At 66.8% G+C, this 55,980-nt stretch carries 58 protein-coding genes and 1 riboswitch (2 of these 59 cut by a window edge); of the genes, 28 read left to right on the forward strand and 30 right to left on the reverse strand.

The features are described from left to right. From LFT45_RS14900 to hemE, 3 genes are all read right to left on the reverse strand, one after another. On the reverse strand, positions 1-656 hold the 5' portion of the coding sequence (locus LFT45_RS14900) for a hypothetical protein (RefSeq protein ID WP_236804229.1). Its footprint begins 478 nt before the window's first position; only the first 656 of its 1,134 coding nucleotides appear in the window; its start codon is at positions 654-656; its stop codon lies off the left edge, out of view. Positions 657-768: 112 nt separating this feature from the next. Then, the gene (gene hemG / locus LFT45_RS14905; protein WP_236804231.1) at positions 769-2,253 is read right to left on the reverse strand and encodes a protoporphyrinogen oxidase; all 1,485 of its coding nucleotides are present in this window, start codon (positions 2,251-2,253) and stop codon (positions 769-771) included. A gap of 6 nt (positions 2,254-2,259) precedes the next feature. Then, complete coding sequence (hemE, locus tag LFT45_RS14910; protein ID WP_236804234.1) at positions 2,260-3,354, reverse strand: uroporphyrinogen decarboxylase; 1,095 nt, start codon at positions 3,352-3,354, stop codon at positions 2,260-2,262. Positions 3,355-3,511: 157 nt separating this feature from the next. Here hemE and LFT45_RS14915 point away from each other — a divergent pair, with 157 nt between their 5' ends. Next, positions 3,512-4,900, forward strand: coding sequence for a glutamyl-tRNA reductase (locus LFT45_RS14915; RefSeq protein ID WP_236804236.1), 1,389 nt, complete (start codon positions 3,512-3,514; stop codon positions 4,898-4,900). Between the two features lie 96 nt (positions 4,901-4,996). Next, a complete protein-coding gene (locus LFT45_RS14920) occupies positions 4,997-5,683 on the forward strand; it encodes a hypothetical protein (RefSeq protein WP_236804237.1) in 687 nt (228 codons plus the stop codon). A gap of 67 nt (positions 5,684-5,750) precedes the next feature. Here LFT45_RS14920 and moeB read toward each other — a convergent pair whose 3' ends face one another. Continuing rightward, entirely contained in the window at positions 5,751-6,950 is a 1,200-nt protein-coding gene (gene moeB / locus LFT45_RS14925; protein ID WP_236804239.1) for a molybdopterin-synthase adenylyltransferase MoeB, read from the reverse strand. An 84-nt stretch (positions 6,951-7,034) separates the two neighbouring features. Between moeB and LFT45_RS14930 the strand changes: the two genes are divergently transcribed. The 6 genes from LFT45_RS14930 (at position 7,035) to LFT45_RS14955 (ending at position 10,265) form a co-directional block, all read left to right on the forward strand. Beyond that, entirely contained in the window at positions 7,035-7,703 is a 669-nt protein-coding gene (locus LFT45_RS14930) for a TetR/AcrR family transcriptional regulator (protein ID WP_236804241.1), read from the forward strand. A gap of 56 nt (positions 7,704-7,759) precedes the next feature. After that, positions 7,760-7,984, forward strand: a complete 225-nt coding sequence (locus tag LFT45_RS14935) for a DUF3107 domain-containing protein (RefSeq protein WP_003805104.1) — start codon at positions 7,760-7,762, stop codon at positions 7,982-7,984. Between the two features lie 8 nt (positions 7,985-7,992). After that, positions 7,993-8,295, forward strand: a complete 303-nt coding sequence (locus LFT45_RS14940) for a hypothetical protein (protein ID WP_236804243.1) — start codon at positions 7,993-7,995, stop codon at positions 8,293-8,295. Positions 8,296-8,455: 160 nt separating this feature from the next. Beyond that, a complete protein-coding gene (locus LFT45_RS14945; protein WP_236804244.1) occupies positions 8,456-8,782 on the forward strand; it encodes an ArsR/SmtB family transcription factor in 327 nt (108 codons plus the stop codon). Beyond that, a complete protein-coding gene (locus tag LFT45_RS14950; RefSeq protein ID WP_236804246.1) occupies positions 8,779-9,564 on the forward strand; it encodes a cation diffusion facilitator family transporter in 786 nt (261 codons plus the stop codon). The genes LFT45_RS14945 and LFT45_RS14950 overlap by 4 nt, the downstream gene beginning before the upstream one ends. Next, positions 9,564-10,265: a DsbA family protein gene (locus tag LFT45_RS14955; RefSeq protein ID WP_236804248.1), complete on the forward strand. Its 702-nt coding sequence runs from the start codon at positions 9,564-9,566 to the stop codon at positions 10,263-10,265. Before LFT45_RS14950 ends, LFT45_RS14955 begins: the two co-directional genes overlap by 1 nt. Here the strand turns inward: LFT45_RS14955 and LFT45_RS14960 are convergent. From LFT45_RS14960 to thiO, 4 genes are all read right to left on the reverse strand, one after another. Then, positions 10,258-10,944: a 4a-hydroxytetrahydrobiopterin dehydratase gene (locus tag LFT45_RS14960; protein WP_236804249.1), complete on the reverse strand. Its 687-nt coding sequence runs from the start codon at positions 10,942-10,944 to the stop codon at positions 10,258-10,260. The genes LFT45_RS14955 and LFT45_RS14960 overlap by 8 nt on opposite strands. 63 nt (positions 10,945-11,007) lie before the next feature. Further along, positions 11,008-11,790 (reverse strand): thiazole synthase, encoded by a 783-nt coding sequence (locus LFT45_RS14965; RefSeq protein ID WP_442863561.1) that lies wholly within the window; start codon positions 11,788-11,790, stop codon positions 11,008-11,010. A 17-nt stretch (positions 11,791-11,807) separates the two neighbouring features. Further along, on the reverse strand, positions 11,808-12,044 hold the full coding sequence (thiS, locus tag LFT45_RS14970) for a sulfur carrier protein ThiS (RefSeq protein ID WP_236804253.1): 237 nt from the start codon (positions 12,042-12,044) through the stop codon (positions 11,808-11,810). A 34-nt stretch (positions 12,045-12,078) separates the two neighbouring features. Further along, the gene (thiO, locus tag LFT45_RS14975; protein ID WP_236804255.1) at positions 12,079-13,344 is read right to left on the reverse strand and encodes a glycine oxidase ThiO; all 1,266 of its coding nucleotides are present in this window, start codon (positions 13,342-13,344) and stop codon (positions 12,079-12,081) included. Further along, positions 13,336-13,456, reverse strand: a riboswitch (TPP riboswitch). It overlaps the preceding gene by 9 nt. Before the next feature lie 27 nt (positions 13,457-13,483). On the opposite strand from thiO, the gene thiE reads away from it, so the two are divergent. Further along, positions 13,484-14,185: a thiamine phosphate synthase gene (gene thiE / locus LFT45_RS14980; RefSeq protein WP_236804257.1), complete on the forward strand. Its 702-nt coding sequence runs from the start codon at positions 13,484-13,486 to the stop codon at positions 14,183-14,185. A gap of 39 nt (positions 14,186-14,224) precedes the next feature. On the opposite strand, the gene LFT45_RS14985 is transcribed toward thiE, so the two are convergent. After that, a complete protein-coding gene (locus tag LFT45_RS14985) occupies positions 14,225-14,911 on the reverse strand; it encodes a ferritin-like fold-containing protein (protein WP_236804258.1) in 687 nt (228 codons plus the stop codon). Positions 14,912-14,952: 41 nt separating this feature from the next. On the opposite strand from LFT45_RS14985, the gene LFT45_RS14990 reads away from it, so the two are divergent. The 3 genes from LFT45_RS14990 to LFT45_RS15000 all read left to right on the forward strand — a co-directional run bounded on the left by LFT45_RS14990 (position 14,953) and on the right by LFT45_RS15000 (position 19,369). Further along, positions 14,953-16,476: an RNB domain-containing ribonuclease gene (locus LFT45_RS14990; protein ID WP_236804261.1), complete on the forward strand. Its 1,524-nt coding sequence runs from the start codon at positions 14,953-14,955 to the stop codon at positions 16,474-16,476. A 302-nt stretch (positions 16,477-16,778) separates the two neighbouring features. Further along, positions 16,779-18,491, forward strand: a complete 1,713-nt coding sequence (locus LFT45_RS14995; RefSeq protein ID WP_236804263.1) for a DEAD/DEAH box helicase — start codon at positions 16,779-16,781, stop codon at positions 18,489-18,491. Between the two features lie 5 nt (positions 18,492-18,496). Beyond that, entirely contained in the window at positions 18,497-19,369 is an 873-nt protein-coding gene (locus LFT45_RS15000) for a DNA-methyltransferase (RefSeq protein ID WP_236804264.1), read from the forward strand. A gap of 59 nt (positions 19,370-19,428) precedes the next feature. Here the strand turns inward: LFT45_RS15000 and LFT45_RS15005 are convergent, their stop codons facing one another. Continuing rightward, positions 19,429-20,274: a PHP domain-containing protein gene (locus LFT45_RS15005; RefSeq protein ID WP_236804266.1), complete on the reverse strand. Its 846-nt coding sequence runs from the start codon at positions 20,272-20,274 to the stop codon at positions 19,429-19,431. A gap of 105 nt (positions 20,275-20,379) precedes the next feature. On the opposite strand from LFT45_RS15005, the gene LFT45_RS15010 reads away from it, so the two are divergent. Further along, entirely contained in the window at positions 20,380-21,969 is a 1,590-nt protein-coding gene (locus tag LFT45_RS15010) for an aminopeptidase P family protein (protein ID WP_236804268.1), read from the forward strand. 107 nt (positions 21,970-22,076) lie between these two features. On the opposite strand, the gene LFT45_RS15015 is transcribed toward LFT45_RS15010, so the two are convergent. Further along, positions 22,077-23,081 (reverse strand): general stress protein, encoded by a 1,005-nt coding sequence (locus tag LFT45_RS15015; protein ID WP_236804270.1) that lies wholly within the window; start codon positions 23,079-23,081, stop codon positions 22,077-22,079. Positions 23,082-23,158: 77 nt separating this feature from the next. Here LFT45_RS15015 and LFT45_RS15020 point away from each other — a divergent pair, with 77 nt between their 5' ends. The 3 genes from LFT45_RS15020 to LFT45_RS15030 are packed head-to-tail and all read left to right on the forward strand — an operon-like array spanning position 23,159 to position 26,280. Continuing rightward, positions 23,159-24,442: a magnesium transporter MgtE N-terminal domain-containing protein gene (locus LFT45_RS15020; RefSeq protein ID WP_003805129.1), complete on the forward strand. Its 1,284-nt coding sequence runs from the start codon at positions 23,159-23,161 to the stop codon at positions 24,440-24,442. After that, the gene (locus LFT45_RS15025; RefSeq protein WP_440155383.1) at positions 24,426-25,142 is read left to right on the forward strand and encodes a DUF1003 domain-containing protein; all 717 of its coding nucleotides are present in this window, start codon (positions 24,426-24,428) and stop codon (positions 25,140-25,142) included. Before LFT45_RS15020 ends, LFT45_RS15025 begins: the two co-directional genes overlap by 17 nt. 10 nt (positions 25,143-25,152) lie before the next feature. Further along, positions 25,153-26,280, forward strand: coding sequence for an Mrp/NBP35 family ATP-binding protein (locus tag LFT45_RS15030; RefSeq protein ID WP_236804272.1), 1,128 nt, complete (start codon positions 25,153-25,155; stop codon positions 26,278-26,280). Between the two features lie 82 nt (positions 26,281-26,362). On the opposite strand, the gene LFT45_RS15035 is transcribed toward LFT45_RS15030, so the two are convergent. The 3 genes from LFT45_RS15035 to sigE form a co-directional block, all read right to left on the reverse strand. After that, entirely contained in the window at positions 26,363-26,761 is a 399-nt protein-coding gene (locus LFT45_RS15035; RefSeq protein ID WP_236804274.1) for a Sec-independent protein translocase TatB, read from the reverse strand. Positions 26,762-26,851: 90 nt separating this feature from the next. Further along, a complete protein-coding gene (locus LFT45_RS15040; RefSeq protein ID WP_236804276.1) occupies positions 26,852-27,784 on the reverse strand; it encodes an anti-sigma factor in 933 nt (310 codons plus the stop codon). 8 nt (positions 27,785-27,792) lie between these two features. Continuing rightward, positions 27,793-28,410, reverse strand: coding sequence for an RNA polymerase sigma factor SigE (sigE, locus tag LFT45_RS15045; protein WP_236804278.1), 618 nt, complete (start codon positions 28,408-28,410; stop codon positions 27,793-27,795). A gap of 318 nt (positions 28,411-28,728) precedes the next feature. Here sigE and LFT45_RS15050 point away from each other — a divergent pair, with 318 nt between their 5' ends. Further along, positions 28,729-29,361 carry an O-methyltransferase gene (locus tag LFT45_RS15050; RefSeq protein WP_102973821.1) on the forward strand — a complete coding sequence of 211 codons (633 nt, stop codon included), beginning with the start codon at positions 28,729-28,731 and terminating at the stop codon, positions 29,359-29,361. Between the two features lie 96 nt (positions 29,362-29,457). Here the strand turns inward: LFT45_RS15050 and LFT45_RS15055 are convergent, their stop codons facing one another. From LFT45_RS15055 to LFT45_RS15070, 4 genes are all read right to left on the reverse strand, one after another. Continuing rightward, positions 29,458-29,625, reverse strand: a complete 168-nt coding sequence (locus tag LFT45_RS15055; protein WP_102973820.1) for a DUF3117 domain-containing protein — start codon at positions 29,623-29,625, stop codon at positions 29,458-29,460. Positions 29,626-29,897: 272 nt separating this feature from the next. After that, positions 29,898-31,109 (reverse strand): hypothetical protein, encoded by a 1,212-nt coding sequence (locus tag LFT45_RS15060; RefSeq protein ID WP_236809368.1) that lies wholly within the window; start codon positions 31,107-31,109, stop codon positions 29,898-29,900. Positions 31,110-31,261: 152 nt separating this feature from the next. After that, on the reverse strand, positions 31,262-31,714 hold the full coding sequence (locus LFT45_RS15065) for a DivIVA domain-containing protein (protein WP_236804280.1): 453 nt from the start codon (positions 31,712-31,714) through the stop codon (positions 31,262-31,264). 91 nt (positions 31,715-31,805) lie between these two features. Further along, positions 31,806-32,591 (reverse strand): TIGR00730 family Rossman fold protein, encoded by a 786-nt coding sequence (locus LFT45_RS15070; protein WP_236804282.1) that lies wholly within the window; start codon positions 32,589-32,591, stop codon positions 31,806-31,808. A 106-nt stretch (positions 32,592-32,697) separates the two neighbouring features. Here LFT45_RS15070 and LFT45_RS15075 point away from each other — a divergent pair, with 106 nt between their 5' ends. From LFT45_RS15075 to LFT45_RS15090, 4 genes are all read left to right on the forward strand, one after another. After that, positions 32,698-33,453 (forward strand): amino acid ABC transporter ATP-binding protein, encoded by a 756-nt coding sequence (locus LFT45_RS15075; protein WP_190604848.1) that lies wholly within the window; start codon positions 32,698-32,700, stop codon positions 33,451-33,453. Between the two features lie 88 nt (positions 33,454-33,541). After that, a complete protein-coding gene (locus LFT45_RS15080; RefSeq protein ID WP_236804284.1) occupies positions 33,542-34,429 on the forward strand; it encodes a glutamate ABC transporter substrate-binding protein in 888 nt (295 codons plus the stop codon). 100 nt (positions 34,430-34,529) lie between these two features. Next, positions 34,530-35,180 carry an amino acid ABC transporter permease gene (locus LFT45_RS15085; protein ID WP_236804286.1) on the forward strand — a complete coding sequence of 217 codons (651 nt, stop codon included), beginning with the start codon at positions 34,530-34,532 and terminating at the stop codon, positions 35,178-35,180. After that, a complete protein-coding gene (locus tag LFT45_RS15090) occupies positions 35,177-36,016 on the forward strand; it encodes an amino acid ABC transporter permease (protein WP_236804287.1) in 840 nt (279 codons plus the stop codon). The genes LFT45_RS15085 and LFT45_RS15090 overlap by 4 nt, the downstream gene beginning before the upstream one ends. Before the next feature lie 71 nt (positions 36,017-36,087). Here the strand turns inward: LFT45_RS15090 and dapE are convergent, their stop codons facing one another. Further along, the gene (gene dapE / locus LFT45_RS15095; protein ID WP_236804289.1) at positions 36,088-37,209 is read right to left on the reverse strand and encodes a succinyl-diaminopimelate desuccinylase; all 1,122 of its coding nucleotides are present in this window, start codon (positions 37,207-37,209) and stop codon (positions 36,088-36,090) included. 141 nt (positions 37,210-37,350) lie between these two features. Here dapE and dapD point away from each other — a divergent pair, with 141 nt between their 5' ends. Continuing rightward, the gene (gene dapD / locus LFT45_RS15100) at positions 37,351-38,379 is read left to right on the forward strand and encodes a 2,3,4,5-tetrahydropyridine-2,6-dicarboxylate N-succinyltransferase (protein WP_236804291.1); all 1,029 of its coding nucleotides are present in this window, start codon (positions 37,351-37,353) and stop codon (positions 38,377-38,379) included. A 78-nt stretch (positions 38,380-38,457) separates the two neighbouring features. Continuing rightward, positions 38,458-39,309, forward strand: a complete 852-nt coding sequence (locus tag LFT45_RS15105) for a hypothetical protein (RefSeq protein ID WP_236804292.1) — start codon at positions 38,458-38,460, stop codon at positions 39,307-39,309. Positions 39,310-39,353: 44 nt separating this feature from the next. Here LFT45_RS15105 and LFT45_RS15110 read toward each other — a convergent pair whose 3' ends face one another. Together LFT45_RS15110 and LFT45_RS15115 are read right to left on the reverse strand one after the other, a co-directional pair. Next, positions 39,354-39,965, reverse strand: a complete 612-nt coding sequence (locus LFT45_RS15110; protein WP_102973809.1) for a hypothetical protein — start codon at positions 39,963-39,965, stop codon at positions 39,354-39,356. Between the two features lie 89 nt (positions 39,966-40,054). Beyond that, complete coding sequence (locus tag LFT45_RS15115; RefSeq protein WP_236804294.1) at positions 40,055-40,693, reverse strand: TetR/AcrR family transcriptional regulator; 639 nt, start codon at positions 40,691-40,693, stop codon at positions 40,055-40,057. A 70-nt stretch (positions 40,694-40,763) separates the two neighbouring features. On the opposite strand from LFT45_RS15115, the gene galE reads away from it, so the two are divergent. Next, a complete protein-coding gene (galE, locus tag LFT45_RS15120; RefSeq protein ID WP_236804296.1) occupies positions 40,764-41,780 on the forward strand; it encodes a UDP-glucose 4-epimerase GalE in 1,017 nt (338 codons plus the stop codon). A 76-nt stretch (positions 41,781-41,856) separates the two neighbouring features. Here galE and LFT45_RS15125 read toward each other — a convergent pair whose 3' ends face one another. The 3 genes from LFT45_RS15125 to fdxA all read right to left on the reverse strand — a co-directional run bounded on the left by LFT45_RS15125 (position 41,857) and on the right by fdxA (position 44,879). Then, positions 41,857-43,158: a citrate synthase gene (locus LFT45_RS15125; RefSeq protein ID WP_111905727.1), complete on the reverse strand. Its 1,302-nt coding sequence runs from the start codon at positions 43,156-43,158 to the stop codon at positions 41,857-41,859. Between the two features lie 241 nt (positions 43,159-43,399). After that, complete coding sequence (dapC, locus tag LFT45_RS15130) at positions 43,400-44,539, reverse strand: succinyldiaminopimelate transaminase (RefSeq protein WP_272912718.1); 1,140 nt, start codon at positions 44,537-44,539, stop codon at positions 43,400-43,402. A gap of 13 nt (positions 44,540-44,552) precedes the next feature. After that, positions 44,553-44,879, reverse strand: coding sequence for a ferredoxin (fdxA, locus tag LFT45_RS15135; RefSeq protein WP_102973806.1), 327 nt, complete (start codon positions 44,877-44,879; stop codon positions 44,553-44,555). Positions 44,880-45,033: 154 nt separating this feature from the next. Between fdxA and LFT45_RS15140 the strand changes: the two genes are divergently transcribed. Both LFT45_RS15140 and LFT45_RS15145 read left to right on the forward strand, forming a co-directional pair. Continuing rightward, entirely contained in the window at positions 45,034-45,291 is a 258-nt protein-coding gene (locus LFT45_RS15140) for a putative acetyltransferase (RefSeq protein WP_236804298.1), read from the forward strand. Positions 45,292-45,373: 82 nt separating this feature from the next. Further along, positions 45,374-45,883, forward strand: coding sequence for a helix-turn-helix domain-containing protein (locus tag LFT45_RS15145; RefSeq protein ID WP_236804300.1), 510 nt, complete (start codon positions 45,374-45,376; stop codon positions 45,881-45,883). Here the strand turns inward: LFT45_RS15145 and LFT45_RS15150 are convergent. Next, on the reverse strand, positions 45,880-46,275 hold the full coding sequence (locus tag LFT45_RS15150) for a hypothetical protein (RefSeq protein ID WP_236804302.1): 396 nt from the start codon (positions 46,273-46,275) through the stop codon (positions 45,880-45,882). The two genes, LFT45_RS15145 and LFT45_RS15150, sit on opposite strands and share 4 nt — an antisense overlap. A gap of 27 nt (positions 46,276-46,302) precedes the next feature. Continuing rightward, positions 46,303-48,231: a translational GTPase TypA gene (gene typA / locus LFT45_RS15155; protein ID WP_111905723.1), complete on the reverse strand. Its 1,929-nt coding sequence runs from the start codon at positions 48,229-48,231 to the stop codon at positions 46,303-46,305. Between the two features lie 271 nt (positions 48,232-48,502). Here typA and LFT45_RS15160 point away from each other — a divergent pair, with 271 nt between their 5' ends. Continuing rightward, positions 48,503-49,354, forward strand: a complete 852-nt coding sequence (locus tag LFT45_RS15160; RefSeq protein ID WP_236804304.1) for an SGNH/GDSL hydrolase family protein — start codon at positions 48,503-48,505, stop codon at positions 49,352-49,354. 88 nt (positions 49,355-49,442) lie between these two features. Here LFT45_RS15160 and LFT45_RS15165 read toward each other — a convergent pair whose 3' ends face one another. Beyond that, positions 49,443-51,317 (reverse strand): ABC transporter ATP-binding protein, encoded by a 1,875-nt coding sequence (locus LFT45_RS15165; RefSeq protein WP_236804305.1) that lies wholly within the window; start codon positions 51,315-51,317, stop codon positions 49,443-49,445. Between the two features lie 79 nt (positions 51,318-51,396). Between LFT45_RS15165 and LFT45_RS15170 the strand changes: the two genes are divergently transcribed. Then, complete coding sequence (locus tag LFT45_RS15170) at positions 51,397-52,026, forward strand: PH domain-containing protein (protein ID WP_236804307.1); 630 nt, start codon at positions 51,397-51,399, stop codon at positions 52,024-52,026. Positions 52,027-52,069: 43 nt separating this feature from the next. On the opposite strand, the gene LFT45_RS15175 is transcribed toward LFT45_RS15170, so the two are convergent. From LFT45_RS15175 to LFT45_RS15185, 3 genes are all read right to left on the reverse strand, one after another. Then, the gene (locus tag LFT45_RS15175) at positions 52,070-53,203 is read right to left on the reverse strand and encodes an ABC transporter permease (protein ID WP_442863562.1); all 1,134 of its coding nucleotides are present in this window, start codon (positions 53,201-53,203) and stop codon (positions 52,070-52,072) included. Beyond that, positions 53,200-54,741 (reverse strand): ABC transporter permease, encoded by a 1,542-nt coding sequence (locus LFT45_RS15180; RefSeq protein ID WP_236804309.1) that lies wholly within the window; start codon positions 54,739-54,741, stop codon positions 53,200-53,202. Before LFT45_RS15180 ends, LFT45_RS15175 begins: the two co-directional genes overlap by 4 nt. A gap of 178 nt (positions 54,742-54,919) precedes the next feature. Further along, positions 54,920-55,980: the 3' portion of an ABC transporter family substrate-binding protein gene (locus tag LFT45_RS15185; RefSeq protein WP_236804311.1), read on the reverse strand. It continues 718 nt past the right edge of the window; the window shows 1,061 of its 1,779 coding nt (coding positions 719-1,779); its start codon lies off the right edge, out of view; it ends in the stop codon at positions 54,920-54,922.

Below are 55,980 nucleotides of genomic sequence, written 5' to 3' on the forward strand. Positions count from 1 at the left end.
TTCGTGCCCGAGGGCTGTGTTTCAGATGGCTCAGGCGCTTCCGGAGTCCCTGATGGGCGGGAGGGCCGGGAGGGCGTCGCCGTCCCGGAAGAAGTCGGGGCTCCAGAAGAGGTCGGCGCGGGCGACGGCGCCGGCTCTGTGTCACCTGGATCCGACGGCGTCGGAGCGGCCTGCGTGGGCGTGGCCGAGGCAGTAATCGACGGGTCAGGCGTCGGTCTGGCTGCGAAGGTCACAGATGGAACAGGCATCGGAACCAGCGGCGCTTCCGAGGGCGATGGCTCGTCCGCGGTGGGCCGGGTGGGGCCGCCTGCACGGCCCTCCGACTTACCGCCGTGCGACTTACCGCCGTGCGGAGTGCCCTCTCTCTTGCCGTGATTCGACAGGGCCGCCGCCGCCCAGGCCTCGAGGCCCGCGGCGTCGGCAGTGGCGCCGAGCGCCGTTCCGGCAGCAGCCCCGCCCTGGTCGGGCTCCGCCAGCAGGTCGGATACCGGCAGGTCGGACGCAGCAGCGTTGCATGCAGCAGCGTTGGATGCAGGAACCCCTGCGGACAAGACCAGTACCGCTCCGAACGCTGCCGCTGCTGTGCCGCGCCGAAGTCCCCCATGGAAACCAGTCAGCGAACGAAAACCATCGGACTTCTGATTGACCATAGTCATCGACCCTAGACACAATTTTGCGCCGGGGAAAACTTGCGGAAGGTCCTCCCGGAAGGTATCGCGGGCGGCAGGGAAGCTGCCTTCCCGCAGCCGACCGCGAGAGCCGGGACGGCTACGCCAGGAAGGCCGTGACTCGTGTTTTCGTGTCGGCCACCACAGCCGCCAGCCCGTTACCGGCAAGCCAGCCGCCGACCATCAGCAGCCCGTCCGTGCCGGCGCAGATTTGCCGGACCTCGGCGACCCGCTGCCGGTGCCCCACGGCGGCAAAGGGCAGCGCCCCGGCCCAGCTGACGACGTCCCAGTCCACCAGCGCCTCCCGTGTGACGGGCACCGTCAGCAGCGCTGACGCATCCTGCAAAGCCGTGTCAAGCAATGCCTCATCCGAATCCGATTCCGGCCCCGGCGCAGCGGGGGCCGCAGCGGCTGACGCACCTTCGCTGCGCCCGTAGGAGAGCCGCAGCACATGCCTGCCGGGTCCGGCCGCGTCCGCCACCCAGTCCCATTTGCCGGTGGCATGGGTGAGGGCCTTCGCCCGGATTCCCTCCGTTTGCGGCGCCACCAGGATCCCCGTTCCGCGCGGACGACCGTCCAGCGAGGGGAGGTCAACAACGAGTGTCACAAGCTTGACCACAGGCCCGGGCGCGGGCTGATGCCCGGCCAGCGCCGGGACTGCTTTCCCGAGGAGCCGCACGGCCGATGGTCCGTCCAAGGCAACCACCAGGACGTCAGCCTTGTAGCTGCTCTCCCCCGCCGTCACCGTCCAGCCCTGCTGCGTCCGTGCAGCGTCAGTGGCCGCTGTCCCCGGCACCAGCTGCACGCCGCGCGCCCTGAGGTCCGCCACGAGCTCAGTGACGAGGGTGTGCATGCCGCCCTTCAGGCCGGCGACGGCGGAGCCTGCCTTGGCAGGTTTGGCGTCCGTTGGTGCGCCCTGCGTTGGCGTGGCTTGCGTTCCTGTCCCCTTGCGCTGGGCAGCCACGGCGGCGGCCAGCGAGCCGTGCCGGGCGATGCCCGCGCGCAGCCCCGGCGCCACCATGTCGACGTCGAGCAGACCGGGGTCAGCCGAATGCACGCCGCCCACCACGGGTTCAACCAGCCGTTCCAGGACGCGGCGTCCCATCCGGGCCCGCACCAGCGCGGAGACGCTGGAAACCTCGGCGGTGGTTCCCACGGAGGCGGGCAGCAGTTTGTCCAGCGAGGCGCGCAGGGAACCGCCGAGGCCCAGCGAGCGCCGGACCTCCGGGTCCCACGGATTGGCCGGGATACCCAGCACGCCGGTCTTGGGAAGCTCGCGGGGTCCGCCCGGCAGCTGCACCCAGGCGCCGCCGGGCCGCGGGGCAACGATATGTCCGCCCAGTCCGAGTTCCGCGGCGAGGTCGGCCACCGCAGTGGAGCGCGTGGCAAAGGACTCGGCCCCGCTGTCCAGGGTCAGCCCCGCAACGTCATGCCTGCCGACGCAGCCTCCCCAGGCTTCGGCAGCTTCCAGCACTGTGGTGTGCAGGCCCGCCCGGGCCAGTTCCCGGGCGGCCAGGAGCCCGGAGATGCCGCCTCCGACCACCAGTGCAGTGCGGCCGGCGGCCGGAGGCCTGCCCGCAGCCACAGCCCTTTACTCCGGGGAGATGGAGTGGATGAGTTCGACGACGCGCGTCAGGACGCCGGGGTCCGTTTCCGGCGGCACGCCGTGGCCGAGGTTCAGCACGTGGCCTGGGGCGGCCGCCCCCGAGGCGATGACCGCCCGGACGTGCGCCTCGAGGACCTCCCACGGGGCGGACAGCAGCGCCGGATCGATGTTGCCCTGCAGCGGGACGGTGCCGCCCAGCCTGCGGTTGGCCTCCTCCAGCGGCAGCCGGTAGTCCACGCCGACGACGTCAACGCCGACGTCGCGCATGGCCACCAGAAGCTCGGAAGTGCCGGTGCCGAAGTGGATCAGCGGCGCGCCCAGGTCACGGACGTGGTCCAGGGCGCGTGACGAGGCTGCGGCAACGAATCGGGTGTAGTCGGCGAGGCCAAGGGAGCCTGCCCACGAGTCAAACAGCTGGCCCGCGGAGGCGCCCGCCTCCAGCTGGGCGCGCAGGAACAGGCCGGAAGCGTCCGCGGCCCAGTTGGCCAGCGCCGTCCATGTCTCAGGGTCGGCGTGCATCATGGTGCGCGGTCCAAGGTGGTCCCGGGAGGGCCGGCCCTCCACCATGTACGCGGCCAGAGTGAAAGGCGCGCCCGCGAAGCCGATGAGCGGGGTCTTGCCAAGCTGATCCACGGTCAGCCGGACGGCTTCCCGGATGGGTTCCAGCGACTCCTCAGTGAGGCGCGGCAGGGCGGCGACGTCGGCGGCAGTCCGCACGGGCTTATCCAGGACCGGCCCCACGCCGGGCACGATGTCGACGCCGACGCCGGCCAGCTTCAGGGGAATGACAATGTCGGAGAAGAAGATGCCCGCATCAACGTCGTGCCGGCGCACCGGCTGCAGGGTGATTTCCGAGGCAAGTTCGGGGCGCAGGCAGGAATCCAGCATGGCGACGCCCTCGCGGAGCTTCAGGTATTCCGGCAGCGAACGGCCCGCCTGGCGCATGAACCACACCGGGCGGCGGCTTGGCTTGCCGCCGCGGTACGCCGTAATAAGCGGAGAGTCGGCAGTGCGTCCGTCGCGCAGCGGATGGCCTGCGTCGAGTCCGGTACCGGCGGGGGTTACAGCGCTAGAAGTCATGCCTTTGATTGTGCCCAAAATCGCCCCTAAAAGATAACGACAGCCTGTCACCCGCGGCAGTCCCATCAACGGGTGGCAGGAATCACACGCCCGGAAACCGGGGATCCGGACCAAGGGTTGTTCTACGCGCCTGCGAAAAAGCTATGATTGTCGTGCTGTGGTTCTTTTCTCATTGGTGGCTACACACGCCGACATCGACCTCGAAACCGTTGCTCAGCTAAGCAACGGTTCTTCTGGCATCGCCACGTCCGCCCTCGCCGGTTCGCCGGCGGTCAAGGGTGCGGTTGTCCTTGCCACCTGCAACCGCTACGAAATTTACGGCGAAGCGTCGCACGCCGACGACGTCGAGGCCGCACGCGCCGCCCTTGTCGGCCAGATCAGCGATTCGAGCGGCCTCAGCGAGCAGCTGGTGTCCCGGTCGTTCAGCACCCGCACCGGCCCCGAGGTCACCGAGCACCTCTTTGCTGTGAGCTCCGGACTCGACTCCGCCGTCGTCGGTGAGCGTGAAATTGCCGGGCAGGTGCGCCGGGCCCTGATCACGGCCCAGCATGAGGGGACCGCCAGCGCCGGGCTGGTCCGCCTGTTCCAGGCCGCCTCCAAAACCGCCAAGGATGTCGGCGCGCAGACAGCCCTCGGCTCCCGCGGCTTGTCCATCGTTTCGGTCGCTCTCGACCTCGCCACCGACCTTTCCGAAGAGACCGACTGGTCGAAGAAGAAGGTCGTGGTGTTCGGCACCGGCGCCTACGCCGGAGCCACCATGGCCCTGCTCCGCGAACGCGGCTGCCGCGATATCGCGGTGTTCTCATCGTCAGGACGCGCGGCCACCTTCGTGGCAACACGCGGCGGGACCGCCCTCAACGGCGACACCCTGCACGCCGCCGTCGCAGCCGCCGACGTCATGATCGGCTGCAGCGGCTCGGACACAAGGGTGGAAGCCGCCGAGCTCGCCCAGGTCCGCGCCGGATCCACCCAGCCGCTGATCGCCATCGATCTCGCGCTCACCCACGATTTTGATCCCGCGGTCGGAGAACTCGACGGCGTGGAGCTGCTGACCCTCGAGTCCGTGCGGCTCGCGGCGCCCCAGGAACAGGCAGAGTCACTCGCGCAGGCCAGCAGCATGGTTTCCGGCGCCGCTCAGGCGTTTGAACAGGAACGTGAGGCGCGCTCCGTGGACTCGGCCATTGTGGCCCTCCGCCGTCACACCATGAACGTGCTCGATGCGGAAATGGAAAAGGTGCGCGCCCGCCACGGCTGCACCGCCGCGGCCGAAGAAGTGGAGTTTGCGCTGCGCCGCATGGTGAAGCAGCTGCTGCATGTCCCCACCGTGCGCGCCCGCGAACTGGCGTCCAACGGACAGCAGGACGACTACGTCGCGGCGTTGGAAACCCTGTATGGCATCACCGTCGAGCAGCCAGCTGCCGCGTCCAAGGCCGAGTGCCCTGTGGACCACAGCGCACTCGCTGCGGGCACCCTGACCACTGCTACCGGGCACCTGCAGGACTCCGCAGGCCCGCACAAAAACGAGTCCCGCAGGAACTCCGCCTAACCTGCATATGTTCTGACAAACAGAACTTCACAAGCTTTCCATAGGTTCCCCGTGCAGCATTGACGTTGCCCGTGAAAACCATATTGGGGAGCCATCATGAATTTTGCTTCACCGGCCTCGGCCGTGCCGCCCCTGAGCCGCCGGCAATTCGGACTTATCGTGGGCGGTGGAGCGCTCCTGCTGGTAGGCGGTGGAACCTACGGCGTCGTGTCCCGCAGCAGACCCGGCGGCGGAGCCGGGCTCTCCACAACCTTCGGCACAGTGTCGCTCGTCGACGCCGGACGCCTGGCCCGGCTTGATGCGCAGGGGCGGCCTGCTGCCACGCCGCTCGCCTCGGCCGTATCCCAAGTCACGGACGGAACGCGAAGGGCCGTTGCAGCAGGCCAGCCCGGAATCCAGCGCGTTTCCAGCCGCCAGGATGCCGCGGTGGACGACCACCACGGCGACCCCCTCCTGGACTCAGACTGGCCGCAGCCTGGAAACTTCACGTGGGGCGACGTCGTCGTGCTGGAAGTGGCACTCACCAATGTCCGGTCCGAACCGGTCCTGTTCAGCCCGGGACAGCTGCGCCTCAAGCTGCTGCCCTCCGGCATCACGGTCGCCCCGCAGGACGCCGACCGCGGTCCGGGCACGATTGCCGCCGGTGCCACCGAGAAGGTCTGGATCAGTTACCTGGCCCCGCACGATTCGGTGGCCATGGAAATCGAGTACACGGGGCTGGAGGACGATGCCCCGCAGGCGCTTGCGCTTCCGTTGCTGACGGTCGCCAAGGTACTCTCATGAGCCCCCTGGTGCCTTCACATCGACGACGGATGCCGATCCCGGTTACGGCACGGTGAGGCAGGCTGGATCAGTAGACCGGCTTCTGCGGCTCCACGTCACGCACCCAGGCGAGGATGCCGCCGTCGAGATGGCTGACCCGCTGGTAGCCGGCCTTCCGGGCGGCTGCCAGCACGGCGGCAGACCGTGTCCCGGCCTTGCAGTGGAACACGATGTCCCTGTCCTGCGGCAGCTCGCCCCACGCCTCACCGGAGAGGATCCGCCCCTGCGGGATCAGGACGGACCCGTCGATCCGGACAATGTCGTACTCCCCCGACTCGCGCACGTCCACCAGGTCGAAGTCCTTCAGCCCGGCCTGCCGCGAGGCCAGCATCGTGGCCAGCTGCGTTGCCGTCACGGTGTGCCCGGTGTCGGCTGTCTCCGCCGGGGCGACGCCGCAGAAGGCCTCGTAGTCGGTGAGTTCCGTGATCCGCGGGACGTCCGGGTCCTTGGACACCCTGATCTCGCGCCAGCTGCCGCCCAGGGCGTCGTACAGCGCCACCCGGCCCAGCAGGGAGCGTCCGACGCCGGTAATCAGCTTGACGGCCTCCGTGACCATCAGCGAGCCGACAGCCGCGCACAGCATGCCGAATACGCCGCCCTCCCCGCACGACGGCACGGAGCCGGCCGGTGGCGCCTCCGGGTAGAGGTCCCGGTACGTGGGGCCGTGCTGTTCCCAAAAGACGCTGACCTGCCCGTCGAAGCGGAAGATGGACCCCCACACGTATGGCTTGCCGAGGATGGCGGCGGCGTCGTTCACCAGGTAGCGCGTGGCGAAGTTGTCCGCCCCGTCCAGGATGAGGTCGTATTCGGCGAAAAGCTCCAGGGCGTTGGAGGCATCGAGCCTGACGTTGTGCAGGCGGACGTCCACCAGCGGGTTCAGTTCCGCGATGGCGTCGCGGGCGGACTCGATCTTGGGCCGGCCCACGTCCCGCACACCGTGGATGATCTGCCGCTGCAGGTTGCTCAGGTCCACGGCGTCGTCGTCGATGATCCCGATGGTCCCCACGCCGGCTGCGGCAAGGTAGAGCAGCGCCGGCGAACCCAGTCCGCCCGCCCCGATGACCAGCACTCGCGCGTTCTTCAGCCGGCGTTGTCCGAGTGCGCCGATTTCGGGAATGATGAGGTGCCGGGAATACCGCTCCACCTCTTCGGTGGAGAGGCCGGGAGCGGGATCGACGAGGGGGCCCGGGAGCGTGCGGACTGTATTTGCCGTGGACGGAGAAGCCATACTTCAATGTATGCCTGAAGATACCGCGCGGTCATATTACCCCCGGGTAAAGTGAAGTTAACTGCAAAGGAAAGAAGGCCAACAGTGGTTCATCATGCACCGGTTGATCGAACTCAGGCCGCGCAATCCAATGCCGGCCCCGTCCGCGCCTCCGGCCAGCGTTCCGCCAGGCTGCCGCGCGACGAGCGCCGGGCCCAGCTGCTGGCCGCAGCCCAGGAGGTTTTTGTCGCCAACGGGTACCACGGTGCCGCGATGGACGAGATCGCGGAAACGGCCCGCGTCAGCAAGCCTGTGCTCTACCAGCACTTCCCGTCGAAGCGTGAGCTGTACCTTGCCCTGCTGGACAGCCATCTCGAGGCACTGACCGAGCTCATGCTCGGGGCAATGAACTCCACCACGGACAACAAGGAACGCGTGCAGGCCGTCATGCGCGCCTATTTCCGTTTCATTGACAGCGATGACCAGGCACACCGGCTGGTGTTCGAGTCCGACCTCATCAACGACGCCGATGTCAGCTCGCGCCTGGAGACGTTCAACAAGACCTTCGCCGAGGCCATAGCGCGGATCATCGCCGAGGACACCAAGCTCCCGCTGCTGGAGGCCCAGCTGCTGGGACGCGGGCTGGCGGGCATGGCCCAGGTCAGCGCGCGCTACTGGCTCGAAACAGACGGAGATCTCGATCTCGATGTGGCCAGCGACTTGATTTACCGTTTAGCTTGGCGCGGAATCTCTCGCTTCCCCAAAGAGACCTAGACTACAAATGAAACTACCTTTGAAATTTCAACCTTGACTGGCTGGGAGGCCTTGCTGTGGAAGTAAAGATCGGCATTCAGAACGTCGGCCGTGAAATTGTGCTGGAATCGGCTCAGGATGCTGACGCTGTGGCCAAAGTAGTGGCCGAGGCCATCGCCAAGGGCAGCGAGCTGCGCCTGAACGACGAGAAGGGCCGCCAGATCATCATCCCGGCAAACGTCCTCGGCTACGTCGAAATCGGCGCAGAGGAAGTGCGCCGGGTCGGCTTCGGCGCCCTGTAGGCCGAGCAGTGCTGTCCCTCGTGATCGTGGTCCTGGTGACCGCTGCCGCCGGGTTCGTCGTCTGGGCCAACGACCGGCGCCACACCAAGTACGGCATCCTCGTGCCGGCGGGCACCGCTGCCGCGGTGGGCATGCTCGCCTGGATCATCTGCATCTGGGCGGGGCTGGGCTACCAGCCCGGCCTGACCTGGCTGTCCTGGGTCCTGCCCATGGCGGCCGGGACGGCTGCTGCCCTGGCAGTGGCGGTCTACCTCGGCCGGGCACGCGCCAGGCAGGACACCCAGCGGCTGACGGCAGCGCTGAAAATTTAGCTACCGCAGGATCTGGGCGGCGCCAGGTCCCCTGGGCATCAGTGACCACCACCCAAGCGGGTGCGTGGTCACTGTCCCTTAACCTGCTTCCCAGTAGGGATCGTCATCACGCAGCGGCGCAACGCTGGCTCAATACATCCGCTGATGTACCGTTGGACGTATGCAGACTCTGACACACGCTCCGGTGCTGGCCCGGTTCGGGTACGCGGTCTCTGACCCGACGCGTGCACGGATCCTGCTGGCACTGGCCGATGCGCCAGCCTACCCCTCTGACCTTGCTGATTCCCTGGCGGTGTCGCGCCAGAGCATGTCCAACCATTTGACCTGTTTGCGCGGCTGCGGCCTGGTGGTGGCTGTCCCGCACGGCAGGCGGACGCGGTATGAGCTCGCCGACTCCCGGCTGGGTCACGCCATCCGGGATCTGATCGGAGTGGTGCTTGCCGTGGATCCGGCGTGCTGCGCACCTGACGGGACGTGCCTGGCATGAGCGCTGTGCAGGCGTCACCGGCGCCGGCTCGGCGCTCGGTCCTGAACCGCCGTATCCGCCTCTTCGCGGCGGCCACGATCACCTACAACGTGATTGAAGCCGCGGCGGCCCTGTGGGCCGGCGGCGTCGCGGACTCCTCCGCGCTTATCGGATTCGGGCTGGACTCAGTAATCGAGGTTACCTCCGCCCTTGCTTTGTCATGGCAGTTCTCCTCTAAGGACCCTGAGCGACGGGAACACCTCACCCTGCGGATTATCGCCCTGTCCTTCTTCGCGCTGGCGGCGTTCGTCTCCGTTGACGCCATCCGGTCCCTGGCCGGCGGCGGGGAGGCCCAGCATTCGACCCCCGGGATCGTGATCGCCGCGCTGAGTTTGGCCATCATGCCTGTTCTGTCCTGGCTGCAGCGCCGGGCCGGCCGTGAGCTGGGCTCCAAGACTGCTGTTGCCGACTCCAAGCAGACGCTGCTTTGCACATACCTCTCCGCGGTCCTGTTGATCGGCCTCGTCCTGAACAGCACGCTGGGCTGGTGGTGGGCCGACGCCGGCGCCGCCCTGGTGATCGCGGCGATCGCCGTCCGTGAGGGTGTCAATGCGTGGCGCGGGGACGTGTGCTGCACGGTCCCGCAGGCGGTGCCCGGTGAAGACCAGGAAGCATCGTCTGTGCCGTCCGCGGACGGCTGCTGCGACGGCTGCACAGCATCAGAACCGGCGCCTGCACTACAGGTACTGGGCCTGCCGCTGGTCCGCCGGGACAACCGCGACCAGGAAAGCATCCACCCCTGATGCCGCAAACGACACAAGCCACCCCCACACCTTCCAAGCCTGGAGACCCGGCGCGGAAGGCGCGTCTGGTTATCTGGATCCTGCTCGGGGTCATCGTCGCCGCCGGCGTCATCTGGTACACCGTGTTCAACGCGACCAAGGCCGCCCAGCCCGCCGCGCAGCCGGTCGCCGACGCCCAACTGGTCCGCGAAGACAGCCACCGCGTCACTTCACCTCCCACCGAGAAGGCCCAGCTCGTGGAGTTCCTGGATTTCGAATGCGAGTCCTGCCGGGCGGCGGTGCCGCTGGTGGAGGAACTGAAGAAGGAATACGGGGACCGCATCACCTTCGTGAACCGCTACTTCCCGCTGCCGGGCCACCGGAACTCGGGCACAGCTGCTCTGGCAGTGGAAGCAGCCGCGCAGCAAGGCAAATACCAGCAGATGTACATCAAGATGTTCGAGACCCAGCCGCAGTGGGGAGAGAAGCAGGCGTCTCAGGGACCCCAGTTCCGCACCTTCGCCCAGGAACTCGGCCTGGACATGCCTACATATGATGCCGCGGTCGCGGATGAGAAAACCAAAAACCGGATCCGCAAGGACATCGCCGACGGCACCGCCCTCGGCGTGACCGGCACTCCGACGTTTTTCCTGAACGGGGAAAAGCTGACCCTCAACTCGGAAGAGCAGTTCCGGCAACTGCTGGACAACGCCGCTAAATAGACCCCGGAGGCGCGGCAACGTCCGGACCGCGGCCTTCCTCGGTGTGCAGGCAGAGCCGGTTCCCCTGGGCATCAGTGACCACCACCCAGTTGGGTGCGTGGTCACTGTTCATTTGTGCCCCGGTTGCCGCGGTCTTCTCCAGTACTGGTGCCGACTCGGCCTTGGAGCGGTGGACATCGAGATGCAGGCGGTTGTCGTTCGGCGTCAGCGTCTCCTGAAACCACACGCTTGGTCCGCGCCCGTAGGGGTCAACCAGGTCCCCGGACCTGCCCTTCCGGTAGCCGAGGGCTACCCGCCAGACCTCGGAAATTTCCGCCGCGTCAGCCGTGTCGATGCCGATGTCCACCGTCCGGTACAGGCCGGGCTGGGCTTCGGCGCCAGCCGCCGAGGCGGCATCGCTGACGGAGGCGGCAGCACGGGTATCCCGCGCGGACACCTCACCGCCGACGTCGTGGGAACTGAACCGGATGAACACCCGGTTATAGCGCCATTCCAGGTCCGGATGGTGGTCCATGTCCTCTGCCAGACGCCCGACGGCGGCAATCAGCTCCAGTGCGACCGCCGCCGTCGGCGTCTTATAAACAGTGATAAGCCCGCCGAGGCGGTAGCGCCAGTCGGGCAGCCCGGCGAGCGCTTCGTCGATCTGGGGTCGGGTGAGGATGTCGTCGCTGGCTGCCACAACTGGCTCCTGGGAAGTACCTGTTGAGCTGGCCGCACGCCACCGGGCACGGGTTGGCCGGGCTTAGAGGAACTCCGCCCGGCCCTCCATGGCCGACGACGCCAAGGCATGCTCACGGCGCGGGATCCGCCCGGCCGCACGCGCCAGCCTACCGGCGATCACGGAGTGTTTGAAGGCTTCGGCCATGAGAACGGGGTTCTGGGCCCGGGTCACGGCGGTGGCCAGCAGCACGGCGTCGCACCCCAGTTCCATGGCCAGGGCCGCGTCCGAGGCCGTGCCGATCCCTGCATCCAGAACCACGGGAACGGAGGCCCGTGACACGATCAGCTCGATGTTGTGCGGATTGAGGATGCCCAGGCCCGTGCCGATCGGCGCTCCCAGCGGCATGACCGCCGACGCACCGAGGTTCTCCAGCCGCAGCGCCAGGACGGGATCGTCATTGGTGTAGGCGAACACCTTGAAGCCTCGGTTGACCAGCTGCTCGGTGGCGTCCACCAGTTCCACGGCATCAGGCAGGAGCGTGTGCTCGTCGGCGATGACTTCGAGCTTGACCCAGTCGGTCTCCAGCGCTTCCCGGGCCAGCTCCGCCGTCATCACAGCGTCCCGGGCCGTGAAGCAGCCGGCGGTGTTGGGGAGCACGCGGATGTTGTGGTCCACCAGCAGCTGGAACAGCGAGCCGGTTTCGGCAGGCGAGTAGCGCCGCATTGCGACGGTGGTCAGCTGGGTCCCGGACGCGAGCAGCGCTGCGCCGAGACCGTCCAGGCTTGGAGCGCCTCCGGTGCCCATAATGAGCCGCGAGGTCAGCTCCGCCCCGTCAATGACCAGGCTGTCTGCTGTTTCAATCATTGTTTCTGCCATCGTCCTTACCCTCCTTGGACTGCCGTGACAAGTTCGATCTCGTCGCCGTCTGCGAGTGCCGTGGCGTGCCACTGGCTGCGCGGCACGACGGCCGAGTTGCGGGCCACCGCCACACCCAGCCGCTGGCCGTCGGCCGCCTGACCGCTGGCGGCCAGTTGGCGCCCCGTGACCTGGCTGACGAGTGAGGTGACGGAGGCGCCCTCGCTGATTTCCTGTTCGATGCCGTTCAGTGTGATGTTCATGCTGGTTCCTTGGTTAGGTCAAAGGTGACGCGGGTCAAATGCTGAGTGCAGCGGCAGATCCCAGAGGGTCTGGGAGCCCGGGAGAGAACCTGCCCGGCCGGAACTTGGCCCAGCGCGGATCGGTGATGCCGTCCATGAGCTGGCGACAGATGACCGCGGCGGCCGGGGTCAGCAGGACGCCGTGGCGGAAGAAGCCGGTGGCGATGATGAGGCCAGCCACGTCCGTGCCGGCATCTTGCCCGCCGGCCGGCACCCGGCCCAGCAGCGGGGCGTTGTCCGGCGTGCCGGGCCGGGCCCGGGCGGTGGCTTCGAGCAGCTCGAGCTCTGCGACTGCCGGCACCAGCGCCTGGGCGTCGCGCAGCAGCTGGTAGACACCCCCGGCGCTGGTGCCCGGCACGCCGTCCTCACGCTGGGTGGCGCCGATCACCACCGTGCCGTCCCGGCGGGGCACCACGTACACCGGCACGCCCCGCACCATGCCGCGGACCGTTGCGGTGAGCAGGGGCTGCAGGTGTTCGGGGACCCTGAGCCTGAGGATGTCTCCGTAAACCGGGCGCAGCGGCAGCTGCAGGCCTTCCGGAAGGTTCTGCAGGCGCGCCGCGGCCAAGCCGTTGGCCACCACCGTCTCGGCCGCCGTGACGGACCCGCCGCCCGCCAGCCGTACCCCGCAGACCCGGGCGCCGTCCCAGAGCAGGCCGGCGGCGTGCTCCCTCACCGCGTATCCCTCCGCTGCCACATTTTCCTGACGTTGCGCGGCCAGCTCGGCAGCAAGGGCCCGGACGAGTCTGCGCGGATCCACCTGGTGGTCCGCCGGGATGTCGAGGGCGCAGGAGATCCCGGGGCTGAGCAGCGGCTCCCGGGAACGTGCCTCGCGGATGGTCAGCGGTTCCACGTTCAGGCCGTGGGCCCGCTGCACGTCCCGCAGGTCCATCAGGGCCCGGCGGTCGGCCGGATCGGCACCCACGGCCAGGGTCGGCGTCGTCAGGTAACCGGCATCCCCGCCGGAAATGAGGGTGGCCGCAAAGTCAGGCCATCGGGCGGAGGATTCCAGCATCAATTCCAGGAGCCCTTCCTCCTGGTAATGCAGCTCGCTGACCGGGGCGAGCATGCCGGCCGCAGCCCAGCTTGCACCGCTGCCCGGGGCTTCATCGATGAGCACCACCGAACGGCCGGCGCGCCGTGCCTCCCAGGCGATGCCGTGGCCGACGACTCCGCCGCCAACGACGGCTACATCGGCCTCAAGTCCGACGGGCTCCAACGCGCCCGCGGAGCAATCTTCGCCGCTTATTTTAGGGGGCATGGAATTCCTTCCCTACGCCGGTACTAACCGGATCAGGTCAAGCGGTCGGCTCTGACGCCCTCTCAGCCCTGCGTCTTTATGACAGCAGCAACGGGCTCCCGCGGTACCTGCCCAGTTTAGAGGAACTAAGGTGGTTGCCATGACCGTGCACTCTGCCCACACCGCTGCCCGCCTGTACCTCTGCACCGACGCCCGCAAGGACCGCGGGGACTTCGCGGACTTCGTGGACGCGGCGTTCGCCGGCGGTGTGGACATCATCCAGTTGCGGGACAAGAGCATCGAGGCAGCCGAGGAACTCGAGCTGCTGGAAGTAGTCCATGCTGCCGCCCGCAGGCACGGCCGGCTCTGGGCCGTCAATGACCGCGCCGACATCGCGTCCATCGCCGGCGCACCGGTGTTCCATATCGGCCAGAAGGACCTGCCGCTCCGGGCCGCCCGGAAGCTGCTGCACGATTCCACCGTGATCGGGCTGTCCACCCACAGCACGGACCAGGTGGATGCCGCCGTCGGCGCCGCCCACGGGCGCAGCGGCCTGGACTATTTCTGCGTGGGCCCGCTGTGGGCCACCCCCACCAAGCCCGGGCGCGCCGCCGTCGGGCTTGACCTGGTGCGCTACGCAGCGGAGGCCGTCCGCACCGCAAACGAGGACCGGGTCGGCGGCCTGCTGCTGCCCTGGTTCGCGATTGGCGGGATCGACCGCACCAACGTGGAGCAGGTCCTGGCGGCGGGAGCCAGCCGCATCGTCGTCGTGCGGGCCATCACCGAGGCGCCAGACCCGGCGGCAGCCGCGGCGGAACTGCTCGACGCCCTCGAAGCGACGTCCCCGGCCGCCGTCTCCTAAATGGAGCGGCCGGCACGCGGGCGCAGAGAGGGCTCTGGGCTACCCGCTCAGGCCCAGCTGGACCATCCGCCGGGAGTGGTTCTCCACGACTTCGGCGGTGATGCCCCGCACCAGCTCGCGTGCTGTGGCGTCCGTGGCACCGGGCTCCGCCTCGACGAACAGCTCGCCGAGAAAGGCGTGTTCGTGGCCCACGCGCTGGGCCTGCGTGATCGCTTCGCCGAGGAGGCGGCGGCCCCACAACGCCAGCCGGGACGCGAGCCGGGGATCGTCCGCCAAGGCCCCGCTGAGCCGTTCCCGCAGCACGGCCGTGGCCTCTTCCGACGACTGAATCTGCTGGATGACGTCACGGGTTCCGGCATCCACAAACCGGGCCACGGCCCGATAGAAGTCGGCGGAGACCGTGTCCACCACGTAGGCCTTCATCAGGGACTCGTACCAGTCCGCCGGGCGGGTCCGTTCATGGAAGTGGTCCACCGCCAGCTGGAACGGCAGCATCGCATCTTCGACGTCGACGCCCATCCCCGCCAGCTTGGCGCTCACGAGCTCGTAGTGCTGGAATTCGATGACGGCGATCCTGCCGAGCACGGCACGGTCGTGCAGCGTGGGTGAGTAACGGGCGTCCGACGAGAGCCGTTCGAATGCGGACAGTTCGCCGTAGGCCATCACGCCGAAGAGGTCCGCGACGAAGCGGTCGTAGCGAGCGGTGTCAGCCGAGGATGTGCCCATAATCCAAGACTAACGGCGCAATTCGGGCTAACCTGATTTTCGTGTCACATCATCGGTTGTCGCCCAACGTCCACGAGCAGACCAACGCGCTCGAGGAGGCATTGAGCGCGCTGCGGACGGAGCTGGAGCTACCGGGGGAATTCCCCGAGGACGTGCTCAAGGAAGCCGAAGCGGCCGTCGCCGACCGGGGATTCCCGGCCCTGGACCTGACCGGAGTGGACTTCCTGACCATCGATCCGCCGTCGTCCACCGACCTTGACCAGGCACTGTTCATCGAACGCCTCGGTGAGGGCTACCGGATCCTCTATGCCATTGCCGACGTTCCGTCGTTCGTGCAGCCGGGCGGCGCTCTCGACGCCGAGACCCGCCGCCGAGGACAGACCTTCTATGCCCCGGACGGCCGGATCCCACTGCATCCGGAGGTCATCAGCGAGAACGCCGGCAGCCTGCTGGCAGGGCAGCTGTGCTCCGCCTTCGTCTGGGAGTTCGAACTCGACGCCGCCGCCGAGGTGGTGTCGGTGCTGGTGCGCCGGGCCGCCGTGCGCAGCCGGGCCAAACTCAACTACAAGGGCGTCCAGGCAGAACTGGATGCCGGCACGGCCGCTCCCATCCTGCAACTCCTGCGCGAGGTGGGGCGCAAGCGCGTCGACCTGGAACGGGCCCGCGGTGGGGCCAGCCTGAACATGCCGGAACAGGAGATCGTCCAGCTTCCCGACGGCGGCTACCGGATCGTGGCGGTCCCCCAGCTGCCGGTTGAGGACTGGAACGCCCAGATTTCGCTCATGACCGGCATGGCCGCCGCTTCCCTGATGCTCAACGGCAAGGTGGGGATCCTCCGGACCATGCCTGCCCCGGATGAGCGCTCACTGGGCCACTTCAGGCGGCAGACAGCCGCGCTGGGCAAGCCGTGGGACGGGCAGGAAACCTACGGCGAGTACCTGCGCACCCTGGACCCCACCGACCACCGGCAATTGGCCATCCTCCACGCCGCAGGCATGCTCTTCCGCGGCGCCGCGTACACGCATTTCGACGGAACCGTTCCGGAGGACGCGGTCCAGTCAGCCATCGGCACGGCGTATGCCCACACCACCGCTCCGCTCCGCCGCCTCGTGGACCGCTTTGTGTTGGTCATCTGCGAGGCCCTGAGCAATGACCTGCCGGTGCCGGCCTGGGCCCGGGAGGCGCTCCCCTCGCTGCCCGAGATCATGGCCTACTCGGACCAGCTGGCGGCAAGGATGGAGCGGCTTGCCCTGGACACTGTGGAAGCCGCGCTGCTGAGCAACCACATCGGGCAGGAGTTCGATGCAGTGGTGATCTCCGGGTCAAAGCCGGCCAAAAACGGCAACGGGAACGGGAACGGGAACGGCTCGGCCAACGGTAATGGCGGCAAGGGCGTGAACGGCAAGGGGAGCAACGGATCCGGCCCCTCCGGCGTGGTCCAGATCGCCGAACCCGCCGTGACGGCCAAATGTGAAGGAGAGATGGAACCCGGCACCAGGGTCCGGGTCCGGCTGGTCTCCTCGGACATCGCGACCCGCGAGATCCGCCTCGAACTCGTCGACTGAACCGCTCCTGCGGGCCGCAACTGTCCCCGCGGCGGCCCGAGTCAAGGAAAACACGGGTTTGCCAGTAGACTGGCTAGGTAGTAATGGATGCCCGGTCGTTGATTTCCGTAAATTGAATTCAACAAGCCCGCCCCTACGCGATCTTGAGTCACACCCGCCGGTCCCCAGTGCCGGCAATTAGATAGCCCGCGATCGGCTTCCACTGGAATTGCTTGCGCGCCTGAGCGTGCTCCGGAACGGCCCCCGCGGCCGGCCCGTTGAGCAGGCGGCGCCAATGCCCAAATGAATAAGGAAACTCCCCTGTGAGTGAATTGCATACCCACCAGCTTCTTTCCGACGATACCGGCACCGAGACCATCGAGCCGGAAGAGACCATCATCTCGGACGAGAAGCCGCACGAAATAGCCGAAAAGTCGTTCGCCGACTTCGACGTCCGCGCCGACATCGTCGAGTCCCTGGCTGACGCCGGCATCACGCACCCCTTCCCGATCCAGGCCATGACGCTGCCCGTCGCGCTGTCCGGCCACGACATCATCGGCCAGGCCAAGACCGGCACGGGCAAGACCCTCGGCTTCGGCATTCCTGCGCTGCAGCGCGTGGTGGGCCGCGACGACGCCGGCTTCGACAAACTGCCCGCTCCCGGTGCGCCGCAGGCCATGGTGATCGTACCCACGCGTGAGCTCGCCGTGCAGGTTGCCAACGACCTGCAGGCCGCATCCCGCAAGCGCAATGCCCGGATTGCCACGATTTACGGCGGCCGCGCCTATGAGCCGCAGATCGACGCACTGCAGAAGGGCGTCGAGGTGGTGGTCGGCACGCCGGGCCGCCTGATCGACCTCTACAAGCAGAAGCACCTGGTGCTCAAGAACGTCAAGATCGTGGTGCTGGACGAAGCTGACGAGATGCTGGACCTCGGCTTCCTTCCGGACGTCGAGACCCTGATCGCCGGCACCCCGCCGGTCCGCCAGACCCTCCTGTTCTCGGCCACGATGCCCGGCCCGGTCATTGCCATGGCGCGCCGGTACATGACGCAGCCCACCCACATCCGCGCCGCCGATCCGGACGACGAGGGCCTGACCAAGCGCGACATCCGTCAGCTCATCTACCGTGCGCACAGCATGGACAAGACCGAGGTAGTCGCCCGGATCCTGCAGGCCCGCGGCCGCGGCCGCACCATCATCTTCACCAAGACCAAGCGCACCGCCGCAAAGGTTGCCGAGGAACTCGTGGACCGCGGGTTCGCTGCCGCCGCCATCCACGGTGACCTCGGCCAGGGCGCGCGCGAGCAGGCGCTCCGCGCCTTCCGCAACAACAAGGTGGACGTCCTGGTGGCCACCGACGTAGCAGCCCGCGGTATCGACGTCGACGACGTCACGCACGTTATCAACTACCAGTGCGTCGAGGACGAGAAGATCTACCTGCACCGCGTGGGCCGCACCGGGCGCGCCGGCAACAAGGGCACCGCCGTCACGTTCGTGGACTGGGACGACATGCCGCGCTGGGGACTCATCAACAAGGCACTCGGCCTGAGCGTCCCGGAGCCCGTCGAAACGTACTCCTCCTCGCCGCACCTGTACGAGGAACTGGACATCCCCGAGGGCACCAAGGGCCGGCTCCCGCGCAGCAAGCGCACCCTCGCCGGCGTCGATGCCGAGGTCCTGGAGGACCTGGGCGAGACCGGCAAGAAGAACAGCCGCTCCGGCGGCCGCGATTCCGGCCGCTCCGGCAGCAGGGAAGGCGGCAGCAGGGAAGGCAGCCGCCGCAGCGGTGACTCGGGCAAGCGTTCGGGCGAGCGTTCGGGCGAGCGCCGCCGTCGTTCTTCAGACGGCCGTTCTTCAGATACCGGTGCGGACGCCGGAAGCGGCCCCGCCGCCGCTGCCACTGCAACTGTTGACGGCGAGCAGCCGGCGCGCCCGCGCCGCAACCGCACCCGCACGCGCCGCCGCAACGGAGAAGTGGTCTCCGGCGGCGAATCCGCCGCAACAGGCTCACAGCCCGGCACCGAGGCCCCATAGCCTCAATGACTGAAACTGTCTGGGCGCCGGACGGCAGCAACCTGGTGGTGCACGCGGATAACGCGGACTTCCTCCCCACGCTGCCGGACGGCGCCTTCACACTCATTTACGTGGACCCGCCGTTCAACACCGGCCGGGCCCAGCAGCGCCAGGAAACAAAGATGGTGCTCAACGCCGACGGCGACGGCGACCGGGTGGGCTTCAAGGGCCGCTCCTACGACACGATCAAGGGCGCCCTGCACCGCTACGACGACGCCTTCAGCGACTACTGGTCCTTCCTCGAGCCGCGTCTTGTGGAGGCCTGGCGGCTCCTGGCCGACGACGGAACCCTGTACCTGCACCTTGACTACCGCGAGGTGCACTACGCCAAGGTGATGCTGGATGCCATCTTTGGCCGCGAGTGCTTCCTGAACGAGATCATCTGGGCATACGACTACGGTGCACGAGCCAAAAACCGCTGGCCCACCAAGCACGACAACATCCTCGTCTACGTCAAAAACCCCTCTAAGTACCACTTCAACAGCGCCGAGGTGGACCGGGAGCCCTACATGGCCCCGGGGCTCGTGACTCCGGCCAAGCGTGAGCTGGGCAAGCTGCCCACGGACGTCTGGTGGCACACCATCGTCTCCCCCACGGGCAAGGAAAAGACCGGATACCCCACGCAGAAACCCGAGGGCCTGGTGCGGCGCGTGGTGGCCGCGTCCAGCCGCCCGGGTGACTGGTGCCTCGACTTCTTCGCCGGTTCCGGCACGCTTGGCGCCGTTGCGGCCAAGTTGGGACGCAGGTTCGTCTGCGTGGACCAGAACCAGCCGGCCATCGACGTCATGGCCAAGCGGCTCGGGGCGCACGCCGAGCTCGCGTCCTACCCGCCCAAGTAGCTCGCATTTGTTGTCGTTTTGAGGCCCCAAAACGACAACTAATGCCAGTCAGTTGGGACTTAACGCACGACGGCGGTGCCCGTGCCCAGCTCCTCGATCCGGTCAAGGACGTCCGGGGCGGTCAGGTTCTCGCCCAGCCTGTTCGGCTTGCCCAGGCCGTGATAGTCCGAGGACCCGGTCACCACTAGCCCGTGCTGCGCGGCCAGCTTCCGCAGGAACTCCCGGCCCTCCTCGGGGTTGTCCCGGTGGTTGACCTCCAAACCGGCCAGGCCGGCGTCGATCATGTCGTGGTACGTGCTTTCACCCACCACCCGCCCGCGTGCGGAGGCGACGGGGTGGGCAAAGACGGGAACGCCGCCCGCGTCGCGGACCAGTTCGACGGCCAGCGCGGGCTCCGGCGCGTAGTGCTGCACGAAATAGCGCGAATGGGAGGTAAGGATCGAGGTGAAGGCCTCGGAACGGTCTGCTACCACTCCCGCCGCCACCAGCGCGTCGGCGATGTGTGGGCGTCCCAGCGTGGCTCCTGGCGCCACATGGTGGATCACGTCGTCCCACGTCAGGGGGTAGTCCTCGGCGAGGAGCGTGACCATGCGTTCGGCGCGGGTCAGGCGGGCGTCCCTGGCCTTCGTGATTTCCTCGAGCAGGCCCGGGTGCTGGGGGTCGTGCAGGTAGCTCAGGAGGTGGACGCTGATCCCGTGCTCCGTCCGGCAGGAAATCTCCATGCCGGGCACCAGCGCCACGCCGTTGTCAATCGCCGCCCGGGACGCTTCCGCCCAGCCGTCCGTGGAGTCGTGGTCCGTCAGCGCGATGACGTTCAGCCCCGCGGCCGCCGCGGCCGCCATGACCTCCGCCGGTGTCTCCGTACCGTCGGAAATATTCGAGTGGGCGTGTAGATCTATCCTCACCAGCCCAGCCTAGTAGATGGGGCGCCCCTGTGGCCGGGAAGTGCGTGATTCACCCTCCCGCGCCGGTGTTGGCCTAAGCCGCTCGGCTGGTGAGACTATTGGACGGTGAACGATGCAGACAACACCCACAACGGTGAAAACACAGCTTCCCAGCCCCTGGAAGAGCGCGTCAACAACCGCTCCCAGCGGCCGAGTTCCGCCGCTTTCAAGGCCTTCATGGCCAGCAACTGGGCGCCCGCGCCGCAGGTGACCCCTGAACGGGAGGCCGTCGCCAGCCACGCCGCGAGGAGGCGCCGGGCCATTTCCGACCAGTTCAAGGGGGAACGCCTCGTGCTTCCGGCCGGGCCCCTGAAGGTCCGGTCCAACGACTGCGACTACCGGTTCCGGCCGCACTCCGGCTTCGCCCACCTCACCGGCCTCGGGCTGGACCATGAGCCCGACGCCGTGCTCATCTTCGAACCTGTAGGGGAAGGAAAGGGCGACGACGGCGGCAACCACCGTGCCACGCTCTACTTCCGGCCGCTGGCCGGACGGGACACCGAACAGTTCTACGCCGACGCGCGGTCGGGCGAGTTCTGGATCGGGGCGCGGCCCACGCTGGCCGAATTTGAGGCCCGGCTGGGAATCCCCACCGCCCACATCGACGAACTTGAGATGGCCGTCACCAAGAACGTCGGCGCCCCAGAAATCGGCGGCATCTCGGTCCGCCTAGTGCGCAAGGTGGACGAAAACATCGACGCACTCGTGGACACCGCCCGCTACAACACCGCCAAGGATCCGGACAACCTGGACCTTGGCGTGCTGGACGCCCTCGACGAGAAGCTGTCCGAGGCACTGTCCGAGCTGCGGCTGACCAAGGACGAGTGGGAAATCGAGCAGATGAAGACCGCCGTGGCCGCCACCGTGGAAGGCTTCACCGAGGTGGTCAAGGCCCTGCCCCGCGCCCTGACGCACTTCCGCGGCGAACGCGTGGTGGAAGGCGCCTTCTTCGCCCGTGCCCGGGAGGAAGGCAACGAACTCGGTTACGACACCATCGCTGCCTCCGGCAACAACGCCACCGTCCTCCACTGGACCCGCAACACCGGCAAGGTCAACGCCGGGGAGCTGCTCCTGCTGGACGCCGGCGTCGAGGCCGATTCGCTCTACACCGCTGACATCACCCGTACGCTCCCGGCCAACGGCACGTTCTCGGACGTGCAGCGCAAAATCTACGAAGCGGTCCTGGACGCGGCCGACGCCGGCTTCGCGGCCGCCCGGATCGGCGTGAAGTTCCGCGACATCCACACCGCCGCCACCACTGTCCTCGCGGAGCGGCTTGCGGAATGGGGCCTGCTCCCGGTCTCCGTCGAGGAGGCCCTCGGCGAGGACGGCCAGCAGCACCGGCGCTGGATGCCGCACGGCACCAGCCACCACCTCGGCCTCGACGTCCACGACTGCGCCCAGGCCAAGCGGGAACTCTACCTGGACGGCGTTCTGCGGGAGGGGATGGTTTTCACCATCGAACCGGGCCTCTACTTCAAGCAGGAAGACCTCGCCATTCCCGAGGAGTACCGCGGCATTGGCGTGCGCATCGAGGACGACATCCTGATGACGGCCGAGGGACCGGTGAACCTTAGTGCGGCACTCCCCCGCACAGCGGACGACGTCGAGGCCTGGATGGCAGGCATTTACCAGGAGACCGACGCCAAGGGGTAGGGGAACAAACAAAGAAGGGGACGGCCACCGGATGATCCGGTGGCCGTCCCTTTTTCTGCTGCCCTGGCCTTCTGCCGTCCTGGCCTTGCTGCTTGCTTTGGCTACTGCTACTGCTGCTGCCCGTCCCGGCCCTGGTCGGCCTGGTTCGGATCCACGCGCACACCGTACTGCGGCCGGCCGTCCGGCAGGTCCGGGTAGCGTACTGCCGACGCCGGGCGCTGGTCCGCTGCCGGCGCACCCTCCCCGGCCTGGCCCTGCTGGTGAGCCCCGTACTGCTGGCCGTCCCTGTAGGGCTGCTCCCCGTCATGCTGCTGGCCCTGCTGGCCTGTGCCATATTGCTGGCCTGTGCCATATTGCTGGTTGGGGTCCTGCGGCTGCCCGCCCTGTGCGTGCTGGCCTGTGCCGTACTGCTCGCGGGGCTCCTGGCTGCGCTGGCCGTAGGGGTCGTTCCAGCCCGCCGGCCGCTGCGGCGCCTGCCCCTGGGGCGGGCCCTGCGGCGGTCCCTGGTGCCGGCCCGGCTGCTGGTACGGCTGGTTCTGGTAGTCCTGCTGGTTCTGGTAGTCGTGCTGGCTGTGCGACGCCGGGCGCGCACCCGGGGTGGCGTCGGACGGCGTCATCGGGAGCTGCTGGAGCAGCCGGCGCGCCTCATGGGCGGCCTCGAAGGCCACGACGACGTCGTAATTGGTGGCAACCACCTGGCTGGTGGACGTGAAGTCGCGCTTGCCGCGCTGCATGGCGTAGGTGACGATCCCGAACAGCATGAAGAACGCCGCGCCCATCAGCACCGAGCTGATGATGGAAAACGTTCCCCCTGCAGGCGTGAAGAAGGACAGCATGACGCCAACGAAGAGGCCGAACCACATACCGCTCAGGGCACCGGAGAGCGCCACGCGCGGGTAGCTGAGCCGGCCCGTGACGCGCTCCACCATCTTGAGGTCGTTCCCCACGATGGACACCAGGTGCACCGGGAACTGCTGGTCGGCGAGGTAGTCCACGGCCTTCTGGGCGTCCAGGTAAGAGGTATACGAGCCCACAGTGTCCCCCGTGGGGACGGTCTTCGACTCGTCCGAGCCGTTGGGCGCAGCCTTCGGAGCACCAAAAATGTTAGCCATAACCCCATTCTTGCCCATAAGGATGGGTGAAAGCTGAAAATTCAGCTAAAAGAGAGCAGACTCGGTAGCCTGTAGAGGTGAGCACGAATCCTACCCGCGTCTTTGTCGCGCGCCTCTTGGGACTGGACGTCTTCGACCCATTGGGCGACCGTCTGGGGCGGCTGCGTGACGTCGTCGTGCTCTCCCGCGGAACCCGGGGCGCCCCGCACGTGGTGGGCATCGTCGTCGAAGTTCCCGGCAAAAAGCGCGTCTTCGTTCCCATGACCCGCATCACCTCCATCGACCAGACGCAGGTCATCTGCACCGGCCTGGTCAACCTCCGGCGCTTCGAACAGCGCGGCGCCGAGACCCTCGTGGTGGCGGAGATGTTTGACCGCCGCGTGACCCTGACGGACGGCAGCGGTGACGCCACCATCGAGGACATCGCCATGGACCAGCACCGCTCGGGCGACTGGTTCGTGAGCAAGCTGTTCGTCCGGCGCGGGCACTCGCTGGCGCCCCTGAGCAGGCTGCGCCGCAACGAAACCATGATCATCGACTGGGCCGACGCGCACCAGGGGGCCAAGACAGAACCGCAGGCAGCCACCCAGTTCGTGGCCAACCACGAGGACCTCAAGCCCGCGGACTTCGCCGAGGCACTGCAGGAGATGAGCGACAAGCGGCGCTTCGAAGTCGCCAGCGAACTGCAGGACGAGCGGCTCGCTGACGTCCTGCAGGAGCTGCCAGAGGACGACCAGGTGGAAATCCTCTCCGCCCTCGACGTCCAGCGCGCCGCGGACGTCCTGGAGGAGATGGACCCCGACGACGCCGCTGACCTCCTCGGCGAGTTGCCGTCCGCCCAGGCGGAGGAACTCCTTCAGCTGATGGAGCCCGAAGGCGCCGAGGACGTCCGGCGCCTCCTCGAATACGACGAGGACACCGCCGGCGGCCTCATGACCCCCGTCCCGGTCATTCTGCCGCCTGAAGCCACGGTAGCGGAGGCGCTCGCCCACGTCCGGCGCGAGGAACTCTCCCCTGCCCTCGCCTCGTCCATTTTCATCGCCCGTCCTCCGCTGGAGACCCCCACCGGCCGGTTCCTCGGCGTGGTGCACATTCAGCAGCTGCTGCGCTTCCCGCCGTTCGAGTCGCTGGGCAACCTCGTGGACAAGAACCTGGAGCCGCTCTCGGACCTGGCCCACATCAGCGAGGTCGCGCGCACCCTCGCCACGTACAACCTGAACTCCCTTCCGGTGGTTAACCAGGCCGGCCGGCTGGTGGGCGCAGTGACAGTTGACGACGTCCTGGACCATCTGCTGCCCGACGACTGGCGGGCCAACGACGGCGAGGCCCCGGTCAGGAAGCTTGGTGGCCGCATTGGCTGAAAACACGGCAAAGGCAGCGCGGCCCGGCGGAAAGCCGGCCCAAGGAAGCCTGGACACGCCGCTGAGCGGCCGCCAGCGCATCCTCCCCAAGTTCTCGCCGAACCCTGACGCCTTTGGCCATGCGACAGAGGGCTTCGCCCGCTTCATGGGCACGCCGCAGTTCCTGCTCTACATGACCGTGTTCTGTGTCTTCTGGCTGGCATGGAATACCTTCGCGCCCACAGCCTGGCAGTTCGACAAGGTCGAACTCGGGTTCACGCTCCTGACGCTGATGCTGTCCCTGCAGGCCTCCTACGCGGCGCCGCTGCTGCTCCTCGCGCAGAACCGCCAGGACGACCGCGACCGCGTTTCCCTCCAGCAGGACCGCCAGCGCGCGGAGCGCAACCTCTCGGACACCGAATACCTCACGCGGGAACTGGCCTCACTGCGGATCGCGCTGCGCGAAGTGGCCACCCGCGACTACGTCCGGGCGGAACTTCGCAGTCTCCTGGAGGACCTGTTGGAGGCCCAGGAGGAGCTCCGCACGCACGAACCCTCCGGGCCCGGAAGCCATGAATCGCCACGCGAACTGGTCCGGGAAAAGCTGAAGGAGAAGCGGGAAAAGCAACGCAATCCCCGCACCCAGCAGATCCCCAAGGTCAAGTCTGAAAAAACGCGCCAGGGCCGGGCAGCCCACCGACCCACCTCTCCCGAAAGCTGAGCACCACGGCATGAGCACCACCCTCCTCCAGGCAGTCAACGCTGCCCTGGCAACCGTCATTGATCCGGAACTCCGGCGCCCCATCACCGAGCTGGGCATGGTTGATTCGGTGGAAATCTCCGGCGACGGGACCGTCCGCCTGGCGGTGCTGCTCACCATTGCCGGCTGCCCCCTGCGCGACACCATCACCAGGGACTCCGAGGCGGCGCTGCTGGACGTGCCAGGCGTCACCGCCGTCGAGGTGGACCTGAAAGTCATGACCCAGCCGCAGCGAGACGCACTGAAGGAGCAGCTCCGCGGCCCCGGCGGCGAGCGGGGCATCCCGTTCAACCAGCCGGGGTCCCTCACCAAGGTCTTTGCGGTGGCCAGCGGCAAGGGCGGTGTGGGCAAGTCCTCGGTAACGGTGAACCTCGCCTGTTCGCTCGCGGCACAGGGGCTGCGCGTGGGCATCGTGGACGCCGACGTGTACGGCTTCTCGGTGCCGGCCCTGATGGGGATCACCCAGGCCCCCACCCGCGTGGACGACATGATCCTCCCGCCGGTGGCCTACGGAGTAAAGGTCATTTCCATCGGCATGTTTGTCACCGGCAACCAGCCTGTGGCCTGGCGCGGACCCATGCTGCACCGGGCCCTCGAACAGTTCCTCACCGATGTCTATTTCGGCGATCTTGATGCGCTGTTCCTGGACCTTCCGCCGGGCACCGGTGACATCGCCATCTCAGTGGCGCAGCTGCTGCCCAAAGCCGAGATACTGGTGGTCACCACTCCGCAGGCCGCAGCGGCCGACGTCGCAGAGCGTGCCGGCGCCATCGCCACGCAGACCGGGCAGACGGTGGCCGGAGTCATCGAGAACATGTCGTTCCTGGAAATGCCCGACGGCGGCCGGATGGACCTGTTCGGCACCGGCGGCGGGGAGGTGCTCGCCGAGAGGCTCAGCGCGTCGACCGGCACGGACGTGCCGCTGCTGGGCCAGATTCCGCTGGACATTCTCCTGCGGGAAGGCGGCGACTCGGGCCAGCCCATCGTCCTGGGCGCCCCGGACACGCCGGCAGCAGTGGCGCTGTCCGGCATCGCCGGGAAGCTTGCGGCCAGGCCGCGGGGGCTGGCCGGCATGAAGCTGGACGTCCAGCCCCGCTGATTATTTCAGTCCACCGGTTGAACCTGCAGACTCCGCTGATTGAGCTTGCCGGAACCCGCCGGTTGAGCTTGTCGAAACCCGGCTACGTCGCCTCGGAATCGAAGGGGGCCCGCTCGCCCACGCCGAGGCTTTCGATAATGCGCGCTGGCCGCTCCTCCGTGTGGGAGGCGGCGGCTGATGCCGCAGCGGCTACCGCCGCCGGACCGCCAGCGCTGACCGGCTTGGTGTCATCCTCGAGGAGTGCTTCCTTGATAATGCGCCGCGGATCGTACTGGCGGGGGTCGTACTTCTTCCAGTCGACGTCATCGATGTCGATGCCGACTTCTTCCTTGATCTGCTCCCGCGCACCGGAGGCCATCCGGCGCACTTCGCGGACCAGGTTTGCCAGTTTCTGGGTGTATTCGGGCAACCGCTGGGGGCCGATCACCAGAACGCCGATGAGCAGCAGAAGGATAAACTCCGGGCCGTTGATTCCAAACACTTTAGGAAGATTACCCTTTCCGGGGAGGCAGTGACGATTTCGACCCGGCCCGTGCCCCCTGGGGGCATGCCGCTGGGACACGGAAGCGTCTCAAAGCCCCAACTGGCGGGCTATTTTACGGAGGCCGCGTTCGACCCGGTCCACGACAGTTTCCTGCGCTGCGCTGCTGTCCCCCGCCGTATCGGTTCCGGCCGCCAAACCCGGACCGGCCATGCTTCCGGGCGCTGCGAGCACCGCCAAAGCGTCGTCGGCCGAGGTGGCGGGCAAGTCGGACACGTAGGTGAACGTGCTCCGTGGTGTCTGGTAAATCGCGCTCCACGGTGACCCCGCCTTGACCCAGACCCGGCCGTCCGCCGTCGCTCCCGGCAGGTCAGCGGCAACGTAACCGTCGCTTCCCGCCGGGTGGCCCGTCAGCGGGTTGACCGGAGACAGCGCAGACGGCGACCCCTGGTGCTGTTCCAGAATCCTGGCCGTATGCTGCCCGTCGGTGAGGCGCAGCTCCACCGTGGGCCGGCCCGCCAGCACCGTCGTGCTGGCAGATACCAGGCGGAAACCCATGGCACGCAGTTCAGGGCAGGTCCAGCCGGAGGAACGCAGCGCGGCGAGGCGGCTGTCTGTTCCCGGGGAATGCCCGGACTGGCCATAGAGCGAGGCCGTGCCGGCGGCGTACTGCCCGGGTTCACCGGCAACGGTGTAGGCACCGGCAGCGACGGCCCCTGCCGCCACCACGGCTACGCCGCCGGCCAGCCCCGCCAGCCTCATCCGGCTGGGCCGGGCTACGGGAGGCGGCGCCATGGCCAGTTGCTGGGTGCGGAGCAGGAGCCGCGCGGTCAGTTCGTCACTGGCGGCCGGGACTGCGGCAGCACGGAGCCGTTCAATGTACTGGCGCTGCCGGTGCAGCGCGCTGGCGCATTCGGCGCACGCACGGATGTGGTCCGGTGTCTGCGGGTGCCGTCCGCCGGCAAGCGGCGGGAACCCTGTGTTCTGTCTGAGCCCCTCCAGCAAGCGATGTAGCCGACGCATGTCGCCGATCAGAGAACGCCGGCGATGCGGGGCAGCTTCAGCCGCGGCTTGCGCGCCTGCTGCGGGCGCGGATCCCGGTGGGCAAGCTTTTCGCGGAGCATGGTCCGGCCGCGGTGAATGCGTGAACGCACAGTGCCCAGCTTCACGCCAAGGGCCTCGGCGACCTCGTCATACGACAGTCCCTCGAGGTCGCACAGGACGACGGCGGCACGGAAGTCCGGTGGGAGTTCCTCGAGGGCGGCCTGGACGTCGAGATCCAGGTTGTTGAGTTCGAAGCTTTGCTCGGGGCCGGGTTCACGGCCGGGCAGCCGTGACTCGGCATCCTCGGCCAGCGCGTCAAAGCGGATCCGGCTCTTGCGCCGCGCCTGGTCCAGGAAGAGGTTGGTGGTGATCCGGTGCAGCCAGCCGTCCAGGGTTCCCGGCTTGAAGTTCTCCAGCGAGCGGAAGACGCGGACGAACACCTCCTGGGTGAGGTCCTCGGCGTCGTACTTGTTACCGGTCAGCCGGTAGGCGAGCCTGTACACCTTGGCGGAGTGGTTGGTGACCACTTCTTCCCACGTGGGCATGGCCCACTCGGCAGCGTGCTCTTCAGTTGCAGGGACAGGTGCCGCAACGGATGCTGACATCGTCCACTCCCCTCGTGGATGTAATAACGCCTGACGTGCTTTACATCATTGGTTCGGCGCCGATCACCACTTGGATGAGCGGATTATTATCATGTCAAAGTTGGCTGGGAATTTCCTGACTGCGGGGCTTCTCTCTGCTAAAGGCGCAACATTTCGCCCGCATTTTCGGCCGGCAATCCGTAAAACTTCGTCACCCTCCGCCGGGCAGCAGGACAGTATCCGCCATCACAGGCGTGCCCGCTGTCACTTGCCCCTAGGGCGCCGTCCAACCAAGTACGCTGTAATAACATGCCCCCTGCCGCCCAGAAAGCGAAATCCATGAGCGCCGATAAGTCCACGAGCTGGTCCTATGCAGAAGATCTGCCTGCCGAGGATGAGGTCCTGCTGCGCGCCCGGGAGCGTTCGTTCGAGCTTGGCGTGACACCCATCGGCCGTGGCGTTGGCGCCGTCTTGACCGTACTGGCGGCTGCATCCAAGGCGCAGACCGCCGTCGAGATCGGCACCGGCGCCGGCGTCTCTGGCGTCTGCCTGCTTCGCGGCCTCGGTCCGCAGGCCGTGCTCACCACCATCGACGTGGACGTCGAGCACCTGAAGGCCGCCCGGGAGGCGTTCCAGGAGTCAGGCAGCCCGGCCAACCGCACCCGCACCATTTCCGGCCGCGCCGGTGATGTCCTGCCGAGGCTCACCGACGCCGCCTATGACCTCGTCTTCATCGACGGCGACAAGCCCAACTTCCCACGTTACGTTGAGCAGGCCGTGCGCCTGCTCAAGACCGGCGGCCTGCTGATCGTCAATGACGCCCTGGACAAGGACCGGGTATCCAACCCGGCAGCCCGCGACGCAACCACCGTTGTGCTGCGCCAGGTGGGCAGGGCCGTGCGCGACGACGACCGGCTGGCCTCCGCCATGCTCCCCACCGGTGATGGGCTGCTGGTAGCCGTCAAGAAATAGGCCGGCGGGCAGGCGGCCGAACGGCTGCCCCAGGCAGGCCACGCAGACCAAAAAGCCAGGGCCCGCAGCTTTCAGCTGCGGGCCCTGGCTTTACTCTTATTCGGTGACGCCGACGAGGCAGTCCTTGAGATTGGCCGCCTCTGCGGCGTTAAGTTCAACCACGAGCCGGCCCCCGCCTTCGAGCGGCACACGCATGATCAGGCTGCGGCCCTCCTTGGTTACTTCCATAGGGCCGTCGCCGGTGCGTGGTTTCATAGCCGCCATGAGGAATATCCCCTCCATTAGTCCCAGGACCGAGCAGCCCGGCCGGGCTGAGTCCGCGTAGTCAAAACAATGCCGCTGTGGCGGTCCTTTCGGCAGCCGCCATGGCTGAACAATGCGTGCTGAACAATCCGAGTGCTTTTTGTCCTTGCCTATTACCTATTATCCTGTAATTACCCGCCTGTAGCTAATCGATGGACAATCGGTTCACCTGCGGATTACTGCGCCCTTCTGCGGGCTGATCTGGGCAAACCTGTTTGGCAACCTCCGGCCCGTCACGGCGGATAGTCCCCTCCGCCCGGCAGTTGGGCCCACGCCCAGAGCCACACCACCCACACGATCTGCAGCAGGACAAACATCGTGATCACCGCGCCACGGTAGGCCCGCGACCGGGAAACGAGTGCGGCCGCCAGCGCCAGCGGAAACAGCGGCAGCAGCATCCGGAAGGTGCTGGTCTGTGGATGCAGGAACACCACGAGGTACCCCATGTAGCACACACACCACAGCCGGAGTTCTGGTCCCAGCTGGCGCACCGGCGGCGAGGCCATCAAGAGCCCGAACACCGCTACGAAGACGAACGGTGCCACGAGCCCCAGCACCGGCCCGAACAGCAGGACGCCGGTGTCGAACCAGGGCTTGAAGGGCACCAGGTCGTGTCCGCGCCAGACGGTCTCGGTCTTCGTGTACGCAGCGATGTCGCCGGTGGCAGCCCACGCGATGGCGGGCCAGGCGAGAGCACCTGCACCGGTGACGGCGGTCAGCCCGGCGAGGGACCACAGTTCGTTCCCGCCGTGGACACTGCGCCCCTTGGCGGCCAGCCCGTTCGTTCCAGGACCCCGGTTCCGAGCCTCGAGCCAGGCCTCACCGGCGCGGAACAGGAACAGGAGGCCGAGGGTCGCAGCGAACGGAACGCCCGTGGGCCGGGAAAGGCACATGGCCAGAACCACGGGAATGGCCCACAGGTAGTGCCGCCGGACCACCAGCAGCAGCGCAGCGGCCAGCAGCAGGAGGTTCAGGGATTCCGCGTAAGGCACCTGGAGCACCGGCGAGACAGGGAAGGTGGAGAAGAACGCGGCGCCCCACAGGGCGGGCCAGTGGGCTGCCTTGGTGCGGAACAGCAGGTAGACCACCAGCGAGGCCGCCAGCCCGGCGAGCATCGCGATCAGGATGAGGGCGGCGGCGGGGCTCATGCCCGTGGCAGCGGACAGCATCCGCCCCAGCGTTGGAAACAGCGGATAGAACGCCCAGGTGTTCTCCTGCACGTTGCCGGCCGCATCCACCGGCAGTTCGTTCGGGTACCCCCCGGTCATCACGGACTCGTACCACCGCGCGTCCCAGATGTTGATGAAGTTCCAGTAGTCGGGCTTGGCCGGGAACCAGGGGTTGAATCCCTGGTGCAGGGCGGCCGACATGAAGATGCAGGCACTGACCAGCCGCGCGGCGACGTACACCGCGGCCACCTGGGCCCACCACGGCCAGCGGACCAGGCGGCCGCCGAGCCTTGCCGCGGCGGCCCGGAACGCCTTATCTAGCCGTGTCTCGGCCAGCCGTGTCCCGGCCAGCCGCTTCCCGCGATGCGGCGACGGGGGTTCGGCTGTTGCTGGCGGCACGGGGCCCGGAGGCGGCGGCATTGGGGAGCTCACGTCCGGTCCTCGGCGGCCGACCGTTCGGCAGGGGCCAATTGATCGGCGGGGGGCAATTGTTCTGCGGGGGCCAATTGGGCGGCCGGCTGTTGGCGAGCGGCCAGTGGTCCAGCAGAGGCACGCAGCTGCTCCCGCAGGCTTTCTATCTCGGCGTTCCTGGCTGCCAGCTGGTCGCGCAGGTCGTCCAGCACCTGGTCCACCTGGTCCATCCGGTACCCCCGCAATCCCAGCGCAAACCGGACCTGGTCGACGTCGGCCGGTTTTGCGTCGTCGGGGAGCAGCACCGGCGGCAGGGACGCCACGGGTTCATCGAAGCCGTCCTTGAAGCCCTCTCGTTCGAGAGGCGCGCGGGCGCGCTTCCTCCGCAGCATGCCCGCCCCGAGGTTGGTCCCGATGAGGGCGGTGGCTCCAATCAGGACGATGGCGAGGAAAACGAGGAAGAAGCTCACACACCAATCGTGCCAGACGCAGCCCCGCCGGCTGCCTTACCCAGGCAGCTGCTGCCCGGGCCGCGTGTCCGAGCTGCTGCCCGGGCCGCTGCTACTCGGGGCGCTGGTCCTCGTCGGAGGACGGCGCCCGGACATGGCCGTGGAGGACGAAATTCACGGCTTCCTCCGGGGTGTCCACCACCTGGATGAGGTCCAGGTCCTTTTCCGAGACCATTCCCTCAGCCACCAGGGTCCCCCTGATCCATTCGATCATCGGACCCCAGAATGACGCGCCCAGCAGGACGATCGGGAACGAGGTCACCTTCTGCGTCTGGACGAGGACCATGGCTTCGAAGAGCTCGTCAAGGGTGCCGAGGCCGCCTGGAAGAACGATGAAGCCCTGGGCGTACTTCACGAACATGGTCTTCCGCGCGAAGAAATAGCGGAAGTTGATGCCGAGGTCCACCCACTGGTTCAGGCCCTGCTCGAACGGCAGCTCAATACCGAGGCCAACGGAGACGCCGTTGCCTTCCACCGCTCCCCTGTTGGCTGCTTCCATCGAGCCCGGTCCGCCGCCGGTGATGACGGCCACGCCGGCTTCGGCCAGTTTGCGCCCCACCTCGACGCCCATGTCGTAGAACGCGCTTCCCGGCTTGGTGCGCGCGGAGCCGAAGACGCTGACCGCCTGGCCCAGGTCGGAGAGGGCACCGAAGCCTTCCACGAACTCGCTCTGGATCCGCATGACCCGCCAGGGGTCGGTGTGAATGAAGTGGCCGGGGCCCTTGGTGTCGAGCAGCCGCTGATCCGACATCTCCACGGCCGCCTGCTTGCGGCGCAGTTCTAGGGGCCCTTTCCGGCGGGGCTGTACGGATTTTGACGGATCTGCGTTGATGCTCATCCCCCAAGGCTAACCTGCTGACCTGCAGGTATCTCTTGAATTACGATCAGCGGGAAGTTGGGGTGATTCCGGTCATAAGCGGGCAATGTTCGCTAGATTCTTACTTATGACTACTCAACTGCCCGGCGATGCACTCGTCTCTCTGAATGCCGTCAACAAGCATTACGGTCAGCTGCACGTTCTGAAGGACATCAACCTCCAGGTCCGCAAGGGCGAAGTGGTTGTGGTCATCGGCCCGTCAGGTTCGGGGAAGTCCACACTGTGCCGGGCGATCAACCGGCTGGAAACGATCGACGACGGCGACATCGCCATTGACGGCAAGCAGCTGCCCGAGGAAGGCAAGGAGCTCGCCCGGCTGCGCGCCGACGTCGGCATGGTGTTCCAGTCGTTCAACCTGTTCGCGCACAAGACCATCCTGGAGAACGTGACGCTCGGCCCCATCAAGGTCAAGGGCGTCTCCAAGGCGGAGGCGGACAAGGAGGCCATGGCCCTGCTCGAGCGCGTGGGCGTGGGCCACCAGGCGCCCAAGCTCCCGGCTCAGCTCTCCGGCGGCCAGCAGCAGCGTGTGGCCATCGCACGCGCCCTCGCCATGAAGCCCAAGGTCATGCTGTTCGACGAGCCCACTTCTGCGCTCGACCCCGAGATGATCAACGAGGTCCTGGATGTCATGATCCAGCTGGCCAAGGAGGGCATGACCATGATCGTGGTGACCCACGAGATGGGTTTCGCCCGCAAGGCCGCCGACCGTGTGGTGTTCATGGCTGATGGACAAATCGTGGAGGACGCCACTCCCGAGGAGTTCTTCACCAATCCCCAGAGCAGCCGCGCCAAGGACTTCCTGTCCAAGCTGCTCACGCACTGACAACCGATCCAGCACTCCCCACCAACTTCAAGACCACCCGAATTCGCACCCAGGCCGTCACCGGCGGCCGCCCAATGAAAGGAATGTCATGAAGGCATTTTTGACCCGAAGGAAATCCCTTCTGGCAGCAGCATCCGCGGCCATCGCTCTTACCCTGAGCGCTTGCGGCGGCGGCGGCACCGGGACCGGGTCCAACCCCACGCCGGTCGAAAAGCCGAGCTTCGCTGCAGGCACCACCATGGAAAAGATCGCCTCGGCCGGCAAGGTGACCATCGGCACCAAGTTCGATCAGCCGCTGTTCGGCCAGAAGGGCCTGGACGGCAAGCCTGTCGGTTTCGACGTCGAAATCGGCAAGCTGCTCGCCGCCAAGCTGGGCGTTCCCGCGGACAAGATTGAATGGGTCGAGACCGTCTCCGCCAACCGTGAGCAGTTCATCAAACAGGGCAAGGTGGATCTGATCGTGGCCACCTACACCATCAACGACAAGCGCAAGACCGAAGTCGACTTCGCCGGCCCGTACTACGAAGCCGGCCAGGCGCTGATGGTGAACAAGGACAACACGTCCATCACCAAGCCCGAGGACGTCAAGGGCAAGAATGTCTGCTCCGTGACGGGCTCCACCCCGGCCTCCACCATCGTGGAGAAGTACGGCGCAGTCCTGGTTCCGGCCGCCACTTACTCGGCCTGCCTCGAGCCGCTCCGTAACAAGCAGGTTGAAGCCGTCACCACGGACAACGTCATCCTGGCCGGCTTCGTCAACAAGGAGCCGGACGCGTTCAAGCTGGCTTCCGACGAGACCTTCACCAAGGAGCCTTACGGCATCGGCCTGAAGAAGGGCGACACGGCGTTCCGCAACTGGGTCAACGACCAGCTGGAAAGCTTCTCCAAGGACGGCTCCTACAAGAAGGCCTGGGAAGACACGGCCGGAGCGGTCATCAAGACGGCACCGGAACTTCCGGCCATCGACCGCTACTAAGACGATCGTGGCGGTTACCGGCGGCTGTGCATGCCACAGCCTGCCGGTAACCGCCGCTTCCGTTTTCCGCACATTCCCCTGAACGCAGCTAAAGGATCCTATGGACGTCATCATTGAAAGCCTCCCCCAGTACTGGGACGGCTTTCTCAGAACCCTGTTCCTGGCCGCCGTTTCCGGCATCATCGCCTTGGTCGCAGGCACACTGCTGGCCGCCGCCCGCGTCTCCCCCGTTGCTGCACTCCGCGGCTTCAGCATGGCCTACGTGGAGGTGGTGCGTAACACCCCGCTGACCATTGCCTTCTTTTTCGCGGCGGTGGTCCTTCCCCGCCTGGGCGTGACCTTCCAGCAGTTCGAAATTGCGGCCATCATCGCCCTGAGCGCCTACACCGCCGCCTTCATTGCCGAGGCTGTCCGCTCGGGCGTGAACAGCGTTCCGGTCGGCCAGGCCGAGGCAGCCCGCAGCATCGGCATGAAGTTTGGCCAGGTGCTCTCCCTCATCATCCTTCCGCAGGCGCTCCGCACCGTGATCCCGCCGATGATCAACATCCTCATCGCGCTCGTCAAGAACTCCTCGGTTGCCGGCGCCTTCTACGTGCTGGAGCTGTTCGGCTACGGCAAGCAGCTGGCCAACGACCACGGTGACGCCGTCATGTGGGTGCTGGTGGGCGTTGCTTTCTTTTATCTCCTGATCACTGTGCCGCTGGGTTACCTCGCCCACCAGGTCGAACGAAAGGTGGCGATCGCACGATGAGTTCGGTTCTCTACGACGTCCCCGGCCCCAAGGCCCGCCGCGTCTCGCTGATCGGGTCCGTGATCGGCGTCGTGCTGATCGCCGCCCTGCTGGCCTGGGCCATCATGACCCTGGCCCAACAGGGGATCTTCCAGGCGCAGCGCTGGGCGATCTTCGGCCAGGCTGATGTCTGGTCGCTCATCGCCAACGGCATCGGCGCGACGCTGGCCGCGGCGGCCATCGCAGCGGTCATTGCCTTTCCGCTGGGGCTTCTGCTGTGCCTGATGCGCATCTCCGACGTCGCCTGGATCAGGATTCCCACCAGGATCGTGCTCGAGTTCCTGCGCGGCATGCCCGTGGTCCTGATGATGCTGTTCGTGCTGCTGGTCTTCGCCACCAGCTCGTTCATCGCCGTAGTGGCCGGTCTGGTCCTGTACAACGCCGCGATCTTCGCGGAGATCATCCGCGCAGGCATCCAGTCCCTCCCCCGCGGCCAGCGTGAAGCGGGTCTGGCGATCGGCCTGACCAGCTTCCAGTCCCGGCTGACCATCGAACTGCCGCAGGCGGTCCGCCGCATGCTGCCGTCCCTCGTGGCGCAGCTGGTGGTCCTGCTAAAGGACACGTCGCTGGGGTACATCGTTGCGTACGGCGAACTGCTGCGCGCAGTGCAGGTGATGGCTGACTTCCTGGGCCCGCAGTTCCTGTTCCCGGTCTTCTTCGTGGCCGCGGCCATCTACATCGCCATCAACCTGGCCGTGTCCCGGCTGGCCATCTGGATCGAGCGGCGCGGTTCCAAGAAGGCCGCCGGTGGAGTGGCGAAGGCCCCCACCGCCGGCGTGTCCACCGTTGTGAAATAAAACGCCAGGCACTAACAGCGAAGGGTCCGCAGCCAACCGGCTGCGGACCCTTCGTGTTTATCGGCCGAACCTCAAGACAGCCACGTCTGCAGTGCGCGCAGGCAGGTGCGGATGGCTTCGGCCTCCACGTGTTCGTTGTCCTTGTGGGCCAGCAGCGCGTCGCCGGGCCCGAAGTTCACTGCCGGGATGCCCAGTTCACTGAAGCGGGCGACGTCGGTCCAGCCGTATTTGGGTTTCGGCTCGCCGCCCACGGCGGCAACGAAGGACGCGGCGGCAGGGTGGTTCAGTCCGGGGCGCGCGCCGGCGGCGCTGTCAGTGCGGACGACGTCGAACCCGTCCAGCAGCGCGCGCACGTGCGCTTCAGCCTGGTCGGGGGTCTTGTCCGGGGCGAAGCGGTAGTTGATCTCCACGACGCAGCGATCCGGGATGACGTTGCCCGCGGTGCCGCCGTGGATCTTCACTGCGTTCAGGCTTTCGCGGTAGTCCAGCCCGTCCACCGTCACGGTCTGCGGGCTGTACGCGGCGAGGCGTTCCAAGATGGGCGCGGCGGCGTGGATCGCGTTGCGGCCCATCCACGCCCGGGCGGAGTGGGCAGCCTCCCCGGAAGTTGTGGCGTGGAACCGCATGGTGCCGTTGCAGCCGCCCTCCACAATGCCGTCGGTCGGTTCGAGGAGGATGGCAAAGTCGCCGGCGAGGAGCCCGCCGTGGTTCCGCACCAGCCTGCCCAGCCCGCTCTTGACGGCCTCCACCTCCTCATGGTCATAGAACACAAAGGTGACGTCCTTGCCCGGTTCCGCCCCGCCGTCGAACATTGAAGCTGCCAGTGCAAGCTGGACCGCAACGCCGCCCTTCATGTCCGTCGCACCGCGGCCGTACAGGACGCCGTCGCCCGGGACCCCGGACGGCCAGGTGGACGGCACCGTTCCCAGCGAGCCTTCCGTGACCGGCAGGGGCACCGTGTCCAGGTGGCCCGCCAGGATGACCCGTTCGCTGCGGCCGAGGTTGGTCCGGGCGATGATGGAGTCGCCGTCACGTACCAGCTCCAAGCCTGGGAGCTGGCGGAGTGCCGACTCGACGGCGTCCGCAAGCTGGCGCTCGTTGCCGGAGACGCTGTCAATGTCGATGAGCGCGGCGGTCAGCAGTGCCACGTCCTGGCGCAGGTCAAGGGTTGCGGGGCTTGTTTCGGCAATCACCGTCCCACTGTATCCCGCGCCTGCCCGTCCCGACCGGGTAGCAGCCCGGGGCGTTCCCAGCGCCGGGAACGCCCTCAAATGCGACTCGGATATGTGCGGACCGGTTTCGGTGCGTGCACGTCGTCTCGATAGACTTGGCGCATGACTGAAACCGCTTCTTCCGCCGTGCCCGCTGCCCAGACACTGTCCGACGATTCCCGTTCGGCCTATGGATTCGGCGTAGCCACCATCGCCACGCGGAACGGCGAAGCCACCGTGCTGGATGCCTGGTTCCCCGCCCCCGCCCTCGGTGTTGCCGCCGAAAGCCTCCGCGCCGTGGAAAACGCCGACGAAACCCTGGCTGACATCGCGGCCGCCGGCACCGATGCCGACCGCGGCACCGAGCAGAAGGTGGTGTTCGTCCAGATCAACCTGGACGAGGCCCCGGCGGACACCGCCGATGCCTACCTGCGCCTGCACCTGCTCTCGCACCGCCTGGTCCGGCCCAACAGCATCAACCTGGACGGCATCTTCGGCAAGCTCCCGAACGTCGTCTGGACCAACTTCGGCCCGTGCGCCGTGGACGGGTTCGAACTGACCCGCGCCAAGCTGCGCAAGCGCGGCGCGGTCACCGTCTACGGCGTGGACAAGTTCCCGCGCATGGTGGACTACGTCGTTCCGGCGGGCGTCCGCATTGCCGACGCCGATCGCGTGCGCCTGGGCGCCCACCTGGCCGATGGCACCACCGTCATGCACGAGGGCTTCGTGAACTTCAACGCCGGCACGCTGGGGACCTCGATGGTTGAGGGCCGCATTTCCGCCGGTGTGGTGGCCGGTGACGGAACCGACGTCGGCGGCGGTGCCTCGATCATGGGCACCCTCTCCGGCGGCGGCAAGGAGAAGGTGTCCCTGGGCCAGCGGGTCCTGCTGGGTGCCAACTCCGGCGTCGGCATCAGCATCGGGGACGACTCCGTAGTGGAGGCCGGACTGTACGTCACGGCAGGCACCCGTGTCCGGATTTCCGGGCCCAAGGACGCTGACGGCGAGGACACCAGCAAGATCGTCAAGGCCGTGGAGCTGTCCGGCGTGCCGAACCTGCTCTTCCGCCGCAACTCCACCACGGGTGAAGTCGAAGCCCTGCCCCGCCAGGGCCAGACCGTGGAACTGAACGACGCCCTGCACGCCAACTGACGGCACGCCAACCGACCGTGAGGACATAGCCGGCACGCCACCCAGAAGGGCGTGCCGGCGGATTGCTGGAGTAACAACGTGACACGCAGACGCAGGCTGCGCGGGGCTGTCATCGGCGGCCTCTCCCTCGTCCTGGTCGCTGGCGGCATCTACACCGCGGCCACTTTGCTGCAGCGCTCCGAGCAACTGATCACCGAGGAATGCACCGCCGCCGTCGGCTCACAGCGCGCGGACCTGGCCACCGACCAGGCCGCGAACGCGGCGCTGATCACGGCTGTGGCGGTGCGACGCGGTCTCCCTCCACGTGCAGCCAGCATTGCCCTGGCCACCGCCATGCAGGAATCCAAGCTTCGGAACATCGGCCACGGCGACCTGGCCGGTCCGGACTCCAGGGGCCTGTTCCAGCAGCGCCCATCCCAGGGGTGGGGCACCCAGGACCAGGTCATGGACCCGGTCTACGCCACGAACGCCTTCTACGACGCCCTCGTGAAGGTGCCCGGCTACGCCACCTTGGAAATCACCGACGCCGCGCAGCGCGTCCAGCGCTCCGCCTACCCGAGGGCCTACGCCGAGCACGAGGCGATGGCACGGTCCTTCGCCTCGGCATTGACGGGTGAGACGCCCGCTGCCCTGAACTGCACGCTCCGCTCACCGGACACCGCCGGCAACACCGCCAGCATGCTCATGGGGCTGGAAGCCGCCTACGGAACCATCCAGACGGCGGCCTCCGGCCAAACGCTGGAGGTGGACGTCGCCGACAGCTATGCCTGGTCCGTGGCCCACTGGGCGGTGGCAAACGCCGAAGAGTATGCGGTGGAACGGGTTGATGTGAACGGAAAGCGGTGGGACAGAAAAGCCCGCGACGGGTGGCAGGATGCGCCGGACGCGGGCGGCCGGGTGGCCATCACGCTTGCTGCCGCCGGATCGTGACTCTGCGGACGTCCTGAATCTACGGACTGCCTGAATCCGTGGACTTAGACGAGGATCTCCACGACCGGCTGCACGTAGCTGCGGAACACCTCGGGCTGCGAGAGCAGCTCGTGGCTCATGATGATCTTGTCCGGCTCCAGGTACCACGCCCGCTGCTCATCGAGCGGCAGCTCTATAATCGTCAGCGCAAAGTCCCGCGAATCCCGGCCCACCTCCAGCAGCCGGTCCTCCACGATGTCCTCAATGAGGTGCGCGGAGCCTCCGGCCACGCGTTCGGCCTCCAGTTCGGCATACTCCGCGCGCCGCTCCCTGGCCCACGTCAGGGCTGCGCCGAAATGCGCCTGCAGGACCTTGCGCAATGCCGGCGAGTTGGCAAAGGAGCGAAATCCCGGCGGCGACAGTTCAGGGGACATCTGCGGGTGCGCCTTGAGCAGCTGCTCCCACCAGGCTTCCCACTCGGTTTTGAGGGCGCTGATGCCGCCCACTTCGGCGGTGAGATGGGAATGGTCCACGTGGCGGACCTTGGGTGCAGCATGCGAAAGCGGCGGAAACCCCGCACCGTCGAGTCCGGCAACATCACGTATATAAAGGGCAATAAGCATGGGACCCGACGTGTCCATAGTGATTCGCCAGCCTGGACCGCCTGTGTGCTGCATGCGTATGCCTCCTTGGCATCTCGTTTTCCACCCCGTTGTGCCGGCAACCCGCTCTCCGGCTTTCAGTCTATTCCCCCAGCCCGGGGAGGTTAATGGTTGGCACTGACCCTCCTGCGGAGGCCCTCGATGTGCAATTCGAGCACGTCACGGCACATTTCCGGGGACATCCAGCCCGGCTGTAGCAGGGCATGCATGGCCAGCCCGTCCAGTGTGGCCAGCAAGTGTTCGGCAGCAGTCACCAGCTGCGGCCCGGCATCGTCCGCCGTGGCATCCTGCTCACGCACGAGCCGGTTGATCACCTGACCGACGACGGCAGCCACCGCCCGATGGCTTCTGTCCGCCTCGGCGGCGAGGAAAGGCCGGGTCCTCGCGGCATTCCGGAACGCCAGCCAGGCGCATGCATCCAGGGCGCGTTCTTCGTCCAGGGGCAGGAATTCGCCCAGCAGTGTTAATACCGCCAGATCTTCGTCGGCCCCATCGGCTGCCGGCCCGAGCCCTGTAAGCGCTTCATTGAGGCGCGTCAGGATGCGGCCGGAAACAGCTGTAAAGGAGTAGGCCAGCAGGTCATCGCTGCTTTCGAAGTAGTGCCGCACCGAGCCCACCGCGAGGCCCGCCTCATCCGCCACTTCCCGCAGGGACGCTCCTTCCAGCCCGTCTGTGGCGATGATCCTGCACACGGCGCCAACGATCTCCTGCCGGCGCTGGGCGGCGTCCACAATTTTGGGCATCTCTCTTTCTAGCACACATGCGCTAGAAACACTCCGTGGGGGCAAGTGTGGTTGCGGTATCGTGGACAGCATGAAAATTCTGGTTACTGGCGGCACCGGGTACATCGGTTCGCACACCGTTTTGTCCCTTCAGGAAGCCGGGCATGACGTGGTTGTCATTGATAACCTCATTAACTCCAGTGACGAAGCGCTGCGCCGGGTCGCCGAGCTAACAGGGAAGCCGGCTGCGTTCCACCGCACGGACCTTCTGGACGAGCAGGCCGTGGACGCTGTCTTCGCCGAGCACGCCGTTGACGCCGTCATTCATTTTGCTGGGCTCAAAGCCGTGGGTGAATCCGTCAGCGAACCTCTGAAGTATTACCATAACAACCTCGTTGGTACCCTCAACCTGCTCCGGTCGATGGACCGGCACAATGTCCGCTCGATCGTATTTAGCTCCTCGGCCACCGTCTACGGCGAACACAACGCTATCCCGTACGTGGAAAAGATGGAGATCGGTGCGAACAACCCCTATGGCCGCACCAAGGAACAGATCGAAGATATTCTGTCCGACCTCGGCGCCGCAGACGGCCGCTGGCATATAGCCCTCCTGCGCTACTTCAACCCGGTGGGGGCCCACCCGTCGGGACGAATCGGCGAGGACCCCCAGGGCATCCCCAACAACCTCGTACCCTTCATCGCCCAGGTCGCCGTCGGCCGGCGTGAAAAGCTCATGGTGTTCGGCGGTGACTACGACACCCCGGATGGAACCTGCCTGCGTGACTACATCCACGTCGTTGACCTTGCCGAAGGCCACGTGGCGGCCCTGAACCACATCGCGGAACGCGCTGGTGTGTTCCGCTGGAACCTCGGCTCAGGGACGGGTTCCTCGGTGCTCGAAGTGCTGCGGTCCTTCGAAAAGGCCGTGGGCAGGCCGATCCCCCACGAGATCACCGGCCGCCGTGCCGGCGACCTTCCCGCATTCTGGGCAGACGCCACGTCCGCACTGGCCGACCTCTCCTGGTCCACCTCGAAGTCCCTTGACCAGATGTGCGAGGACCACTGGCGTTGGCAAAAAAACAATCCGCAGGGCTACTCAGCCGACTAAGAGCTCATCGTTGACAACGCGAACGGCGGCCGCCCACCGGAAGGTGGGCGGCCGCCGTCGTAATTCGTCGCGGGGATTAGCGGGCGGGGTACTGCCGCTCGGGCTCGCCCGTGTAGAGCTGCCGCGGACGGCCGATCTTGGTGTTGGGATCGTTGATCATTTCGCGCCACTGGGCAATCCAGCCCGGCAGGCGGCCGATGGCGAACAGGACGGTGAACATCTTCTCCGGGAAGCCCATGGCCTTGTAGATCAGGCCCGTGTAGAAGTCCACGTTCGGGTACAGCTTGCGCTGGATGAAGTAGTCATCATTCAGCGCCTTCTCTTCGAGGCGCAAGGCGATCTCCAGGAGTTCATCGTGGCCGCCGAGCTTGCTGAGGATCTCGTGTGCGGTTGCCTTGACGATCTTGGCGCGCGGGTCGTAGTTCTTGTAGACCCGGTGGCCGAAGCCCATCAGGCGGACGCCGTCTTCCTTGTTCTTGACCTTCTCCATGTAGTCCTCGGGCTTGGTGCCGTCGGCCTGGATCTGGCGGAGCATCTTCAGGACGGCCTCGTTGGCGCCGCCGTGGGCGGGGCCGAAGAGGGCGTTGATGCCGGCGGACACGGACGCGAAGAGGTTGGCATTGGAGGAACCGACCAGCCGCACCGTGGAGGTCGAGCAGTTCTGCTCGTGGTCCGCGTGCAGGATGAGGAGCAGGTCCAGCGCCTTGGCGACCACCGGGTCCACCTCGTACTGCTCAGCCGGCAGGCCGAAGCTCAGGCGCAGGAAGTTCTCCACCAGGTTGTGGGAGTTGTCCGGGTACAGCATCGGCTGCCCGATCGACTTCTTGTGGGCGTAGGCCGCAATGACCGGCAGCTTCGCCATCAGGCGGATGGTGGAAACCTCCACCTGCTCGTCATTGAACGGGTCCAACGAGTCCTGGTAGAACGTGGACAGCGCGGAGACGGCGGAGGACAGCACGGGCATCGGGTGTGCGTCCCGGGGGAAGCCGCCGAAGAAGCCCTTGAGCTCCTCGTGCAGCAGGGTGTGGCGGCGGATCTTCTGGTCGAAGTCCTCCAGCTCGGCCGGCGTCGGGAGGTTGCCGTAGATCAGCAGGTAGGAGACTTCCAGAAAGCTGGAGTGCTGGGCAAGCTGCTCGATCGGGTAACCGCGGTACCGCAGGATGCCCGCGTCGCCGTCGATGTAGGTGATGGCCGACGTCGTGGCGGCCGTGTTCATGAAGCCAGGGTCAAAGGCAACGGCGCCGGTCTGCTTCAGTAGCTTGGAAACGTCGTAGCCTTCGTTTCCCTCAACAACCTTGATGCGCGGAAGTTCGAGTTCGCCGCCCGCGTGGCGCAAGATCGCGCTGGTTGTCTCAGTTGCGCTGGTGGTCTCAGTCATGGAGTCCCCTTCATGAGGCCTCTTGGCCTCGCTAGAAAGCTTGATCCAACATCAGGTGAGCCGCGCGGGATCCCGCACGGCGGGACATCCAACGGCCGTGCTGCCTTCTTGTAGAAAGCCACCATTGATAGTCAGTTAAAAACTACCGCCACTTGCGGGCTGCCACTAATCCGGAAGCGCCAAATTATCCCCAAAACGGGCAAGTTGTGGCGCGAGTCACATCATTGTTACGGCGCCACCGCTATGCCAGGCGGGACACCGCGGCGTCGATTCGCTCGTCGGTTCCGGTGAGGGCCACGCGAACATAGCCGTGCCCCGCGTCGCCGTAGAACACCCCCGGACCCACCACGATCCCCCGCTCGGCGAGGCGAGCCACGGTGTCCCAGGTTCCTTCGCCCGCCGTGCACCACAGGTACAGGCCGGCGGCGGACTGGTGCAGCGTTAGCCCGAAGGACTCAAGCGCCGGCAGGAGCCGCTCCCGCCGCCCGCGGTACAGATCCTTCTGCTCCACAACGTGCGAGTCGTCGCCGAGGGCCACGCGCATGGCTTCCTGCACCGGGTATGGCACGATCATGCCGGCGTGCTTGCGGCTGTTGACGAGGTTGGCCATGAGGGCCGCATCCCCGGCAACGAAGGCCGCCCGGTAGCCGGCCACGTTGGACTGCTTGCTCAGCGAGTACACGGCCAGGAGACCGTCGTGGGACGCACCGGCGACGCGTGGATCCAGGATGCTGGGAACAGCCTGTCCCCCGCGTTGCAGGTCCCACTCGCCCCAGCCAAGCTCGGCGTAGCACTCATCGGAGGCCACCAGGGCACCGATTTCGCGGGCCTGGTGCACGATCTTCTTCAGTGACGCGGCGTCCCGGACGCTGCCGGTGGGGTTGCCCGGCGAGTTGACCCAGATCAGCCGGACCTTTGCCCGGGTGGCCGCGTCCAGTTCGTCGAGGTCATCAGCCGCTACCGCCGTGGCCCCGGCGAACGTGGCCCCGATGTCGTAGGTGGGGTAGGCGACCGTGGGCCGGACGACGACGTCTCCCGGCTTGAGGCCCAGCAGGAACGGCAGCCACGCCACGAGTTCCTTGGAGCCCACCGTCGGCATGACGGCGCGGGGGTCCAGCCCCTCGACTCCCCGGCGGCGGGCGAACCACGCGGCGATGGCCTCCCGGAGCGCCACCGTGCCGTGCACGGTGGGATAACCGGGCGCATCCGCGGCCGCCTTCAGGGCGTCCTGGATGACCGGGGGCGTCGGGTCCACGGGCGTGCCGATGGACAGGTTGACCGCGCCGCCCGGGTGTTCAGCCGCTTTGGCGAGGTACGGCGCCATGGCCTCCCACGGGTAGTCGGGCAGGCTAAGGCCGAAACTGCGCACAGCTGTAGTCACGAAGGGGTCCGCCTCAGTGGTCCTGGTTCTGCGGCGGGAGCGCTGCAATCATCGGGTGGTCCTTGCCGGTATTGCCCACCTTGGCGGCGCCGCCTGGGGAGCCGAGGTCGTCAAAGAACTCGACGTTCGCCTTGTAGTAGTCTGCCCATTCCTCGGGGGTGTCATCCTCGTAGTAAATGGCTTCCACCGGGCAGACGGGCTCGCATGCACCGCAGTCGACGCACTCATCGGGATGGATATAGAGGGAGCGATCGCCTTCGTAGATGCAATCGACGGGGCACTCCTCAATGCATGCCTTGTCCTTAACATCTACACACGGCTGCGCGATTACGTACGTCACGTCCCTTGCCTCTCCACGTTGATTCCCGGCGACTGGCCGGTTGCTGCATCCGGCCTGCGTGCCGGGCTGTCCACTTCAGAGCCTATTATCTCCCAGGCCCTTCCCGCTAACGAAGCGGGCGCGTCACACTCCGGGCGCGTCATACGATGGACCGGTGAGTCTGACAACACCAACGCCCCGGCAGTTCCTGGCCTCGGCCCCCGCCGGAACGCGCGTGGTGGTGCGGTACAGGATCGACGGCGGCTTTACGGATGCGCTGGGAGTCCTCCTGGCGTGCGGCGAAAGTGAGTGCACCGTGCGGACCCGCAGGTCCGACGTCGGCATTCCCCTGGACAGCGTGGTGGCCGCCAAACAGGTGCCGCCGGCCCCGCCGCGGCGGGGTTCACGGCTGGCCCCGCCCGCCGCGGACTGACAACCAACCTCGGGCCCCTGGCTTCAGTTCCGGGCAGTGAGTGGCATATGTCTATCGTTCGTTGCTCGTTACACTGGCGTCTATGACACCCCCGCCGGAAAGCGATGACGCGGACCTGGTGGCAAAGGGCCGCGCCCTAAGTTCTCCGCTACGGCTGAGGATTCTTCGTCTATGCCTGCACCAGTCACGTACCAACAAGGAGATCGCCGAGCTGCTCGGCCTCAATCCCGCGTCCAGCCTCCACCACGTCCGCACCCTGGTGCGGACCGGGTTCCTGCTGGCGGAGGAGCGCCGGAAGGGGCGGCGGGGAGCCACCGAGGTGCCCTACATCGCCAGCCGAAAGTCGTGGAGCACTCCTGTGGACAACGTTGCGCCCATCCTCATTGAAACGTTCCTGCTGGAAACCCGCGACCTTCCGCCCGAGGACATCGAGGTGTGGCGCCTCGGGGTGAAGTTCAACACCGCCAGGCGGGAGGAAATGCTGGCCAAGCTCCGCGCTGTCATGGAGGAGTACATGGCACTTCCCGCAGACGACGACGGCGAGGCCACCTCGCTCATGATTGCGCACCACCGGGACCCGGCGGCAGATTAGCCGCGCTGAAGCCGGCCGGCTGACGGGCGGCTGTACCGCCGGCACCAGGCCAGCATCGCGACGGTAACCACCACGATCCCGTAGACCCAGATGCCTCCGGCCAGGTCACCGGCAATCAGCCGCTTGCCCGGCTCCATGCCGGACCACCAGCCGGCCAGGGCATAGCAGACCGCGCCGCACACCGCCGTCGGAATCAGCGTCCGGAACGCCGCCCCGAGGAACAGCTGAAGCGATGCCAGGAGCAGCAGCGCCGCCACGGCACCCACGGGCAGAGCTGAACCGGCGGCGGCCAACTCCTGGCCGTGCAGCGCGGTTCCGGCGAGGGCAGCAAAAAGAGCTGCCGGCACGGCGGCGGCCAGGCCACCTGCCATGCCGGCAGCTCTTCTGTTCACTGTTTCAGTTCCCTGCGAAGGGTGCCGTTATGCCTTCGCGCGGGCGCGGTTGGCCTTGGCGCGCTCGTTGGTGTCAAGGATGACCTTGCGGATGCGGATGGCGTCCGGGGTAACCTCAACGCACTCGTCCTCGCGGGCGAATTCGAGGGACTCTTCGAGGGTCAGGTCACGCGGCGGCGTCAGGTTTTCGAAGGTGTCCGAGGACGCCGCACGCATGTTGGTGAGCTTCTTTTCCTTCGTGATGTTCACGTCCATGTCGTCGGCGCGGGAGTTCTCGCCCACGATCATGCCTTCGTACACCTCGGAGGTGGGCTTGACGAAGAAGGAGCCGCGTTCCTGCAGGTTGATCATGGCGAACGGGGTCACGACGCCTGCACGGTCAGCCACCATGGAACCGTTGGTGCGGTATTCAATCGGGCCGGCCCAGGGCTCGTAGCCCTCGGAGATGGAGGCTGCGATGCCGGCGCCGCGGGTGTCCGTCAGGAACTTGGTGCGGAAGCCGATCAGGCCACGGGCGGGAACGATGAACTCCATGCGGCACCAGCCGGTGCCGTGGTTCGCCATGTTGGTCATGCGGCCCTTGCGGGCGGCCATCAGCTGGGTGACCGCGCCGAGGTACTCTTCCGGCACGTCGATGGTCATGTGTTCCATCGGCTCGTGGATCTTGCCGTCAACCGTCCGGGTGACAACCTGCGGCTTGCCCACGGTCAGCTCGAAGCCTTCACGGCGCATCTGCTCCACGAGGATGGCCAGCGCGAGCTCGCCGCGGCCCTGGACTTCCCAGGCATCCGGGCGCTCGGTGGGGAGAACCTTGATGGAGACGTTACCGATCAGTTCCTTGTCCAGGCGGTCCTTCACTTGGCGGGCCGTGACCTTGGCGCCCTTGACCTTGCCGGCCAGCGGGGAGGTGTTGATACCGATGGTCATAGAGATCGCGGGATCGTCAACGGTGATCAGCGGCAGCGGCTGCGGGTTCTCGACATCGGTCAGGGTCTCACCGATGGTGATTTCCTCGATGCCGGCGACGGCGACGATCTCGCCAGGGCCGGCGGACTCAGCAGGAACGCGCTCGAGCGCCTTGGTGGCGAGGAGTTCGGTGATCTTGACGGTCTTCAGCTCACCGTTGGCGCGGGCCCAGGCAACCTGCTGGCCCTTGCGGAGGGTGCCGTTGTAGATGCGCAGCAGGGCGAGACGGCCCAGGAACGGGGAGGCGTCCAGGTTGGTGACGTGCGCCTGCAGGACACCTTCCGGGTTGTAGGTGGGGGCGGGGATGTGCTCGATGATCGCGCTGAAGAGCGGCTCGAGGTCCTCGTTCTCCGGGGCAGTGCCGTCGGCCGGCTGCTCCAGGGATGCGCGGCCTACCTTTGCGGCGGCGTAAACCACCGGGACGTTGAGGATCTTGTCCAGGTCGAGGTCCGGAACCTCATCGGCAAGGTCGGAGGCCAGGCCCAGCAGCAGGTCCATGGACTCGTGGACGACCTCTTCGATGCGGGCGTCGGGGCGGTCGGTCTTGTTGACCAGGAGGATCACCGGCAGGTGGGCGGCGAGGGCCTTGCGGAGAACGAAGCGGGTCTGGGGCAGCGGGCCCTCAGAGGCATCCACGAGAAGAACAACGCCGTCCACCATGGACAGTCCGCGCTCCACTTCGCCGCCGAAGTCGGCGTGGCCGGGGGTGTCGATGACGTTGATGGTGATGGTTTCGCCGTTGGAGGACGGTCCGTTGTAGGCCACCGTGGTGTTCTTGGCCAGGATGGTGATGCCCTTTTCGCGCTCCAGGTCACCGGAGTCCATGACGCGGTCTTCGAGGTGGTTGTGCTCGGCAAAGGAGTTGGTCTGCTTGAGCATGGCGTCCACAAGGGTGGTCTTGCCGTGGTCAACGTGGGCCACAATCGCGACGTTGCGCAGGTCACTGCGAACTGCAGTTGCTACCGCGGTGTTGGTGGTGGTTTCAGACATGCGTTATTGCTCGATTCAGTGGTGAAGTCAGCTGTTGTATCGCGACATTTCCAACCGGAACGCACGACGGATCAGACCCTTAACACAGGGCACCTGCCTCCAGTCTAAACGCTGAGCCATTTATTGGCCTAAAACGGGCACCTTCTCCCACCCCGGCCCCGCTACCAAATCGTGAATGGGATCAGGCGTCTTGTGGGCAAAATCACTAGCTTTTCCGAAAGTGATCCCCCACTATTGCTAGACCACGTACGAACACGCCAGGAGTCCACGGATGTTACAAGCCTCGACGCGGGCCCTCCTGATTGGCCCGATCATCGCCGCCACCGTGTTTTTGGCCGGCTGCGGCGCGGCGACCGTACCGGCGTCCGGTGCGGGATCGGCGGCGCCCGCGGCGCCGCGTGCCGCCGCCCCGGAGGCCGCCCCCGGTGAGGCCATGGCCGCCGGCCCGGCCGTCGTGAGCGACCTGGGGGCCGCCGTCAACCCCGCCAGCCTTCCCGCCGGAGCGCTGTACCGCAATCCGGCCAACGGGCGGGACGAAGTAATCGTTGGCAACATCGCCCGCACCGCACTGCTAATCGGTGACTCGCAGTCGGAGCCGCAGGCCAGCTGGCCGCGCCGGGCGCTGGCGGGGCTGGGCTACGACGTCTTCTTCTGCGGCAAGGGCGGCACAGGCTATGTCGCCTCCAACGGCACCACCGGCAATTACGTGGATGCCCTGCAGCGCGGCGACTGGCATCTCCCCTACGGTTTTCCGCCGTTGGTGGTCATCGAGGGCGGCGGAAACGACGCGAAGCAAGGGGCGAGCGACGAGCAGATCTCGGCCAACGCGGACCGGCTGATTAGGACGATCAAGCAGCGGTACCCGGGCGCGAAGCTGGCCATGGTGGGAACCTTGGGCAAGGGAGCGCACCACGGCGGCGGCCGGCGCGCCGAGGTGGACGCGCTGCTGGGGACCGTCGCCGCGGACCACGGGATTCCGTTCGTCGGTGTCGGGGACTGGCTCTCCCGCTACGGGCTGGAGGCGCAGCTTAAGGACAGCGTCCACGTGAACGGCGACGGTCACCGCGCCTTGGGTGCGCTGCTGGGTGCCAGGCTCGCGAAGCTGGGGCTGGCCCTGTCCTAGGTGCATTGGTGCAGACCCGCGTTATAGGCAGAAAAGGAGCCGGTATCCACGTTTGTGTGAATACCGGCTCCTGTTTTTTGTTGCCGCGCTACTTCGTTCCGGTGGCCAGCAGCTGTGCCCGCAGTTCCCGGCGCTCGCGCTGCTGTTCCGGATCCGGCAGCGGCACGGCGGCAAGCAGCCGCTGCGTGTAGGCCTCCTGCGGGTTCCGCAGGATCTGGTCGCGGGAGCCCTGCTCCACGATGCGGCCGCGCTGCATGACACAGATGCGGTCAGCCAGCACATCCACGACGGCGAGGTCGTGGGTGACGAACAGGCAGGCGAACCCGAGTTCACGCTGGAGGTTCTGGAACAGCTCCAGGACCTTGGCCTGCACGGACACGTCGAGCGCAGACGTCGGCTCGTCGGCCACCATGAGCTTCGGCTTGAGCGAGAGCGCCCGGGCGATGCCGACGCGCTGTTTCTGCCCGCCGGACAGCTCGTGCGGGTACCTGTTCCGGTAGTTCCGCGGCAGCTCCACCTGGTCCAGCAGCGCCTCGATGCGCTTCTGCAGGTCGGCGCCCTTCGCCACGCCGGCAAGGTACATCGGCTCGCCGATGCTTTCGCCGATGGGCAGGCGCGGGTTCAGGGATGAGGACGGGTCCTGGAACACCATGCCGATGTGGCGGCGCACCTGATGCAGCTGTTTGCCGTTCTTTTTAGCAGCAGAGATGTCCTCCCCCACAACACGCATCGTTCCGGCAGCCACCGGCAGCAGTCCGACGGCGGCCCGCCCGATGGTGGTTTTGCCCGATCCAGACTCCCCCACGAGGCCCACAACCTGCCCCGGATGGATGGTCAGGTTGGCCCCCTCGACGGCGCGGAAGGCCGGCACGCGGCCCTGCTTGGGGTACTCGATGGCGACGTCGGTCAGCTCCAGGACCGGTTCCCCCACGGGCCCCCTGGATTCGGCCGCTGCCAGGGCCGCCGCGTTCTCCCGCTCGCGCCGGACCAGTTCGTCGTGGTCAACGGAGTCAAGCTCCGCGTGGGTGGCCGCTGCCAGCGCCGCTGTCACGTCAACGTCCGGCGCAGCGTCCGTTCCGCCCTGCCCGAGGTGCGGCACAGCCGCAAGCAGCGCCTGCGTGTAGGGATGCTGGGGGTTGTGGAAGATCTGCTCGGCGGTGCCGGTCTCCACGATCAGGCCCCTGCGCATGACCGCGATCCGGTCCGCCAGGTCCGCCACGACGCCCATGTCGTGCGTGATCAGGACGATGGCACTGTCCAGCTTGTTGCGCAGGTTCCGCATGAGGTCCAGGATCTCCGCCTGCACCGTGACGTCCAGGGCCGTGGTGGGCTCGTCAGCGATCAGCAGCTTGGGATCGCAGGACAGCGACTGCGCGATCATGGCACGCTGCCGCTGGCCGCCGGAGAGCTGGTGCGGATAGGACTTGAACGCCTTCACCGGGTCCGGCAGCTCCACCAGCTCCAGCATCCGCAGCGCGCGCTCCTTGGCCTGGTCCGGAGAGACTTCGTTGTGCAGCCGCACCGTCTCGACGATCTGGGCACCCACCGTGTAGACCGGGTTCAGCGCCGTCATGGGCTCCTGGAAGATGACTGCCACGTCCTTGCCGCGGACACTGCGGAGGTTGGCCGCATCCGCGCCCAGCAACTCCCTGCCGGAGAGCCTGACGCTCCCGGACACCCTGCTGTTGCTGGGCAGCAGGCCGAGCAGCGCCATGGAGCTGGCACTCTTGCCCGAGCCGGACTCCCCCACGATGGCCAGGACCTCGCCGGCGCGGACCTCATAGTTAAGCCCGACGGCGGCCGGCACCCATTTCTTTTCCACGCCGAAGTCGACGCTGAGGTCGCGCACTTCGAGGACGACGGACCCCTTCCCGTCTGCCCTCCGCCGTCCGGTGCCGGGCTCAATGGAGTCCGGCTCCAGCGGGTCCGGGGACGGGCGGTCAGGGCTGATGTAGTCAGACATGTTGGGGTTTTCCTTCCACCCGGGCCAGCGGAGCAGCTGAGATTAGTGCTGCGGCCGGGAATACTGAATTATTGGGGGCATGAGCACAGTGCCGCATGCCGGAAACGCCGCAATCTTCAAGGCGCGCACCAACAAATGGTTTGCCGGTTTCTCGTGGTTCGTGGCGGCCGCCGGGCTGGCCGGCCTGGTGGTGGCGGGCGGACTCCCCTCCCTGGCCGGTGCCGCGCCGCTGCTGCTCATCGCCTACCTGGGCTGGCTGCTGTTCTGGCGGCCGGCGGTGGTTGTCCACGACGCCGGCGTCACCATAGAAAATCCGTTCCGCGCCATCACCGTGCCGTGGGCGGCGCTGGTGCAGGTGGACACCCGGTACGCGCTGACTCTTGTCACGCCCGGCCGAAGCTACGGGGCCTGGGCGGCTCCCGCCCCGGGCATCTGGGGCGGACGCAACGCCCGCCCGGAGGACCTCCGAGGACTGCCGGACAGCACGTACGGGCCCGGGAACTCCGTCCGCCCCGGCGACCTCAAGAGCACCGACTCGGGGCAGGCCGCACAGCTGGTCCGGGGACGCTGGCAGCAGCTGGTCGAATCGGGGCTGCTTGATGCCGGCGCAGCCGAAGCCACTCCGGTCAGCGTGAAGTTCCGCTGGCGTGAAGCTGCCGCAACTCTGATCCTTCTCGGGCTCAGCTACTGGAGCGTGGCCGCCCTGTAGGCAGGCAGCGCGCTGCACCCGCCCGCGGCGTCGCAGCAGCACGTCAGGCTCCCCTGTCCCCGCCGGCGGTCCGGCCGTCATCAGCGCTGCTGTCCAGGGCCGCCAAAGGCGTCTTCTCGGGAACGGCAGCGTCAGCGTCCTTGGCCTTCTTGGCGTTGAACTTCTTTTGCCTCGGGTCGAAGGCGTCCCGCAGGCCGTCGCCAATGAAGTTGATGCTCAGGCAGATGAGGACGATGAACAGTCCGGGGAACCAGAAAAGCCAGGGTCGGGTGGCGAAGGCTTCCTGGTTCTGCGAGATGAGCAGGCCGAGCGAGGTGTCCGGAGACTTGACGCCGACGCCGAGATAGCTGAGGGCCGTTTCGGTAAGGATCGCCGCTGACATGGTGAGGGTGACGTTGACGATCAGCACGCCCACTGCGTTGGGCAGGATGTGCTTGAAGATGATCCGGGCGTTGCTGGCCCCGGAAATCCGCGCCGCGTCCACGAACTCGCGCTCACGCAGGGTGAGGAACTCGCCGCGCATGAGCCTCGCCAGGCCCACCCAGCTGATGAGCCCCAGGAAGATGCCGAGTGCCAGGACACCGTTGCTGCTGGCGAAGGACGCAAACCAGCTGCCTTCATCCCGGCGTCCTGCCAGCTGCGCCATGACGGCGGCGAGGAGCAGTGCGGGGACAATGATGATGACGTCGGTGAGCCTCATCAGGACGGCTTCCATCCAGCCCCGGAAGTATCCGGACAGCGCCCCGACGACCACACCGACCAGGCCGGCGATGAGGCCGATGACCACCATGATGGTGATGGACTGCTGGGCGCCGCGCATGGTCATGGCGAAGAGGTCGCGCCCGATCCGGTCCTGGCCGAAGGGATGTTCCCCCCAGGCCAGGGGCCACAGCGACGCCGTGGGCGTGCCGTCGTTGACCAGCGGCGAGACGGCCTCATGGGTGTACTTCCACCAGCCCGGGATCCCGGCATACCCCACTGACGTGAAGGCCATGACGAAGATGATGGCGAAGACCACAAGGCCGACGATGGCGCCGGAATGGCCAAGAAACCTTTTGCGGACGATCTGGCCCTGGCTCAGGCCCCGGGCTTCGGAGACAGGCTCGACGCCGGCAGCTTCCTGCCGCAGGCCGGCCTCCTCCGCCATGATTTCGTCCTGCTGACTGGGCTGGCTCATGCTTTCACCCTTACTCGTGGATCCAGTGCGGAGTAGGCGAGGTCCGCGATGAGGTTGAACGCCATCGCCGTAATGGCGACGCAAATGAAGACGCCCATGACGGGGTTGGGGTCAACGTGCAGGATGCCGTCCAGGAACAGGAAACCCATGCCCCGGACGGAGAAGACCGTCTCGGTGATCACCGCGCCGCCGATCAGGCCGCCGATGTCGAATGCGACGATGGTGGCCACCGGGATCAGGGCGTTGCGGAAGGCGTGGCGCATGACGACGGTCCGTTCTGACAGGCCTTTGGCACGCGCTGTCCGGATGTAGTCCATGTTCATGATTTCCAGCATGGAGGCCCGGGTGAACCTGGTGTAGCCGGCGAGGGAGATGAGGATGAGCGCGGTGGTGGGCAGGATCAGGTGCGTGAAGGAGTCCAGGCCGAGAATCCAGAAGTCGCCTTCGATGTTCGGCGTGCCGGCGCCGATGGTGGCAATCGGCCGTCCCCGGACCCTGCTGTTGTTGAAGTAGGCGGGCCAGGCCTGCATGAAACGGTCAAGCACGATGAGGAAGCCCACCAGGAAGGACGTGATGGCCGCCGCGCGCATGGACTGGCCGCGGTCGTAGCCGCCCATGAAGTAGCCAATGGCCATGCCGATGAGAACCGCGGCAACCGCGAGCAGCACGACCATCAGGAATGTGGCCTGGTCCAGCAGGGGCTGGACCACAAAATAGAGGACCAGCCCTACGCCCACGGCAATCAGGGCGGACTGCAGCGCCTTGCGGTTCCGCAGGCCGGCGGTCAGCAGAGTCACGGCAAAGGCGATGCCCACCCCCGCGATGGCGATGACCACCGGGCCCAGGCCCGGCGTCTTGAACCACTGGGTAACCGAGAAGTAGATGAGGACCGCGGCGACAGCGGCGAAGACGATGCCGCCGGTCATTGCCTTGCGTCTGGCGTCGCCGCCAGCCACGATCACGGCCACGGCACCCAGGACGGCGCCGATGCCGAGAGAGACCGGCAGCGGAATCTCCGGGTTGCGGAGGAAGTTGTTGAAGCCGATGGCGCCGAATTCCTTGAGCAGGACGGCGACCCAGAAGATCGGCAGGGAGAAGAACAGGAAGGCCATGAAGGTCACGCCGTAATCCAGTGTGCTGTACTGCCGCAGGGCGGTGATGATGCCCAGCGTGATGCCCACAAGGATGGCCAGGACGGCGGCCCCGGTGACCAGTGTCAGGGTCTGAATGAGTGCATGGCCGAGGGCGTCAGTGATGGGCTGGCCGGCGATGTTCTTGCCGAGATTGCAGGATCCGGTGAAGGGCACCAGGCACTGGGCCGCGCCGCCAAGCCATTTGAAATACCGCACGGGCGCCGGCGTATCGAGGTCCAGCAGCGCGGACCTCGAGTCCATGAGCTGCTGCTTGTTCGGTGCGCTGCTGGCACGGAACTCTGCGAGCGGGTCGCCTGATGCGGCGGTCAGCAGATACACCAGGAAGGACGCGCCCAAAAGGATGAGTGCGGCGGTGACAAGCCGCCGGACTATGTAGGTCACCATTGTGATAGAACCTCAGGATTCGGGCCCGGGGATTGCCCGGGCCGGTCGCAGGTTTGGCGGCGCCTTACTGCTTGTGCTGCCAACACAGGCACTGCCGGGAGATGGCGCTGCAAGGCGCCGGGACCGTGGTGCATGGTCCCGGCGCCTCACCTAGCTGGTTGAACTTCGTGGCACGGGCTTACTTCTCGGCCCACTCCCAGAAGTTCCACCAGACGCCGGTCTGGTTGGGCATGAACTTCACGCCGGTGATGCGGTCGCTGTAGGCGTCAACACCAACGGACTGGAACAGCGGGAGGCCGTAGGCCGAGTCCCAGATCTTCTTGTCGATCTGCTTGGACAGATCATCCTGCTTGCTGCGGTCAGTCGTCACAATGAGTTCGTCCATGAGCTTGTCGGCTTCAGGATCGCTGAACTTGTTGAAGTTGGAACCGTTGCCGGAGCGGAAGATCTGCGGCACGCCGGAAACTCCGACGCCCGGGTTGATCCACCCGAAAATCGTGGCGTCGTAGCCGCCCTTGCCGAGGGCCTTGCCCCAGTCAGAGGCGCCAAGTCCGCCGTCGACAATCTTGAAGCCGGCCTTGGTTGCGGACTCACGGATGAGCGAGAACGCGTCCACACGGTTCGGGTTGTCCTTGTTGTACATGATGCGGACCTCAGGGGTCGCACCGTTCAGGAGCTTCTTGGCGCCGTCAACATCTGCATCCGCGTAGGCCGAGGATCCGTTGGCCTGGACGGAGGCGTCATAGGCCGGCTGCGCGGGAACGAACAGCTGCGAATCCAGGGGCTTTGCCTCGGGGTCGAGCTTCTTGATGATCTTGTCGACGATGTCCTTGCGTGGAACCGTCTTCATGAATGCCTCACGGACAGTCTTCTCGGCGAAGGGTCCCGAGTAGTTCAGGTCGATGTGGTCGTAGGAGAGCTGGTTCCCCTGCTCGACCGTGACGCCCTGGCTCTCGAGTGCTTTGAGCTGATCGAGGGTGTCGGCCGAAGCCTGCGGGGCGATGATATCGGCTTCGCCGTTCTTCAGAGCCTGGACCTGGGCCGGGGAGGAACCGATGTAGCGGACGGTGATCTCGTCCAGCTTGGCCTCGGGGCCCCAGTTGTAATCCTTGTTGCGCACCATGGTCAGGGACTGGTCCTGGTTGATGCTCTGGACCACGAACGGGCCGTTGGAGAGGAACAGGCTCGGGTCACTCGGCAGGGTCTTGGAGTCGAAGCCGGTGTTCCACATGTCGGACA

Source organism: Arthrobacter sp. FW305-BF8 (assembly GCF_021789315.1).
GTDB lineage: Bacteria > Actinomycetota > Actinomycetes > Actinomycetales > Micrococcaceae > Arthrobacter.

Coding starts and splice junctions, on each gene's coding strand:
- hemE (WP_236804234.1), bottom strand. CDS start 3,354: ATGACTTCTAGCGCTGTAACCCCCGCCGGTACCGGACTCGACGCAGGC.
- LFT45_RS14920 (WP_236804237.1), top strand. CDS start 4,997: ATGAATTTTGCTTCACCGGCCTCGGCCGTGCCGCCCCTGAGCCGCCGG.
- moeB (WP_236804239.1), bottom strand. CDS start 6,950: ATGGCTTCTCCGTCCACGGCAAATACAGTCCGCACGCTCCCGGGCCCC.
- LFT45_RS14945 (WP_236804244.1), top strand. CDS start 8,456: ATGCAGACTCTGACACACGCTCCGGTGCTGGCCCGGTTCGGGTACGCG.
- LFT45_RS14950 (WP_236804246.1), top strand. CDS start 8,779: ATGAGCGCTGTGCAGGCGTCACCGGCGCCGGCTCGGCGCTCGGTCCTG.
- LFT45_RS14955 (WP_236804248.1), top strand. CDS start 9,564: ATGCCGCAAACGACACAAGCCACCCCCACACCTTCCAAGCCTGGAGAC.
- LFT45_RS14965 (WP_442863561.1), bottom strand. CDS start 11,790: ATGATTGAAACAGCAGACAGCCTGGTCATTGACGGGGCGGAGCTGACC.
- thiS (WP_236804253.1), bottom strand. CDS start 12,044: ATGAACATCACACTGAACGGCATCGAACAGGAAATCAGCGAGGGCGCC.
- thiO (WP_236804255.1), bottom strand. CDS start 13,344: ATGCCCCCTAAAATAAGCGGCGAAGATTGCTCCGCGGGCGCGTTGGAG.
- thiE (WP_236804257.1), top strand. CDS start 13,484: ATGACCGTGCACTCTGCCCACACCGCTGCCCGCCTGTACCTCTGCACC.
- LFT45_RS14985 (WP_236804258.1), bottom strand. CDS start 14,911: ATGGGCACATCCTCGGCTGACACCGCTCGCTACGACCGCTTCGTCGCG.
- LFT45_RS15000 (WP_236804264.1), top strand. CDS start 18,497: ATGACTGAAACTGTCTGGGCGCCGGACGGCAGCAACCTGGTGGTGCAC.
- LFT45_RS15015 (WP_236804270.1), bottom strand. CDS start 23,081: ATGGCTAACATTTTTGGTGCTCCGAAGGCTGCGCCCAACGGCTCGGAC.
- LFT45_RS15030 (WP_236804272.1), top strand. CDS start 25,153: ATGAGCACCACCCTCCTCCAGGCAGTCAACGCTGCCCTGGCAACCGTC.
- LFT45_RS15040 (WP_236804276.1), bottom strand. CDS start 27,784: ATGCGTCGGCTACATCGCTTGCTGGAGGGGCTCAGACAGAACACAGGG.
- sigE (WP_236804278.1), bottom strand. CDS start 28,410: ATGTCAGCATCCGTTGCGGCACCTGTCCCTGCAACTGAAGAGCACGCT.
- LFT45_RS15050 (WP_102973821.1), top strand. CDS start 28,729: ATGAGCGCCGATAAGTCCACGAGCTGGTCCTATGCAGAAGATCTGCCT.
- LFT45_RS15055 (WP_102973820.1), bottom strand. CDS start 29,625: ATGGCGGCTATGAAACCACGCACCGGCGACGGCCCTATGGAAGTAACC.
- LFT45_RS15070 (WP_236804282.1), bottom strand. CDS start 32,591: ATGAGCATCAACGCAGATCCGTCAAAATCCGTACAGCCCCGCCGGAAA.
- LFT45_RS15075 (WP_190604848.1), top strand. CDS start 32,698: ATGACTACTCAACTGCCCGGCGATGCACTCGTCTCTCTGAATGCCGTC.
- LFT45_RS15080 (WP_236804284.1), top strand. CDS start 33,542: ATGAAGGCATTTTTGACCCGAAGGAAATCCCTTCTGGCAGCAGCATCC.
- LFT45_RS15085 (WP_236804286.1), top strand. CDS start 34,530: ATGGACGTCATCATTGAAAGCCTCCCCCAGTACTGGGACGGCTTTCTC.
- LFT45_RS15090 (WP_236804287.1), top strand. CDS start 35,177: ATGAGTTCGGTTCTCTACGACGTCCCCGGCCCCAAGGCCCGCCGCGTC.
- dapD (WP_236804291.1), top strand. CDS start 37,351: ATGACTGAAACCGCTTCTTCCGCCGTGCCCGCTGCCCAGACACTGTCC.
- LFT45_RS15110 (WP_102973809.1), bottom strand. CDS start 39,965: ATGCAGCACACAGGCGGTCCAGGCTGGCGAATCACTATGGACACGTCG.
- LFT45_RS15115 (WP_236804294.1), bottom strand. CDS start 40,693: ATGCCCAAAATTGTGGACGCCGCCCAGCGCCGGCAGGAGATCGTTGGC.
- galE (WP_236804296.1), top strand. CDS start 40,764: ATGAAAATTCTGGTTACTGGCGGCACCGGGTACATCGGTTCGCACACC.
- LFT45_RS15125 (WP_111905727.1), bottom strand. CDS start 43,158: ATGACTGAGACCACCAGCGCAACTGAGACAACCAGCGCGATCTTGCGC.
- LFT45_RS15145 (WP_236804300.1), top strand. CDS start 45,374: ATGACACCCCCGCCGGAAAGCGATGACGCGGACCTGGTGGCAAAGGGC.
- typA (WP_111905723.1), bottom strand. CDS start 48,231: ATGTCTGAAACCACCACCAACACCGCGGTAGCAACTGCAGTTCGCAGT.
- LFT45_RS15160 (WP_236804304.1), top strand. CDS start 48,503: ATGTTACAAGCCTCGACGCGGGCCCTCCTGATTGGCCCGATCATCGCC.
- LFT45_RS15165 (WP_236804305.1), bottom strand. CDS start 51,317: ATGTCTGACTACATCAGCCCTGACCGCCCGTCCCCGGACCCGCTGGAG.
- LFT45_RS15170 (WP_236804307.1), top strand. CDS start 51,397: ATGAGCACAGTGCCGCATGCCGGAAACGCCGCAATCTTCAAGGCGCGC.
- LFT45_RS15175 (WP_442863562.1), bottom strand. CDS start 53,203: ATGAGCCAGCCCAGTCAGCAGGACGAAATCATGGCGGAGGAGGCCGGC.
- LFT45_RS15180 (WP_236804309.1), bottom strand. CDS start 54,741: ATGGTGACCTACATAGTCCGGCGGCTTGTCACCGCCGCACTCATCCTT.